This is a genomic window from Terriglobia bacterium (genome assembly GCA_020072785.1).
GTDB lineage: Bacteria > Acidobacteriota > Terriglobia > Acidiferrales > UBA7541 > Acidiferrum.
Genome location: JAIQGG010000005.1, coordinates 115213 through 172883 on the forward strand (window position 1 = coordinate 115213; position 57671 = coordinate 172883).

The window sequence follows — 57671 nt, forward strand, 5'->3', positions numbered from 1 at the left end:
GGATCGTCAAAGATGACGCGTGCCAGTGTGGGGCCGTCGCCGGGAACGACGTTGAAGACGCCCGGCGGCACGCCCGCCCGATTGAAGACTTCGGCGAGCTTGAGTCCGACGAGGGAGGTTTCCTCCGAGGGCTTAAGGACAAACGTGTTGCCGGCAGCCAGGGCGAAGGCCACCTTCTTCAAAGAGAGAATTACCGGAAAGTTGAACGGTGAAATACCCGCGACCACGCCGAGCGGGCGGCGGATGGCCAGGGAGATCAGGCCGGGCGAGTCCGACGGGAAGACGTCGCCATGGATACGGCGAGCTTCGCCGGCGATGGACCGCACCATGTTCGCGGCCATGGGCACTTCGAACATGGCTTTTCCAAAGGTGGAGCCGCCTTCGTCGATCAGGAGGTCCACGATTTCCTGGCGCGCCGCTTCCAGTTCATCGGCAGCCCGGTGGAGGAGGCGCTCGCGCTCGCACGGGGGAGTGGCTGCCCATGCGGCCTTCGCGGCATCCGCGGCATCAATGGCCGCGCGCATGTGCTGCTCCTGCGCCATGAACACCTTGGCGAACGAGCGCTGATTCGCGGGATTGACGACGTCCGTCAGCGCGGATGCCGGAACATCAATGGCCTTGCCACCGATATAAGGGGTAGAAACCATTTCTCTCCTCCATTGTGTAAATCCCTCAGCGCCAGACGCGGCGGGCGGTCTCCGCCACGAGCCGCATCTTGGCCCACTGCTCGTCCTCGGTAAGGAGATTCCCTTCCATGGTGGACGCGAAGCCGCACTGCGGGCTCAGCGCGAGATTCTCGAGCGGCACGTAGCGCGCGGCCTCGTGTATGCGCTGTACGAGCTCGTCGCTGCTTTCCAGCCTGGCCAGCTTCGAGCTCACCAGCCCCAGAACCACCGTCTTACCCCGCGGCACAAAACGCAGCGGCTCGAAGGTCCCGGAGCGCTCGTCGTCGTACTCCAGCAGGAAGCGGTCCACCTCCAGCGTCCCGAACAACTTCTCGGCCACCGCGTCGTAGCCGCCCTCCGCGTACCAATGGCTGCGATTGTTGCCCCGGCACAGGTGGATGGCCAGGGTCACGCCCGGCCCCCGCGCCGCTGCGAAGCAGGCGTTGTCCGCACGGATGGCTTCATCCAGCAGCGCATCCGGATCGGCATTCATCTCCTTGCGGATCCACTCGCGCCACTTGGGGTCCATGTAGTAGCTGTAGCGCGGTGCGTCGATCTGGATGTAGCTCACGCCATCCGCGGATAGCTTCCCGAGGTCCGCCTTCATGATCTCCACGATGTCCCACAGCAGCGCGGCATGGTCCTTGTAGACCTTTTCCGTGATTCCTCGTTTGAAGGAGATCGCCGGAAACTGCGTGGCGCTCGGCAGCGTCATCTTAATGGCGCCAGGGCTGTGCGCTTTGAGGAACGGCAGCTCATGTCCCGTCAGGGGGCGCACCTGGCGCAGCTTCGCGGTCACGATCCCGGTCACGCTGCTCACGGGGGCGTCCTTCGACTCCCCGGCCTTCCAGGTGCGCGAGATGGCGTCGCCCAGGTCGAATCCCTCGACCGCGTCGGTGAAATCACTCATGAAGTTGCGCCGGCGCAGCTCTCCGTCCGTGAAAATCTCGAATCCCAGCTCCTTCTGCTTGGCCAGAACGCGCTGGATGTGCCGGTCCTCGATGCTCCGCAACTGCTCGGCACTGGTCGACGCAGAACGCCGCGCCTCCAAAATCTCGGCTGGCCTCAGAAAGCTCCCAATATGATCGGCTCGGTACTGTGCTGACATCTCAGTATCCCACTCTAACTTAGATGGCGAGCTCCGGTAGGTCATCTAACGCGCACGGCTCATGTGGCTGACCTTGCGGACGGAAACATCTGCCTTTGATACGCGAAATTCGCTGGTCGCGCAAGCTCTCCGCAATGCTTATTCCGCCCTAGGACGGTTTACGCTCCGGACTTCGATGCGTCCTCAGGTCTCGAACCACGTCGTCCGATCGCCCAGGCTCCTGGCAATTTTCCGTGCCGTCTCTCGCACCATCTCGATCTTCTCTACCTGTTCAGTTCCCTGAAACCTCTGCGTCGGCCCGGCCAATCCAACCGCGCCAAGCACACAGGCGTCGCGGAGAAACACCGGCGCCGCGACACCGTTCAACCCGCGCTCCAACTCCTGCTCGTCCAGCGCGTATCCCCTCTGACGAACGCGGCGCAGATCATTTTTCAGGTCGTCGACCTGGGTCAGCGTGTGCGGCGTATAACGCGGCAATCCATTGTTGGACAGAATGGCTTCCACCTCCTCTTCGCTGAGATAGGCGAGGACGGCCTTGCCCGCCGCCGTGCAATGCGCTGGAAACTGAGCCCCCACCGGCGTGCGTACGCTGATCATCGTGTGCGCGGAGTCATAACGGTCGACGCAGACGATTCCCCCCGCTCCCGGCACCGCCAGGCTCACCGCCTCCTTCGAAGTGCGCGCCAGTTCCATCAGGTAGCGCCGCGCTTCGCTCTGCAGCGTCCTGGCCTGCGCCGCCTTCGTACCCAGTTCATGCAGCTTCAACCCCAGCCGATAGCGCTCGCTCTCCGGATCCCGCTCGATCAGATCGAATTTCTCCATGGCGCTCAGGAGGCGATACACGGTGGTCTTGTTCAGCCGCAGCCCGGACGCAATCTCCGTCACCCGCATCTCCGGCCCGTTCTGGCCCATGTGGAAAAGAATGCGCAGCGCCTTTTGCAGAGACTTGCTGGAGCCGGCAGAATGGTCAGCCTTCCTGGCTGCGCGTAGGTTTTTTCTCCGTGAAGACACCGCCACAGTCGACGCTCCTTCCGCCCCGTGCGATCCGCAAGAGGGCATGCGGATCGCCTCCTGGACGGGGCCACAGACTTTTCCCTTGACGCTTGCCGCATTGTAATTAAAATCGCTCCTATGTCAATATGAAACATTCTTTCATAATGTGAACTCTCCAAGGAGAGCCCTAGGTACCGCGACGAAACCAAGATTGATTGACACATCCTAGATCTTCGCGGGATCGCATGCAGGCTAAGAAGTGTGCGGATAGCCCCAATTGGAGGAGAAACGGGGGCGGGACCGGGCCCGAAAAATGAATCGGCTCCGCTCGCCCGAGCGGCTTGGACCGTGGCGGAACGGCCAAGGCTCGGAGGAGAGGAGCCGAACTTTGGCTGTCTCTCGTAACGCGCTGAACCATCCAGGGGTTCAGAAATCAGAGACAGCGCTAAATCCTGAAATCGCTTCCCGTCAGCGCAGCCATTTTTCGGGGTCGCGGAGGGCTTCCACCACGTCGTTCATGAACGCCGCGGCGCGCGCCCCGTCCACAACCCGGTGGTCGCTGGAGAGCGTCAACGTCATCACCGGGCGGATGGCCGGCTTGCCATCCACCGGCACCACACGATCGGCAATACGCCCCACGGCAAGAATCGCGACTTGCGGCGGATTGATGATCGCGGTGAACGAGTCCACGTTGAACATCCCAAGGTTGCTGATCGTGAAGGTCCCGCCGGCTATGTCCGCTGGACGCGAGCGGCCCGCGCGGGCGCGCTCTGTGAGGTCCCGCCGCTGGACAGCGATTTCCCCGAGGTCCAGGGCATCCGCCTTGGGAATCACCGTCGCGACCACGCCGTCGTTCACGGCCATGGCCAAGGCCATATTCACATCAGGATTGAGACGGATTGCCGCGCCGGTCCAACTGGCGTTCATCCGCGGGTGCTTGGCCAGGGCACGGGCCACCAGGGCCACCAGCATGTCGGTCTGCGTGGGCTTCACCCCGCGCGCCTTCTCCACGGTTTCGCGCAGCTTCTTGTGCGTTTCCACGAGCGCGCCAGCGTCCACTTCCCGCACTACGAAGAAGTGCGGCACTGTGGTCCAACTCTGCGTGGTGCGCTCGGCCATCAAGCGCCCGATGATACCCAGCGCCTCGGTACCGCCAGCGGCGGCGGCCGGAGCAGCAGCGGGAGCGCCCTTCGCGTCCACCAAAGCCTGTATGTCCGAAGCCAGAATCTCGCCATCCGCGCCCGATCCGCGCACCTGGGCAATGTCGATGCCGTGCTCGCGCGCCAGGCGCCGCGCTTTGGGCGAAATCCGCACTCCTCCGCCCGCTGCCTGCGCGGAACGATCCGCGGCGGCTGCGGCCGGACGCGCAGCTTCTGCGCGGGCCGGACTGGGAGCAGCCGCCGGCGCGCCAGCCGCGGGCACCGCCTCGCCGGGAAGGACGAGCCACGCGATTGTCTGGCCGACGGGAATGACCGCACCTTCGTGCGCGGTAATCCCCGCGAGAATGCCCTCTCCGGGGGCTTCCACTTCCACCACGGCTTTGTCGGTTTCAATCTCCAGCAGCGGCTCGCCCTTGGCGACGCGTTCGCCTTCTTTTTTCCGCCAAGCCAGGACCTTGCCGGTTTCCTGCATCAACTCCAGTGCGGGCATTACGACGCTGATAGCCATGGTCCGTGAGAAAAGTGAAGGTCCCGCCCTCAGCTCTTGACTCCGACTCCTTCCATCTTGGCGCTGGCTGCGATCATCTCCTTGACGTGCTGGTTTGGTTCCGGGTCGGACTCGCGCAGCGTCGGCAGCGGCCCCTTCACGGACACGTAATGCGAGCCCGCGACCAGCAGCTCTTCCGCCGGGAAGCGCGTGATCACCTCGTGGCCGGTTTCCGTCACCACGATCTCTTCTTCGATGCGTGCCGCGCTCCAGCCGTCGGTGGAAGGCCAGAACGTCTCCAGCGCGAACACCATGCCCGGCTTGATCTCGCAGGAATGTTCGAGCGAAACGAGCCGGCTGATCACCGGCTTTTCCCAGATGGCCAGCCCGATGCCGTGGCCGTACTGCAGCGCAAACGCCGCCTCTTCATTCGGGAAGCCGAACTCCTGCGCCTTGGGCCACACCGCGGCGATCTCCGCGGTCGTGCGCCCGGGCCGCACCAGCGAAATGGCCGCATCCAAATAGTCGCGGCAGCGCTTGTAGGCGTCGGTCATCGCGTGCGATGCGTAGCCGATGGTGAAAGTGCGGTAATAGCAGGTGCGGTAGCCCATGAACGAGTGCAGAACGTCGTAATACACCGGATCGCCGGGCCGCAGAATGCGGTCCGAAAACACGTGCGGGTGCGGGTTACAGCGCTCCCCGGAAATCGCGTTCACCGCTTCCACATACTCCGAACCGAGATCGTAGAGGACCTTGCTGACCAGCCCGACCGCCTGGTTCTCGCTCATGCCCGGCTTCATCGCCCGGTACAGTTCATCGTAGGCGGCGTCCACCATCATCGCGGACGTATTCAGCAGCTCGATCTCGTCCCGGGTCTTGATCAGGCGCACGTCGGACATGAGCTGCTGCCCGTCGACGATGGTGATTCCTTCCTTCTGCAGGGCGAAGAGGATCGGCGGCTCGATGATGTCGACTCCCACCGGCTCCTTATGCAGCCCGCGCTTCTCCAGCTCGATGCGGATCTTCTTGGCCACGTCTTCGGCGCGTCCCATCTCCGGCGACATGGCTCCGCGCAACATGCCGATTCCCGCCCGCGAACGCTCGCCGAGCCACGGGCAATGCAGCTGATGATGCTTGGCCGCCGATCCGAAGTCCCACAGGATGGGCTCATCCTTCTGCGGCAGCAGCGTGAACCGGCTCATCTTGTCCTGTGCCCAGGTGCCGATGTGCGTGGCGGTGATGTAGCGCACGTTGTTCATGTCAAAGCAGAGCAGCGAGCCCATCGAGGACTTCGCGAGATGCGCCTTCACCCGGGCCAGGCGCTCGCGGCGCAGGCGGTCGTAATCAATCCTCTGCTCCCAATCAACGGCCATCAATCCATGTGTAGGTAGCGCCACGTCAGGTCTCCTTGTTGCAAATTTCAGGAACGGCTACAGAGCGCACGGGCCGCATCGAAGACCGTGCGGTCGGTGGGCAAAGTTGCATCTTCGAGGGGCGGCGAGAACGGAATCGGAACGTGCATGGCTCCGATGCGCTTCACCGGTCCGTCCAGTTGATAAAATGCGCCTTCGGCGATCACCGCGGCGATCTCCGCCGCCACGCCGTACCGCCCGTAGCCTTCGTCCATGACGATGGCCCGGGAGGTCTTCTTGACCGAGTCGACGATGGTTTTCTCGTCGAGCGGCCAGGTCGTGCGCGGATCGACCACTTCGGCGCTGATCCCCGCCTCGTCCAGCAGCTTCGCGGCGTCCAGGGCCACTTGCACCATGCTGCTGGTGGCCACGATGGTGATGTCGCGGCCCACGCGCTTCACATCGGCCACGCCCAGCGGAATCGTGTACTCCTCGGCGGGTACCGGCCCCTTCAACTTGTACATCATCTTGTCTTCGAAAAAGACGACCGGATTCTCGTCGCGGATCGCCGTCTTCAGCAGTCCTTTGGCATCGTACGGCGTGGATGGCAGCACCACCTTGAGCCCCGGAACGTGGCTGAACCACGCATGCAGCGACTGCGAATGCTGCGCCGCCGACCGCCGCGCGGCTCCCATCGTCGTGCGCATCACCATCGGGACTTTCCACGTGCCACCCGACATGTAATGCACCTTGGCCGCCTGATTCACCATCTGATCCATCGTCAGGGTGATGAAATCTCCGAACATGATGTCCACGACGGGACGCACGCCCGTCATGGCCGCGCCCACGGCGAGGCCCGTAAACCCGGCTTCCGAAATCGGCGTGTCAATCACACGCCCGGTGCCGAATTCTTCCACCAGGCCCGACAGCACCTTGAACGGCGTGCCGGCTTCGGCCACATCCTCGCCGAGAATGCACACCTTGGGATCGCGGCGCATCTCTTCCGCCAGCGCTTCTTTGATCGCTTGGGCGAACGTCAATTCACGCACGGCATCTTCAGGCATAAATGTCCTGCTCCACTTGGTCCACACCGGGATAGGGTGCCGCCAAAGCGAACTCGACGGCTTTCTTCATTTCCGCTTCGATCTCCGCGTAAATTCCATCGAGCTGGGCTTTCTCCGCATGCTTCTGCTCGAGGAGCCAACTGGAGAAAAGCTTGATGGGATCGCGCTCTCCTATCCAGAGTTGCTCTTCCTGCTTCGAGCGGTAGTATTCGCGGCTGATGTCGCCGACATGGTGGCCGGTGTATCGGTAGGTCTTGCACATCAGCAGCGCCGGTCCCTCGCCGCGCCGCGCCCGCTCGATGAGCCGCGTCGCTGTCGCATTCACCACGCGCACGTCCTGACCGTCCACGCTCTCCGCGTGCAGCCCGAACGCCGTGCCCCGTGCCAGGATGTCCCCGGCCGTCGTCTCCGTGTAGTGCGTGTACTCGTTATACAGATTGTTTTCGCAGACGTAGATCACCGGCAGCTTCCAGAGCTGCGCCAGGTTCATGACCTCGTAGAGTACGCCTTGTCCCAGCGCTCCCTCGCCGAAGAAGCACACCGCCACTTGTCCAGTCTTCAGCTGCTTGGCGGAAAACGCCGCTCCCGTGGCAATCCCTGCGCTCCCGCCAACAATAGCGTTCGCGCCCAAGTTTCCCGTCTTGGGGTCGGCAATGTGCATCGAGCCACCCTTGCCGCGGCAATAGCCCCCTTCTTTGCCCAGCAGTTCCGCGAACATGCGATCCGGCGCCGCGCCCTTGGCCAGGCAATGCCCGTGCCCGCGATGCGTGCTGGTGATGTAGTCATCGGCCCGCAGCGCCTCGCAGATCCCCACAGCCACGGCCTCTTCGCCCGAGTATAGGTGCGCGAGCCCCGGCATCAGCGCGCGCTTGTACAGCTCGTTGACCTGCTCTTCAAACAGGCGGATGCGCAGCATCTGCCTGTACATCCTCATCCACTGCTGGACGCCGAGCGCGGTCTGCGTCTCGGAACTACCGGTGGCTATGGTCATTTCGCAACTCCGGACATGCGCGCCAGCACGTCAAACAGCACGGCGAAATCCTGTTCCACCATGCCCATACCCCGCGCGGCGGTCAGGAACTCGTTGGTCACCGCGGTCGTCGGCAGTGGCACATCGAGCTGCCGCCCCAATTCCAGGGCCAGCAGCATATCCTTCTGCATCATGTTTACGTTGAACCACGCCTCGCCGGGCATCTTCAGAATGAACGGTCCGCGGTATTGCACCATCGGCGACGCCACCACGCTGTGCGTGAGCACGTCCACCGCGACCTCGCGCGCCACTCCGCTCTTCTCCGCCAGCAGCACGCCTTCGGAAAACGCCAGCATTTGCACAGCCAGACTCAGATTTACGGCGATTTTCATCGCCAGCGCCAGCCCGTTATCCCCCACATGAGTGACTTTGGGGCCGATATCCAACAGCAGCGGCTTCACCTTCTCAAACGTTTCCTTGCGCCCCCCGACCATCACCGACAGCTTCCCTTCCTGCAGCGTAATCACGCTTCCGGAGACCGGCGCATCCACCAGGTCCGCGCCCTTTTCCCGCACCTTGGCGGCCAGGCTGCGGCTGGCTTCCGGGCTGATCGTGCTCATGTCCACCAGCGTCTTGCCCTTACCGACCCCGGCCAATATCCCGTCCGGCCCCTCCATGATGGACATCAGCGCCTTGGTGTTGGTGACCATGGAAAAGGTCACGTCGGCAGCCACAGCCACCGCCCGCGGCGAATCGGCCCACTTCATGCCCTTCTTCATCAGCCAGTCGGCCTTCCCACGCGTGCGGTTGTACCCCGTCACCGTGTGGCCCTTGTCCAGCAGGCGGCTCACCATCTGACTGCCCATTACTCCGAGGCCTACAAACCCAAGATTTGCCATCTCACTCTGTCTCCCGGCTCTTAAACTTTCTTCTTAACGTCCGGTATCCGCCCCCCGGACGCGTCTTGCGAATCCTCCCGGATCTGCTGCAGGTGCGCACGCATCGCTTCCCGCGCTCGGTCCGCATCACGATGTTCCACGGCATCGAGAATACGTTTGTGGTGAAACTGCCCGCGTTCTGGACCGCCCGCGGTCAGAAAGATGCGCATGCGCTGCTCACGTAGCAACCCGACGATGGAGTCGGTCACCGACAAAATGAGGGGATTGGCCGCCGCTTCGGCCAGGGAAAGATGAAAATCGAGGTCCGCCTCGATAAAGGCGTTGGGATCCTGCATGGAACGGTCCATGACGGCGACTGCCTCGCGCATAGCGGAGAGATGCGCCTCTTCAGCGCGGCTCGCCGCCAAAGCGGCGATTTCCGGCTCGAGAATGGCGCGCATTTCCGCTAGATGCGCGGACCCGTCCGACTGCCCAAATTTAATCATCAGATCGAAGGACTGCTTGATGGCTTGCGAGGTGCCGTTAGTGATGAAGGTGCCACGGCCCGAGTACGCTTCCACTAAACCTTTTTCGTGCAGCGCCTTGACCGCTTCCCGGACGGCGGTGCGACTGACGCCAAACCGTTGAGCAAGGTCACGTTCTGCGGGCAACTGGTCGCCCGCCTTGAGCGCGCCCTTCTGGATTGATTCCTCGATCTGTTGAACGATCTGCTCGTACAAACGTAAAGATTGAACAGCTTTGTACACGGTACTCCCCCTACGCAAAACGAATCGATCGAAAGGCTGTGCTTTAGTTGCGGCACAACGGCAGAAGCACAAAACAAGGCTTCAAGTCGTGATTATTCATTCCCCGGTCTATTGGTCTGACCACCATATCACAGGACCAATACCAGCACAACTCTTTTATGATTCCTGAATCCACACCGTCTTGGCATTCGTAAACTCTCGAATCCCGTGGATGCTCAGCTCGCGTCCGTGCCCGGACTGCTTCACGCCCCCAAACGGGACTCTCGGATCGGAGGCTACCATCTTGTTGATAAACACCATTCCTGCATCCAGATCATTGATGAAGCGCTCGCGTTCGGCTTTGTCATTGGTCCAGGCGCTGGCGCCCAGCCCGAAGCGCGTGTCGTTGGCGATGCGGATGGCGTCGTCCACGTCTTTTGCGCGGAAGACACACGCCACCGGCCCGAACAGCTCTTCCTTGTAGGCTGGGCAATCCTTGGGAATGTTCGTCAGGACCGTCGGCGCATAAAAATTGCCCGGGCGCGGCAACTTCTTGCCACCGGTCAGAATCCGCGCACCGGCCTGCACCGACTTCTGCACGTCCCGGTCAAGATCGGTTACACCGTCCGGAGTAGCCAGCGGCCCGACGTCGACACTCTCATCGAACGGATCGCCCACTTTCAGCGCCTCCATCCGCGCGACGAATTTCCGTTCAAATGCATCGGCAATCGATTCGGCCACGATAAAGCGCTTGGCGGCGATGCACGACTGCCCGTTGTTCACACATCTCGCTTTCACGCCGGACTCCACCGCAGCGTCCAGATTCGCACTGGGCATGACGATGAAGGGATCGCTCCCGCCCAGCTCCAGCACAACCTTCTTGATGCGTTTGGCCGCGCCGATTCCCACTTCAATCCCTGCGCCTTCGCTGCCCGTGAGTGTGGCGGCTACTACCCGCGGGTCATTGAGAACACCGTCGACTTTGGCCGAGCCGATCAGCAGCGTCTGAAAAACGCCTTCGGCAAAACCAGCCCTGCGAAAAAGATCCTCGACAGCCAGCGCTGATTGCGGCACGTTCGACGCGTGCTTCAGCAGCCCCACATTGCCCGCCATCAAAGCCGGCGCGGCGAAGCGCAGCACCTGCCAGAAGGGATAATTCCACGGCATCACCGCCAGGACCGGGCCGATCGGAAGGTAACGCACGAAGCTGCGGCTGGCGCTGGTCTCGATGATTTCATCCGCTAGAAAACGCTCGGCGTTCTCCGCATAATAGCGGCATCCCGAAGCGCATTTCAGGACTTCGTCCACCGCGGAGCGATAAGTTTTCCCCATCTCCGTGGTCATCAGCCGGCCAAAAACTTCCTTGTCCTTTTCCAGTATCTCCGCCACCTTGAGCATCAACCGGGTGCGTTCCGCAAAAGGCATCTTGCGGTGCCTGGCAAACGCGCTCGTTGCGCGCTGCAACTTCTCTTCGATCTGCGCGTCGGTCAGTGGCTCGAATATCTTCAGGGTCTCGCCTGTTGCGGGATTAATCGTGGCTATAGCCATTGCGGCTCATCCTCCGGGGTGCCTTTCGGCATTAGATCGCTTTTATCCAATAGAAAGACTGCTGCCAGCCGAACAACTTGTCAGGCCCAGCCGGAATTTATGGTCTGACCATTATACCATAGCGCTCCCGGCGCAGACCTTCTGCGGGCCTATATAGTAAGGATAAAAATTGCCTGTATGTGTTTGGATTCCTTCGCGGTGGAGCCGTCTTACCTGTTTTCGGAGAGTCTTTTACTGCTTTCAACTATTCATCGCAAATCGGATTTCGCAGCGTGCCCACACCTTCCACGCTGACCTCCACCACATCGCCGGAGACGACCGCCCCGACTCCCTGGGGTGTGCCGGTGGCGATCAAGTCGCCGGGAAGAAGCGTCATGACCTCGGCAATAAAGCGGATGATGGCATCGAGCGGAAAGATTAAATCCCGGGTATTGCCCTGCTGGCGCACTTCCCCATTCACGCGCGTTTCCACGCCCACGCCGGCCCAGGGATCCAGATGTTCCGTCACCAGCGGCCCCACTGGACAGAACGTGTCGAAGCCCTTGGCGCGCGCCCATTGCCCGTCAACGTCTTGCAGGTCCCGCGCGCTGAAATCGTTCAATGCCGTGTAGCCCAGGATATAGGGACGCACGTTCTCGTCTCCGGCCAGTTTGCGGCAGCGCTTCCCGATCACCACGCCCAGTTCTCCTTCGTAATGCGTGCGCCGGGAGCTTTTCGGGCGAAGAATGGTTTCTCCCGTGGCCAGCAGCGAAGAGGGCGGTTTGAAAAAAATCAGCGGCTGTTTGGGAACTTGATGGCCCATTTCTACGGCATGCCCGCGATAGTTCCGGCCCACGCAGACGATCTTCGAAGGGCGCACCGGGGCGAGGAGTTTCGCTTCGCTTAGAGGCAGATGGGCCATATGCCTGGAGGGAACATTTTCCACCCCTCCATTCTCTTCGGGAGCAGCCAGCAGCAAACGGGTAATGACGTCTTTGCCTGCGAGGGTTTCGACGAGTCCGTACTGAGCCTGGCCTTCGAATTGGAACCGGCAATATTTCATGGACACCCCTCACTTGTCGTCAGGACGCAGCCGGAAAACGCGAATTCGGGCGGCGTCCACGCGGCCGCCGCCCGAATTCGCCAGAAACAAGGGCTTCAGGCGCTCTGGTAGAGCTTGGTGAGCACGAACTCGCGGTGCCCCAGGGCTTCGGCGCAGGTGAGCCGGCCGTTGCAGGTGCGGATCATGATTTCGATCAGCCGGTCACCGGCCTCGTCGAGCGTCATCTCCCGCCGCAGAATCCCGGAGACGTCCAGGTCGATATGCTCGCCCATGGTACGCGCGGTCCTGGGATTGGCGGTCAGCTTGATGACCGGCTCGATGGGATTACCGATGACGTTGCCCTGCCCGGTGGGAAAGAGATGCACCACGAACCCGGCGGCCGACTGCAGGGTTATGCACTCCGCCGCCGCCGAAGAGGTGTCCATGTAATACAGCCCAGCGCCCTTGGCCGGCGCCTCGGCTGGATTCAGCACGTCGATATACTTCGTCTTTCTGCCGATTTTCGCCAGATTGCCGAAGGCTTTCTCCTCGATGGTCGTCAGGCCGCCCGCGATATTCCCTCTCGTCGGCTGCGAGTCCGAAAGGTCGCTGGTCTTATACCGGTTGATGACTTCCTGGTAGGCATCGAAAACCTGCATGAAGCGCTTGCCTACCTCCGGGGTAGAGGCACGGCTGGCGCAGACCTTCTCGGCTCCGGTGAGTTCGGAAGTTTCCCCGAAGCAGGTGGTGGCGCCCAGCGGATCCAGCTTGTCGATCAAATTTCCCACGGTCGGACAGGAAGCTAGGCCCGAAGTGGTGTCGCTCTCCCCGCATTTCACCGAAATGAAGAGTTCCTCGATCGAACAGACTTCGCGCTGCTTCTCCGAAGCCCACTGCACGAACTCCTTCGCCTTGCGCGAAGCCGAAGCGATAGTGCTGATGTCTCCGTTGCACTCGATCGCAAAACCCGCCACCGGCTTGCCGGTCTTGGCGATGCCGTCGATGATGCGGCCTGTCCAGCTGGGCTCGATGCCGATGACCACGCAAGCTGCGACGTTCGGATTGGAACCCATCCCGATCAGCGTGCGAAAGAACAGCTCGAGGTCCTCCCCGAACTGCAGGCGGCCGTAGGCGTGCGGAAGCGCCAAGGCGCCCTTGATATTGTTTGCAACCGCTTCCGCGGCCGCATTCGAAAGATCATCGAGTGGCAGAATGACAACATGATTGCGGATTCCAACCCGGCCGTTTTCGCGGCGATAGCCAAAAAACTGATAGCGACCCATCATTACCACCTTTTCGTCTTGAGATTATGAACGTGCACGTGCCGTCCCTTGCCGACCTCCGCCACAATCCGGCCGACGTCATGGCCGTATTTCAGGACGGTGTCCCCCGTTTTGAGATCCCGGAGCGCGATCTTGTGGCCCAGAGGCACCGCATCCAGAGCCTGGAGCGTAATCGTCTCGTTGGTCTCCATGATCCAGCCGGTTACATCCTTGCCCGGCTGCACATCTTCCACAACCACGACGCCGACCGTATCGGCCTTGTCGTGAACGATAAAGTGAGTGGCCATGCTTTTCTCCTGAATAAATTCGTAAAACGGTCGCCGGCCCGGTCAGCGGCCTTCGGTGCTGGCCAGCAGGCGCATGATTTCGGTGGCGGCTTTGGTCGCCTCATCCCGCATGAGTTTCTCGGCAAGCTCCGCTTGGCGCTTCTTGATGGCCTCCAGCATGCTGCGCAACCCTCCGATGCTCTCTTTCCAGCGCTCCGCGGTGCGCTTGGGATGCCCCAGGCCCAGGGCGCGCCAGCGCCAGATGCGCACGTGCAGCGTGCCGATCATGGAGGAAAGCGTCTCGCTCCCCGCCCCTTCAAACAGGACGTCGTAAAAAATGTTCTTGCTTGCCAGGATCTGCGCGGGATCGCCGCTCTTGTAGGCCTTCTCCGTGGCGTTGAGCTCCTGCTCCAACTTTTCCACCTGCGCTGCGTCCGCATTCTGGACGAACAAGCGGGCCGCCAATCCCTCGAGCACGGCGCGGATGGCATAGAGATCTTTGGCTTCCGCTAACGTGAGTTCGCGCACCACCGGTCCCTTGTTGGGAATGATGGCGATCAGCCCTTCGGTTTCCAATTGGCGCAGTGCTTCGCGGATGACCGTGCGGGAGACCCCCATCATGCTGATGAGTTCACGCTCGACAAGGCGCGAGCCAGGCGCCAGGCGCCCGGAGATGATAGACTGGCGCAGTTCATCCAGAACTTGCCGGCGCAAGGGCGCGGCAAGCTTGCGAATCACCGGAAGAACCGCCCCGGTAGCGGCTATAATGCTTGACTGTCGCATCATACCGTACTATCGTATGATGAGTTGCTGTGGATTGCAACTGTTTCTTGTGACCGTCATTCGCGTTTTTATATCCGCTGAAAGGGCAGGCATGAGCTCTACTCCAGTCAAAGTCGGCATCGTCGGGCTCGGTCGCTGGGCCAAAGTACTTACCCGCGCTGCCAGCACATCCCAGCAACTAAAAATCGTTGCCGGTTTCAGCCGCTCCGAAGAAAAGCGTCTGGCCTTCCAGCAGGAAATGGGCGTTCCCGCGGCCCCGGACATGAATTCCCTGCTCTCGAACCCCGAGATCAAAGGTGTCATTCTCACCGTCCCCAACGAACAGCACCTGCCCGTTGCGACCGAGGTAGCCAAGGCCGGCAAGCACGTGTACACCGAGAAACCCATCGCCAGCACCCTCGAAGACGGTCTGGAGATCGCCGCCCTGCAGCAGAAATACGGTATCACCGTTACCGTGGGTCATAGCGCACGGCTGATGGCCGGCATGCGCAAGATCCGCGAAGCCATCGACAGCGGCGAGCTGGGCCGCCTGGCCTTTCTCGAAGCCAATTTTTCCAACGAGCGCGCCCTGGAGCTGACGCCGAAAACCTGGCGCTGGTACAAGGCCAAGGCGCCCGGCGGACCCTTGTCCCAGTTGGCGATCCACATGTTCGACGTGCTGCACTATCTCGGCGGTGAAATCACCGAGGCCAGCTCCATGGCCTCCAAGCTTTCGCCGGTCGGCGCGGAAGTGGACGATCAGTCCATGACGCTGCTCAAGTTCAGCGATGGCAAGGTCGGCTATGTGGGTTCCTGCTGGACCTCCCCCGGCGTCTTCGCCGTGCGCGTCTTCGGTTCCAAGGGCCTGATGCATTATGAGATCGACTTCGGCACCTGGGATACCCCGGACAAACTGCACGAGACCTCGACCCTCTACATCCAGCGCGGCAAGGACGGCTACGCCAAGCGTCAGGAGCTGAAGGTCCCGCAGAGCGATATGTTTCGGACGGAGCTGGAAATGTTTGCGGAAAGCTGCCGCAGCGGAAAGCCGGGCGAACTTACCGCGGAGAACGGCAATATCGCCGTCGCTGTCGTCAATGCCGCCCTGCGCTCGCTTGAAAAGAACGGCCAGTACGTGCGCGTCGCCGACATCCTCGCAGAAGCGCGCAAGAGCCGCTGATAGGAGCCGTCCCTGTGCCGAGCCGCTACTTCATCGACCTGACGCAGCCGGAAATCGCCGCGCAGTTCAAGCGTCACCCGCTCGTGATTCTACCGGCCGGCAGCGTCGAACAGCACGGCCCGCATCTGCCAACCGGCACCGACACCTATGCCGCGCAGGTGATCGGCCATGCCGTGGCGGAACGCATGGACGGTGTGGTGTTGCCCGGCACTCCCCTGGGCGTCACCCCGATGCACATGCCGTACGAGGGCACGATCACGCTTTCGCCGGACACCTACATGCGCGTGGTCACCGAAACCTGTGTCTCCACGGCCAGGCACGGCGCGAAATATCTGCTGATTCTCAACTGGCACGAAGGCAACATCTCTTCTCTGGGCATCGCCGCCGAAGCCCTGCACCGCGAGCATGGCATGACCGTGCTTACCGTGCAGGCCTGCTACGTCGCGGCGGAGATGTTCGGTCCCGAATGCAATGGCCTGACCCATGGCGGCGAGATCGAAGCGCTTGCCGTCCTCGCTTACCGCCCGGATCTCGTGCATCTCGACCGCATTGATTATTCCTCCGACGCGCAGCAGGCCAGCAAGATGGACAAGCTGCGCCGCACGAGCAGCTATCAGCCGGTTTTGACCGATATCCGTTCCATCGCGCCGACCGGCTGGTACGGCAGCCCGCAGCACGCCACGGCGGAAAAGGGCGTGCGCATGCTCCATGCTATCGCCGGCGCCATCGCCAGGGAAGCCACCGAGATCTTCCGGCAACTGGACCTGGTCCAGGGCGGCGTCGCCGAAATCAAGCAGTTGCGGTAAGGACAGGCATGGCGCGCGTGTTCACGCAAGCGGAAGCAAAACGGCTCGGCCTCGCCGGGCGCAAGTCCCTGGAGATCGTCTCCGGCGCGCAAGGCGCGCGCGGCGTGACTCTCCGGCTCGTCGAGATTCCCGTATCCGGGCTGGAGGAGACGGCTCGCGGCCCGCATCAGCATAGCGATTTCGAGGAATGTATCTTCGTGCTTTCCGGCCAGGGCACGACCTTTGCGGAAAGCGGCGAGTTTCCGCTCCTGCCCGGGGACACCATTCTGATGCCTCCCGGGGAAAAGCACGTGACACGCAATACCGGCACGGAACCGCTTCGCCTCCTGTGTTTCTTTCCGGTTGCCGATATCACCGGCGGCACCCACGAACGCCCGGTCCCTCCCCAGGCGGCGAAAAAACCATGACCATTGACGTCCTCTGTTTGCGCCCCCTGGCCGACTTCGAACGCGTGGGCGTGCTGCCCCCGCCGCCGCTCCGCGTCGCCTACCGCTCCTTGAACGACGCCGATGTGCCGGCGCTGATGCAGTCCGCCCGCGCGCTGGTGATTCCCGCGGTCGGCCCGCCGATTCCCCCTGCGCTATTCGAAGGCACGGCCCTGAAACTTGTGCAGGTCACCGGCGCGGGGCTCGACCGCCTCGACCAGGCCACGCTCAAGCGCCTGGGCATTCCGGTGGCCAATGTCCCCGGCGGCAGCAATGGCGCCGTGGCGGAATACGCGGTCACCACCGCTTCCCTTCTTCTGCGCCGTTTTGTCTGGGCCGATGCCGAAATCCGCAGCGGAAACTACGCCGCTTACCGCGCACGGCTGCTGGCCGCCAACGTCGCCGGCCTCGACGGCCTGCTCGTCGGGGTAGTCGGCCTGGGCATTATCGGGCTGGCGGTGGCCCAGCGATTTCACGCCATGGGCTGCCGCATCTGCTATTTCGATCCTGCGCCCCGCGACCCGCAGGCCGCCCAGGCGCTCGCGGCGCAGTCGCTTTCTCTCGATGAGTTGCTGAAAACCGCGGACGTGGTCACCCTGCACGTGCCGCTGCTCCCCGCGACTCAGGGGCTCATTGGCGACCGCCAGCTCGCGGAGATGAAACCGGGAGCGGTGCTGATTCAAGCCTCGCGTGGCGGCATCATCGACGAAGCCGCTCTTGCCAGGCATCTCCAGACCGGGCATATTGGCGGCGCCGCCATCGACGTCTACTCGAGCGAACCGCCGGCAGCCGGCCATCCGCTGCTCACGCTCCAGGGAGACGCCGCGCGGCGGCTCGTCTTCACGCCGCACATCGCCGGCGTCACGCGCCAGGCCACCACATTTTTGTGCCGCTCCGCCTGGCGCAATATCCAGCGCGTGCTCCTCGAAAACGAGCCGCCGCTGGACCGCGCCTACTGACGGCGGAAGCGGAACGATTTTCAGTTTTTAAAGTGCCCCACGCGACTCGTGGGAGAAGGGGGATTCATGCCACAGCGCCGGCCCTGGTACGCCACTCTCTATGTGCAGGTCCTCATCGCCATTGTCGCCGGCATTTTCATCGGCCGCTTTTTCCCGAAGGCCGGCATAGCGCTCAAGCCCCTGGGCGACGGATTCGTCTCGCTCATCCGTATGATGATCGCCCCGGTGATCTTCTGCGTTGTAGTGCAGGGCATTGCCTCGATGAGCGACCTAAAGAAGGTCGGCACGGTCGGCGTCAAGGCCCTCGTCTATTTCGAAGTGGTCTCAACCCTGGCGCTGATCGTCGGCATCCTGGTCGCCGAGGTTCTGCACCCTGGCAGTGGCCTCAACATCGACCCCGCCACCCTTGATCCCAAAACGGCCGCGGGCTTCGTCACCCACGCCAAGGAGGCTGGCTTCATTGCCTTCCTCCTGGGATTTATCCCTCGCACCTTCGTGGATGCCCTGGCCGGCGGCGCCGTCCCGCAGGTTCTCCTGATCTCCATCTTGACCGGCTTCGCCATCTCCCGCATGGGCGAAGCTGGCCAGCGCGCCACGCGCGCCATTGAGCTCGCCAACAAGGTCGTTTTTGGAATCATCCGCATCATTGTGAAGGCCGCTCCCCTCGGCGCACTCGGCGGCATGGCCTTCACCGTCGGCAGCTACGGTCTCAACTCCCTGTCCAGCCTCCTCAAGCTGATCGGAACGTTTTATCTCACCAGTATCTTGTTCATCGTGATCGTCTTCGGAGCTATCGCCTACGGGGTCGGCTTTTCCATTTTTCGCTTCCTCGCCTTCATCAAGGACGAGCTTCTCATTGTTCTCGGCACCAGTTCGTCCGAGACCGTGCTCCCGGACATGATGCAAAAGCTGGAACGCCTGGGCGCCTCGCGCTCCGTCGTCGGTCTGGTCTTTCCGACGGGCTACGTTTTCAATACCGACGGCACCAACATCTATCTCACGCTCGCCGTGCTTTTCCTGGCCCAGGCCACCAACACGCATCTCTCGCTGGCACAGGAAGGCGCCATCCTGCTCTTCGCCCTGATCGCCTCGAAGGGCGGCTCCGGCGTGACCGGCACCGGATTTGTTACCCTGGCCGCCATCCTCGCCGCAGTCCCCTCCATCCCCGTCCAGTCCCTGGCTATTTTGCTCGGCGTCGAAAAGTTCATGAGCGAATGCCGCGCCTTGACCAATGTCGTCGGAAACGGCGTCGCTACGCTGGTCGTCAGCCGCTGGGAAGGCGAACTCGACGTCCCCAGGATGCGCGCGATCATGGCCAACTCGGCGGATGCGCCGTCGGCGAATAATGGAGCATCCTCCGCCACCGGTCATTCCTAGACAGGGGATCCTAGAGAACGGCAGGCATAGCCACTGCCTGTATCTGCAGCCCTCGAGGGTGTGATTCTTTGCGGAGTTTTGCCAGAGCCCGCCGCAGGACTCGGAAAGACATCTATGCGGTATGCGCTGGAGATCAGCCGCGCTGCAGACCGTTGGGGACCAGCGGCAGCGAACGCAACCGCACGCCCGTAGCGTCGAAAATAGCGTTGCCGATGGCCGGCGCGACGCCCATCAGCGGAGTTTCCCCCGCCCCCATCGAAGGCAGGTCCTTGCGGTCCAGCATCACGCTCTCCACCGGCGGAATATCGCGGAACCGCGGGACGCGATACAACGACATCAGCCCGTTCAAAATCCGGCCGTTTTCGAATTCCACAACCTCGAACAGCGCTCCGCCCAGCGCCATGATATTCGCTCCCTCGATCTGATTGCGCAGTCCATCCGGGTTGACGATCGCCCCGCATTCATACGCAGTCACCACGCGCACGATCTTGACCTCGCCCGAGGCTCGCTCGACGGCCACTTCCACGCAGGTCGCCACATATCCGCCCTTCTCAAATCCGCCGGCCACGCCGAACCCCTGCCCCGGTCCGCTCTTCTCCTTTCCCCAGCCGAACTTTTTCGCGGCCGCCTGGTACACATCGCGCAGCCGCGCGTCCTTCACATTCTTCAGGCGGAACTCCAGCGGGTCCATCTTCACCAGATGGGCCAGCTCATCCATGTGCGATTCGCGCGCGAAATGATTCGCCGTGGCCGCCAGCCCGCGGTAAGAGCCCTGCCGCAGCGGACTGCGTGTCGCATGAAACGCGATATGCTGGTTGGGAATGTCGTACGGCGTGTGGAATCCCGCGGCGCCGGAATTGTAGTTGTGAAATTCCCAGGCCGTGATCGTGCCGTTCTTCTGCATTCCGCTGGACACTTCGATGACCCCGGCCGGACGGAAATAGGCCCACGTGAACTCCTCTTCACGGGTCCACACCACCTTCACCGGGCGCTTCGCCGAGCGCGCCAGCCGCGCCGCCTCTACCGCCGCGTCGCCGGTGTGCTTTCCACCATAGCCGGATCCCGTGTCCGGCATCAGGACCCGCACATGCTCTTCCGGAATTCGGAAAGCGGCGGCCAGCTCGCTGCGCACGCCGAAGGGCCTCTGCGTGCCCGTCCACACGGTCAGATGGTCTCCGGACCACTGCGCCAGGGCCGCGCGCGGCTCGAGCGGGGTATGCGCGATGTAGGAAACGGTGTAGGTCTGTTGCAGGCGGTGCTCCGCGGAGGCCAGGGCCTGCTCGACGGAGCCAGCGTCATGACGCGTCGGGGCCCCCGTGGGATCGCCGCCTTCGGTTACATTTTTCTTCAGGTATTCGAACAATTCCTTCTGTGATGGCTGCGGCTCGGCTTTCCATTCCGCCTTGATGGCCGCGGCCGCGCGGGAAGCGATGGCGCTGCTTGGCGCCGCGACGCCGATGAAATCGCCGTCATGAACAACCGTGACCCCCGGCATTTGCTCCGCTTCGTGCGTGTCCAGGGAGACAAGCGTCGCGTTGAAGGAACTCGGCCGCACAATCTTGCCGTAGAGCATCTCCGGCCGCTTCTGGTCGGAGGGATATTTGTGTTTCCCGGTCACAAAGTCCCGCCCATCGACCTTGGGCAGCGGCTGGCCGGCCACTGTCCACTGCGTGGCAGGAGCGAGAGCCTCTTCGGCGGGTACGGTTTGCGTGAGTTGCTGTCCCTTTACGAGAACGGCATATTCCACCGAGCGCTTTGTCCCCGGATCGGTGATCTTGCCGTCCGTGGCAACCAGGCGCTGGCGATCCACTTTCCATTGCGCTGCCGCCAGATCCACCAGCAGATTTCGCGCGGCCGAAGCGACTTTCCTCAGTTGCAGATTCATGGTGGGGGTGGTGAGGCTGCCGAAGGTGCCCCTATCGAAGGGAGTCAATTGCGTGTCGCCCATGACCATCTGGATCTTGCCCATGGGTACGTGCAGCTCCTCGGCAACACCCTGGCTGAGCGAGGTCCGGATGTTCTGCCCCATTTCCACTTTGCCCGTATAGACGGTTACCACGCCGTTCTCTCCGAGATGCAGCCAGGCCCCGATCTCCTTGGGCAGCGCCTCGCCCATGGGCTGCTTGCCGCCGGTTTCCTGCGCGGCGCGCAAGTTCTTCGACACGCAGACCACCAGCAAGCCGGCGCCGAGAAATTTAAACCATTCGCGCCGGTCGATTTCGAAGTGATACGTGGGCGGCGCGGTAAGCTCGTAGCGTTCGGGTTCCAGCGGCAATTGGAAATCGGGCTTCTCGTTCATCGGCCGGACTCCTTCAGGACGCTCGCCGCCCTGCGGATCGCCGCCACGATGCGCGGGTGGGTTCCGCAGCGGCAGATGTTCCCCTCCATGAAGCGGACGATCTCGGCCTCGGATGGATCGGGATTGGTGTTCAGAAGCGATACCGCCGACAGGATCATCCCGGAGGTGCAGTAGGCGCATTGCATGGCGCCTTCTGCGAGAAACGCCTCCTGCAGCGGGTGCAGATGCTCGCCTTGGGCGAGGCCTTCAATGGTGGTGATCTGCTTGCTGGCGGCCGCTACTGCCGGTGTGAGGCACGAGCGGCGGGCCTTTCCATCGATCAGGACCGTGCAGGCGCCGCACTGGCCCTCGCCGCATCCGTACCTGGTTCCCGTAAGATCGAGTTGCTCGCGCAACACGCTGAGCAGGCTGGCTTCCGCATCGGCATCGACGCTGTAGCTGCTTCCATTTATCTGGAATTGAATCTTGGCCATCGCAAATCCTCGCTAGGGGAAATAAAGATAACATTCCGCGCGCCGCTCGGGGAGCTTTTTTTTCCTGCGCGTCCCGGGAAAAACTTCTTGACGATTTTTCATACAACTGTATCATTAGCGCATCCACTGCGGCAGGACGAGGAATTGCGATGCCGGGCGCTGCTTTTGCCCCGCGGGCCCCCTTCCCCTCTCCGCAAAGGTCCCACGCATGAGCCCTGACACGACTGTCGCCCAGGTAATTGCCGCCGCGCTGCTGCGCCACGGCGTGCAGACGATTTTTTCCCAAAGCCTCCCCTCCGCCGTCTTGCTGGCCGCCGAAGACCTGAGCATTCGCCAGTTCACCTACCGCACGGAGAACGCCGGAACGGCCATGGCCGACGGCTTCGCGCGCGTCTCCGGGCAGGTTGCCGTGGTTACCGCGCAGAACGGCCCGGCGGCCACCCTGCTCGTGCCGGGTCTCGCCGAAGCGATCAAGTCCTCCATCCCCATCGTGGCCCTGGTGCAGGACGTCAACCGCCCCACCACGGACCGCAACGCCTTCCAGGAGTTCGACCACTTCGGTCTCTTCCAGTCCTGCGCCAAATGGATCCGCCGCGTCACCGAGCCCGATCGCATGGAAGATTACGTGGACATGGCCTTTGCCATCGCGGCCTCCGGCCGCCCGGGCCCTGCTGTTCTCCTTCTGCCGGCGGATCTCCTGAACGAGCGCGTGACCTCCCCCGGCCGCCGCCAGGCGCGGCTCGGCGCGTTCCCGCTCGACCGCATGCTCGCCGATCCCGCGCGCATCAGCGCCGCCGCCGACCTCATCGCCGCGGCCAAGCATCCACTGCTCGTTGCCGGCGGCGGCATTCATCTCTCGAATGCGGCGGCCGAACTGGCTGCGCTACAGGACGCCGCGCATCTTCCAGTGATGACCACGGTGATGGGCAAGGGCGCCGTGGACGAGCGCCATCCCCTTTCGCTGGGCGTCGGCGGCTACAATCTGGGCCGCCTGTCCCCGGGACGCCACCTGCGGCCGCTGATCGAGCAGTCTGATCTCATTTTCTTCGTCGGCACGCGCACCGCGCAGAACGGCACCGACTCCTGGTCTCTCTTTCCTTCCAGCGCTCGCTACATCCATCTCGACATCGACCCCGCGGAGATCGGCCGTAACTATGAAGGCCTGCGCCTCGTTGGCGACGCCAAACTGACCCTGCCGGAGCTGACCGAGCGCCTGCGCGGCCGCTGCAAACCGCGGCCGGAGTTCGCCCAAGCCATTGCGGCTGCCCGCGATCGCAACGCCGGGGAGATCGCGCCGCTTCTGCAGTCGGAGGCCAGTCCCATCCGCCCGGAGCGCCTCATGGCCGATCTGCAGCAGGTTCTGACTCCGGAGACGCTGGTCGTCGCCGATGCCAGTTACTCCACCGTTTGGGTCGCCTGCTACTTGCGCGCCCTCGCACCCGGGATGCGCTTCATTACCCCGCGCGGCCTCGCCGGCCTCGGCTGGGGACTGCCCATGGCGCTCGGCGCTCGCGTGGCGCGCCCCGCCAGCCCGATTCTCTGCATCACCGGCGACGGCGGCTTTGCGCACGTCTGGTCCGAGCTGGAAACCTCGCTCCGTATGCGCGCCCCCATTGTCCTCACCGTACTCAACAACGGTGTCCTCGGCTATCAGAAGGACGCGGAGGACGTAAAATTCGGCCGGCATACCAGCGCTTGCTACTTTGCTCCCGTCGACCACGCGCAGATTGCGCGCGCCTGCGGCTGCCGCGGCGTCACCATTGCACGGCCGGCGGATTACCTCCCGGCCGTGCGCGAAGCCCTCGCCGCGAAAGAGACGACCGTCATCGACGTCCTCACCGATCCCCAAGCCTATCCGCCCGTCTCTTTCTTCGACGAACGCCTCGAGGCGGTGCGGCGCGCGGCGGGAAAATGAGCCAGACCTCTTTTCGCAACGCGGAACATCGGGGCACGCGGTCTTTCGTACGTTTCGCGCACAGCCACCTTTGCCAGCGGGGAGAATGTTCATGAGCATCCGGGGTCTCAGCCAGCGCATCGCGGTCGTTCTTTTTACCGCATTCCTGTTTGCTCTGGGTGCGCAGTCTGCCCGCGCCCAGACCGAACTCGTGGTCACCAACTACGGCGGTTCGTTCGAAGACGGATGGCGCAAGGCCGTCGTGGAACCCTTCGAGAAGGCCCACCCGGACATTAAGATCAAACTGGTCCAGAAGCTGGTCTTCGAAAGCATGGCCTTGATGCGCGCCCAGAAAGACGACGTCAAGATCGATGTATTCATGATGGACGAAGTGGGCGCGGCGCAGGCCACCGCCGAAGGGCTGGTGCAACCGATTTCCGTCAAGAGCGTCCCGCATCTCGCCGATCTCTATCCCGAGTTCCGCATGCCCGGCGATTCCTTCGCCAAGTTCATGTATGTTGCGGCGGTGATTGCCTATAATACCCAGCAGGTGAAGCCCGCTCCCCAGTCCTACAAGGATTTCTGGGACGCAAAGTACAACGGCAGGATCGCGATCAATAACCTGGACAGTGCCACGGGCCTCAGTTTCTTCCTCATGCTCCTCAAGACGGAAGGAACGACCATGGACCGCCCCGATCCGGCCTTCGCCGCCATGAAACAATTGAAGCCCAGCATCCTCACCTTTCCGGAGCAGCACGCCCAGCTCGCCCAGCTCTTCACACAGGGAGATATCGTCATGGCCCCCTGGGTTTCCGACCGCGTCGTGGGCCTTGCCAGCAAAGGTGTGCCGGTCGCCTGGGTATTGCCCAAAGAGGGCGGCATCCTCCAGGAGGGCGGGCTGGTCATCGCCAAGGGCACCAAAAAACTGCAGGCCGCTCTGCAGTACGTCAACTTCGCCTTGAGCGTCCAGGCCCAGGCCGCCAACGCCAAATACACCTTCCTCTCGCCGACCAACTCCAAGGTCGTGCTCGATCCCCAAACCGCCGGCAAGATCCCCAACGGGCTCAAGATCATCAGGACCTTGACGCGCCCCGACTGGAAGAGGGCCAACGAGCTTCGCCCGCAGTGGATCGACCGGTGGAACCGCGAAGTGACGCAATAGAAGATGGAGACGCGCCGGAGCACCATGCGATCCTGGTCCTCGAAGCCGCACGGCTCCTTCGCTCCCTGGGCGCTGCTCGGTCCCAATCTGCTGCTCATCCTTCTGTGCATGGCGGGGCCGCTCCTGCTGCTCGCCAGGATCAGCTTCATGGGCTACGAGGCGGGACACGGCATCATCCCCACATGGCAGATGGCCAACTACAAGAAGTTCTTCTTTGATCCCTTCTACCGCGACATTCTCTGGGGAACTCTCCTGCTCGGCGCCGAAGTTACCGCGCTCTGCCTCGTGCTCGGTTTTCCGCTCGCCTATGCGCTCTCCCGCGCGCGCGGTCTGAAGCGCGCCGTACTCTTCTTCTGTATCCTGATGCCACTGCTCACCAGTACCGTCGTGCGCACCTTCGGGTGGATGATCCTGCTCGGCAACAACGGCTTTATCAACCACACGCTCCTGCGCTTCCATCTCATCGCCGCCCCGCTGCGCCTGATGTACAACGTCACCGGCGTGATCATCGCCCTCGGAGAGGTCCTCCTCCCCTTCATGGTCCTGTCCATCGACACCGCCCTCCTCAACATCAATCCTTCGCTCTACGAGGCGGCCCAGAACCTCGGGGCCCGCGGCACCCGCATCTTTTTCCGCATCACCCTGCCTCTTTCGCTCCCCGGTATCGTGTCCGGCTGCGTCCTCGTCTTCACCGGCACGCTGAGCGCCTTCGTCACCCCCACGCTCATAGCCGGCGCTCGCTTCAAGGTCATGGCCACCATCATCTATCAGCAGGCTATGGCGCTGCTCGATTGGCCCTTCGGCGCGGCCATCGCCTTCACCATGCTGATCGCCATCCTCATCCTGTTCGTGGCCTCGTTGCGGCTCACGGAACAGAGGCGGAGCATCTGATGCGAATCGTCCTGCGCTTGCTCAACGCCATCATCCTTCTCTATCTCCTGGCGCCCATCTTCGTCGTCATAGCCACGGCATTCGGCACCAGCGCCTATCCCCTTTTCCCCCCGGAAGGCGTCACCCTGAAGTGGTTTCACCAATTCTGGAGCACACCCGAACTCCGCGACTCTCTGCGCATCAGCGCCACCCTCAGCGCGATTAGCACGGCCCTTGCCACCGTCATCGGAACTTTTAGCGCACTCGCCCTGGTTCGCTATCGCCTCCCTGGCAAGACCACCATCTCCGCCGTCCTGCTCTCCCCCATCCTGTTCCCGGCCATCGTCCTGGCTCTCGCCCTGCTCATCGCCCTTCAGCGCGTGGGCCTGACGCAAACCTTCACCGGCCTGGTCGCCGCGCATACCCTGCTCATCACCCCCTTCGTCGTCCGTCTGGTGATGGCCAGCCTGGCGGAGTTCGATCCTTCCCTGGAAGAGGCCGCGCAGAATCTCGGCGCCGGCTGGTGGCGCACCTTTTTTCGAATCACCCTGCCGCTTATTCGTTCCGGCATCCTGGCCGGTGCGGTCTTTGCTTTCATCATGTCCTTTGACGAACTGGTGGTTACCCTGCTTCTGGCCGGGCCCGAATTGCAGACCCTGCCGATTCGCATTTTCAACTACGTGCAGTACTCGAGCGATCCGACCATCTCGGCCATCTCCACGTGCCTGATCGCGGCCTGGCTGGCCATCGGCATCCCGGTTTATACGCGGTTCTTGTCAGTCCGGCACTCTTAAAGAGGATTTATCTTCGAATGGCTTATCTCACGCTGCGCAAACTGAAGAAAACCTACGGCGCAACCATCGCCGTGGAAGACTTCGACCTCTCCGTCGAGGCCGGGGAATTTGTCGCGCTTCTCGGCCCCTCGGGTTGCGGCAAGACCACCACGCTGCGCATGATCGCCGGCTTCGTCCCGCCCACCGCCGGGGAGATCTGGATCCACGACGCCGATGTCACCCACCTGCCGGCCCATCGCCGCAATGTCGGCCTGGTCTTCCAGAATTACGCGCTCTTCCCGCACATGACCGTGCGCGCCAACATCGAGTTCGGCCTGAAAGCGCATCACGTGGACTCGGCCCAGGCGGACGAACGCGTTCGCTCGGTCCTGGCCCTCGTCGGCCTCTCCTCGCAGGAGCATCGCTACCCCCGCGAGCTCTCCGGAGGCCAGCAGCAGCGCGTGGCGCTGGCCCGCGTGCTCGCGCTCAAGCCCGATCTTTTGCTCTTCGATGAGCCGCTCTCGAATCTCGATGCCAAGCTCCGCGTGCAGATGCGCCAGGAAATCCGCCGCCTGCAGCGCGAGGTGGGCGTGACCGCGCTCTTCGTCACTCACGATCAGGAAGAGGCCATGACCATAGCCGACCGCATCGTGGTCCTCGACCGCGGCCGCATCGCCCAGGTGGGCAGCCCCGCGGAGATCTACGACCGCCCTCAGACCCGCTTCGTCGCCGATTTCATCGGCATTTCCAATTTTTTCGAGGGCGCGCCCGTCTCCGAGGCCGGACGCAGCGTCTTCCGCTGCGAGAGCGGCCTCGAAATCAGCATCCCTCCGGAAAACGCGCCCGGCGCGCCGGGCGCCATGGCCGTCCGCCCCGAAAAGATCGAGTTTGTGAGCGCCGATGCGCCGCATTCGCTTCCCGGAATCATCCGCCAGGCCATGCAACTCGGCTCCACGATGGAATACCTGATCGAACTCAGCAGCGGGGATCGCGTCGTCGTCCACGAGCAAAAACGTCCTCGCGTCTCGATTCGCCAGACGGGCGAGCAAGTCCGCATCACGTGGCAGCCTGCGGACAGCATATTTTTACAGTCTTAAAAGGAGCGTTCCGATGACCGCGTTCGACGATTACGCCAAGAAGTTCGAAACCATCCGCTTCCGCCGCGAAGAGGGCATCCTGGAAATGTCCTTGCACACCAATGGCGATTCCCTGCGCTGGGGTCCCACGGCCCACGCCGATCTGGAGCAGGCATTCCTGGACATCGCCCGCGACCCCGAAAACCAGGTCATCATTCTCACCGGTGTCGGCGAAGAGTTTTCCGGCCCCGCGGTAACTCCCGCGATCAATCGCGCCGTGCCCAAGCTCTCTCCGGTCCAATGGGGCAAGCTGGGCGCAGAATCCAAGCGCTTCACCATGAACATGCTGGCTATCGAAGTCCCCATGATCAGCGCCGTCAACGGTCCGGCGCTGCGTCATCCGGAGCTGCCCGTACTCTGCGACATCGTGCTCGCTTCCCCGGAAGCCGCCTTTCAGGACTCCGCGCATTTCGCCGGCGGCCTCGTGCCCGGCGACGGCGTGCACGTCATTTTCCCGCTGCTCATGGGCCTCAACCGCGGCCGCTATTTCCTCCTCACCGCGCAGAAGCTTTCCGCTAAGGAAGCCCTGGATCTCGGACTTGTCAACGAGGTTCTGCCCCGGCCCGCGTTGCTTCCGCGCGCCTGGCAGCTCGCCCGCCAGCTCATGCAGCAGCCCGAACTCAACCGCCGCTATACGCGCATCCTTCTCACCGAGCATCTTCGCCGGCAGATGCACGATCTCCTCGGCTACGGCCTGGCGCTCGAGGGTCTGGCCATCGGCCAGTAGGCGCGTTCTCGTTTACCCGTTCGAAAGGGGTGTTGTCGTGGCAAACATCGCATTTCTAGGCGCGGGCAACATGGCACGGGGCATGATTCTACGTCTCCTCTCCTCCGGTCATGCGGTCACCGTCTACAACCGCAGCCCGGAAAAGACCGTCGCGCTAAAAGAGGCTGGCGCAACCGTCGCTCCCAACCCGCGCGCCGCCGCGGAGGGAGCCGACGCTGTCTTTTCCTCCGTCAGCGACGATCAGGCCTCCCGCCTGGTCTGGACCGGCCCCGACGGCGCTCTCTCCGCCGCTCTCTCTCCCGCCACATTTATCATCGAGTGCTCCACTCTGTCCCACGATTGGGTGCTCGAACTCGCCGCCATCGTCGCCGCCAGGGGCCTTCGCTACATCGATTGCCCCGTCGCGGGACGCCCGAACGACGCTGCGGCCGGCCAGCTCAATCTTTTCGTGGGCGCCAAGGAAGCCGATCTCGCAGCGGTGCGCCCGCTCTTCGAGCCCCTCCGCAAAAATATCTTTCACTTCGGACCGGTCGGGGCCGGCACCGCCTTCAAGCTGATCTACAACCTCATGGGTGCCACCCAGGTCGCAGCCCTCGCCGAAGCCATGCTGGCCGCGGAGGCGGCCGGCATTGATCTCCACACCGCAGCCCAGGCTTTCTCCGCCGGCTACACGGGCAGTCCCCATGTCATCCGCCACTCCGCCGTCATGGCCGAGGGAAAGCGCGGGCAGGCCGTCGCCTTTTCTGGACGCGGCCGCCTCAAGGATTCCCTCTACGGAGTGCACCTGGCCGAGAAACTTCACCGCCAGGCCTTCCTCGGCAAAGCCACCGTGCATGTCTTTGAACAGATGGTCAATCAGGGCATGGGTGCGTCCAACGACAGCGAGCTGATCGACGCGCTGCGCGCCGAAGCCCGCGTCCAGTCGCCGCCAAAACCATCCCAGAAATAATGCTGCATTCCGGCGCGGGAATCCCGGCCGGATCAGTTCTTATGGCAGGTCACGCACGCCGTTCGCGCGTTGTGCTTTTCGTGGCAATCGATGCAGCCGAACATGGCCGTCACCCCGGTCACACGGGCCATGGCCTCCAACTGGTCCACCTGCCCGTGACACATCTCGCATTTCATCCCGGCCTGCAGATGCGCGCGGTGGTTCCAGCTCACACCGGGGAGAACCACATAGACGCGCACCCAGGGTATCGGCGTCTTGGTCTTGGCATAATCCGCCAGCTTGCGGATGGCCGCCTTGTCCGTGGCGACCGTGGCATGGCAGCCCATGCACGTGGCGGTTTCCGGAAACTTCATCAGGACGCCCGGCTCGGGATTGGTGTGACAGAGATCGCAGGTCAGCCCCATGGCCAGATGCTTCTTGTGACTATAAGGGATGGGCTGCACAGGTGGTGGAGCTTCCAAGACTTTTTTCAGCGCTTTCTGCTTGGCGGCTGAGGGCGACGGTGCCTGTTGGGCCGGGAGCCCGAGGGCGACGAATAGGAGCGCCGCCAGGGTGTGCGCGGTCACGAGCAGGGCGAAGCTGCCTTTATTTCGTATCACGAGCCACCTCCGCGAATCAGAACTAGCCCACTCCTGAGTCAGCCTGCCGGTTGCAAGCGGGCAAAGACCCTGGCGAATCGTCCGGCTTCTTTCCCGCTCTTATGTTTTTTTCTTCACGACTTCCTCGATGCTTCTTCCGAAGTCCTTGAGCATGACTATCGCCGCATTGCGCCCGGGGCCACCCGAGACCGAACCGCCGGGATGCGTGGTGGCACCGGTCTGGTACAAGCCGGGGATGGGCATGCGGTGTTGCGCCCAGCCCGGTACGGGGCGCAGCGGGCCGGTCTGCGCTGGATCCTGCGCCCCGCCGTGGCACGTGCCGTGCCAGTTATGCGGGTTCATGCGCTCGAGATCCAGGGGACTTTCCACAATGCGCGCCAGGATCTTGTCGTCGGTTAGATTCGGCGAAAAACGCCGCAGGTAATTCAGATTGGCGTCGGAGATCTGGTCTTTGATCGTGTCCCAGTGCTGCGGGCCTTCTTTCAGTTCGTAGGGCAGATTGCCGATGACTTTGATCGTGTGTATGCCTTTGGGAGCGCGCGAGGGATCGGCAACCGTGCTGCAGACCACCAGCAGCGGCGGCTCCTCGACATTCACCCTCTTGCAGGCAAAGTCGTAGCCCACGCGCAGCGCGCGCTCCGGAGTCGCCATGGTGCCGGAAGCCACCGGCGAGATCGTGCCGCCGGCGACCGCATACGTCGGGGGTTCCGTCGTGGTGTAGTGCGTGACGAACAGGGTGATGCCCGCCTGCCAGGTCTCCACGCCTTCGATGAACTCTTTGCCGAATGCCTCGCGCGGCGCCATATCCACGAGGTGCTTGATGTGCACTGTGGAAAGCACGGCCTTCTCGCCACGGTACGAGCTGCCGTCGCCGCATTCCACGCCCGCGCATTTGCCGTTTTCCACGATCAGCCGCCGCACCCATTTGTTGGTGAGGATCACGCCGCCATGCGCTTCGATCAAGCGCGCGAGGGCCTGCGTTAACGCTCCCGAGCCTCCCTTGGGGGTGGTCCAGCTCCAGCGCTGGCGCCCGGAGACCAGCGCATAGGCCAGCCGCCCGGTCATCGAGTCTTCCGGCGGCACCACCGTCTGATAGGCCATCCAGATCATGAACGCCCGGCAGTGGTCGTCTTCGAAATTGTCGCGGATGATCTCCCACGCGGACATGGCCACGCGCCGCTGCCACAGCTTGCCCTTGGGATGCGCCGCCAGCAGCTCGTTGACCGGCTTTCCGAATCCTATCGGCGTGTAGGCGCTGGCGCCGAAGATCGGTCCGACCTCCGCATACTCGGTGATCATCTGCCGGTAAGCCGCCGCATCCTTCTTCGAAAACCGCGCGAATTCCGCGCACGTGCGGTCCAGGTCCCGCCACTGCGTGATGTAACTGCCGTCGGCAAACGGTAGATGCACCACCGGATCGGGAAAGATGTACTCCAGACCGTACTCGCCCAGCCCCAGCTCGTCGTTGCGCATCAGCGGGCTGTCTTGAATCAGGACGTGGGCCGACGAGCACACATCATGTTTCACTCCCGGCAGCGTTAATTCCGCGGACTTAACGTCACCGCCGACAATCGGCCGGCCTTCCAATACCACGCAGCGATAGCCGGCTTTGGCCAGGTAAGCCGCAGCGATCAGGCTGTTGTGTCCGGCCCCCGCAACCACAATATCAAAGCGTTCGCCCGGCGCCGTTCCCGGCCCCAGGGAGATCGATTTGGCCGCCAGCGGCGCGATGGCCGCCCCTTTTACGAATCCACGCCGCGACATGTTGCTCATGCGCTTCCTCCTGCTCTTGCGCGCGCATCCTGCCGCGCGCGCCCTTCGCTTTTCCGCAAACCTGCTCCTCCGCTACACCGCTGCCCGAAAACCGGCCGCCAGGAACGGAATAACATACTTCAAAGCGACTTCAGGCCGGGACGTGTCGAATCCCTTCCCGGCGATCGTCTGAATCTTCCCCGTATCCGCGAGCACAAACAGCATCACTCCGTAGAAACAGTTCAGCCGCCAGTAAAATACGTCGTCGGGCAGGCTGGCGTTGGCCTTGCGCAATTCCTTCGGCACTACCATGAATTCCGAATTGTAAATTTCCGCCATCAACTTGCGCACTTCCGGCGTCGGGTCCGTCGAAGCCCGCCCCAGCAACCGCCGGAACGATTCATTTTCCCGGCTTGCCCGGAACGCCGGCTCCAGCAGCGCCCACAGCAACTCCTCGAGACTCGGCTTCTTGCCGCTCTGCAGCAACTTCTCGATCCGCTGCTCGCGCTCCTCCCGCAACGGCAGCGCGCGCCGGTAGATTACGGCCTTGAATAGCTCTTCCTTGGTTCCGAAATGGTAGGGCACCGCGCCCAGGTTGACCTTCGCCGCGTGCACGATCTGCCGCACCGATACGCCATTGAAGCCGTAGCGCGCGAACAGCTTCTCCGCCGCATCCAGCAGCCGCTCCCGCGAGACGAGCCCTTGCCGCCGCTTCGTCACCGCTTTCCGTTTCCGCCGTTTTCCCATGCCGCCCCTTGCCGCCCGCGAGGCCCTTCGGCGCCCTCATAAATAGCACCGGGCATCGCCAATGGCCAACACTTTTTTCATACGTACGTATGAAAAATATTCCTTGACACTATTCATACAAATGTATCATAAGCGACGGTACCCGGTTCCGCGGCGCTCCGCCGCCGCCGGAACCCGGCGCACACGCAAAGGGGGGTCCCGTTCCATGAAAAAGAAAACCGGTCATCCGACTCGCCGCGAGTTCCTCAAAAATGCCGCAGGGGCAGGCTTGGCACTGGCCGGCTCCGCAGCAACGTCCTGGGCGAATAACCACCCCCATCCCTCTCCGCAGAGCCTCACCTACCTCGATCGCCGGATGTATAGCCGCAACATGGAGCTCATCGCGCACATCCTCCCGGGCCATGACCGGGGCGGAAAGATGCAGATGATGTCGGTGGGGCGGCAGCGCTATCTTTTGCAGCAAGGGGACGTGTTTGACATCTCCGATCTGCACAATCCGAAGATGTACAACCCGCAAGGCTACGAGGGTTACCAGGTCCAGGTGGCCTACAACAAGAACCTGAAGAAATGGATCCTGATGACCGGACAAGGGGCGCCCATTACCAGCTCGACTCCGGAAGCGCCCAATGGCAAGTACGATGACCCGAAACTGCTGAACGCGTGGAGGAACTACAAAGGGCTCCGTGGCGTGCGGTTCTACGATGCGACGGATCCGTCGAAGATCGTCAAGCTCTCGGAATTCAGCACCGGCGCCACCGGCTCGGGCACCCATCGCAACTATTACGACGGCGGACGGTACGCCTATCTCGACACGGCCCCCGATGACAGTTTCAGCCACCAGATCTCGTACTTCCGGCCGCTGGTGAACGGCAACATGATTGTGGATGTCTCCGATCCTTCCAATGCCAAGGAAGTCTCGATGTGGTGGGTGCCCGGCTCGCGGAAGAACGAGCAAGCCGAATATGAGAAATGGCAGTGGTCCCAAATCAAGTACGAGCATATGGACCAGACGCCCTTCGCCGGGCTTCACGGGCCCGTGTACGTCCCCAAAAAGATCGAGGACGGAGGCAACCGCGGCTACGGCGCGTGGGGATGCTTCGGCTTGATCATTCACGATCTTTCGGATCCCAAGAATCCGAAGGAGATCGGCCGGTTTGAGCCGCCCCCGCAATACGGGGCGGGAGGCATCGCCTTCCACACCATCTGGTGCGGGATGCTCGATCGCGGATTCGTCATCGGGAATGGGGAGACCACCAATCCCGACTGCAATCAGATTTTTCTCCCGGTCTGGGTCATTGATGTGCGCGACGAAAAGCGCCCCGTCCCCGTTGCGCAATTTCCTCGTCCGGTGCCTCCTCCCGAAGCGCCCTACCGCGATTTCTGCTTCAAGCGCGGACGCTTCGGGGCGCACAACCCGCCGCATTTGAAGGCTCCCGGCAATATCTCTCCGAACTTCATCGCCTATTCGTATTTCGACGCCGGCTTGCGCTGCTACGACATCGGCAATCCCTACCGGCCGGAAGAGGTTGCCTACTTCATTCCCCCGCAAGGCGGGGATTTGAAGAAGTTCGGCAGTTGGAACCGCACCGTGGACAACGTCCTCATCGAATGGGACCGCAATCTGATCTACGTCGCGGCCGATACAGGCATCTACGTGCTGAGCTGCCCGAACCTCGGCAAGCCCATCCTCGACCCCATGCCGGTGGCCGAGTGGTCGCTCGACAAACTGAACGAAGGCGCGCCGTAGATCGCGTAAGTGCAACCAATCCGGCATTCAGGCCGTCTACTACTGCAACTGCCCATGGCACCCAGGGCGGCGTACTTCTGCATACCGGCAGCGGAGCCACACCCGTCGATCGGCGGGACAGGCGGCCGGCATTACCTGGTCTTGTTCCACTCTAACCTCGCGGAGGGTTTATGAAGGTTTCGCGCTTTATCGGGTGCTCCACCGCCGTCGTGCTTCTCGCCGCCGGCATGGCCGCACTCGCGCAGACTCCGGCCCTGCAAACCATTCGCGTCGTCAGCTTGCCGGGACGTCCCCTGCCCCTCGTCGTTGCCGAAAAGCAGGGCATCCTCGCCCGCCACGGCATCGCCATGCAGCTCGAAGTCATGCCCAATTCCAACGATTTGCGCGGCGCTCTCGCTAGCGGTAAGGCCGATGTCGCCTATGCCGCGGTGGACAACGCCGTGGCCATGGTCGAGCTCGCCGGCGCCGACGTGCTCATCGTCATGGGCGGCGAAGGCTCGCTGAACGAACTGATCGTGCAGCCGGGCATCAAGTCGATCTCCGATTTGCGCGGAAAGATCCTCATCGTCGACGCTCCCAACACCGCTTACGCCCTGCAGCTCAAGAAAATCCTTCTCTCCAAGGGCCTGCAAGCTGGTCGGGACTACGAGATCAAGCCCGTCGGCGCCACCCCGCAGCGCCTGGTGGCCATGCGCGAGCACAAAGAGTACGCCGCATCCATGCTCGCCCCGCCCACGTCGATTCTCGCCCAGCGCGCCGGCTTCGTCAGCCTCGGCTCCACGCAGGAACTCATCGGCCCGTACCAGGCCGGGGGTGCGTTCGTGCTCCGCCCCTGGGCCCGCGCACATGCCGATCTGCTGGCGAACTATCTCGCGGCCTACGTCGAGGCGCAACGCTGGCTCCTGGCCCCGGCCAACAAGCAAGCGGTCATTGACCTGCTCATGCAGGATGCGCATCTCCCCGCCGATGTCGCCGCCGAAACCTACCAGCTCGAGGTCAGCAGCCCGGGAGGCTGGGCGCAGGACGCGCGCTTCGATTTGCAGGGCTTCCAGAACGTCCTCAAGTTGCGCGCCGAAGTCGAGGGGCAGTGGGGCGGCAAACCGCCCGCGCCGGAGAAGTATTACGATTCCGCCGTTTACCAGAAGGCGCTGGCCATGCTGCAGCCAAAACAGTAACGTTCACGATGCCTCCGCGGCAGCGTGGAAGGACGGACTCGGAGCAATCAGTCCAAGAGAAAGTTGCAAATTGCGATTTACACCACTCAAATGGAGGACAGCTTGAAACGATCTATCGGACTTGGATGGATTCTCCTCGGCGTGCTCGCCGCAGGAGCCGCGGCCGCGGGATACCACGTGGTACAGAAAGTGCCCATCGGCGGCCCGGACAAATGGGATTATGCCCTGGTTGACGAAGCCGCCCGCCGCGTTTACGTCACCCATTTCGACCAGGTCAACGTCCTGGATGCCGACACCGGCGCGGAAGTCGGCAAGATCGCCGACCTGCACGGAGCCCACGGAATCGCTCTGGCCCCCAAGTCCGGACGCGGTTTCATTACCAATGGCCTCTCCGATGCCGTCACCATCTTCGATCTGAAGACCCTCCAGAAGATCGCGGAGATTCCCGTGGGCAAAAAGCCCGATGCCATCGTCTATGACTCGGCCACCGAGCGTGTTTTCGCCATGAACGGCGAGAGCAACGACGCCACCGCCATCGACCCCGCCACTGGCAAGGCCATCGCCACCTTCCCTCTCGGCGAGGGGCCGGAATTCGCCGTCTCCGACGGCGGGGGGCATCTCTTCATCAACCTCGAAGACGAAAGCAAGACTCTTCGCGTCGATTCCAAGGCCATGAAAGTTACCGATCGCTGGCCGCTGGCGCCCTGCGCCACGCCCACCAGCATCGCCATGGATGCCGCGCATCACCGCCTCTTCGTCGGTTGCCGTAGCAAAGTCATGGCCGTCCTTAATGCCGACACCGGCAAGATCATCACCACGATGCCCATCGGCGGCCGCGTGGACGCCACCTTTTTCGACGCCGCCACCGGCCTCGCTTACTTTTCCACCGGCGATGGCACCGTAGACATTTTCCACGAGGACACCCCCGACAAATACACCGCCGTCGAAAGGGCGCAGGCCCTGCCCGGGGGCAGGACCATGGCCCTCGATTTGAAGACGCGCCGCATCTACGTCCCGGCCATGGACGCCGGCAAGTTCACCGTCCTGGTCCTCGCACCGTAACTTTCTGCTCCCCGCGATTCCCAGGCCAGCCTGGGAATCGCGGGGACAACGAAGACTCGCTCGCTGGAATTGATCCGCAAAGCACAAGGAATCGAAAGAGGACACTCATGCTTAAATACTCGCTGCTTCAACATCCCTTCCCTGCTCTAGCCCTCTTGTTGCTTTTCGCTGGTGTGCTCGCCGGCACCGCCCGCGCACAGCAACAGCGCGAACGCACCATCGACGAGGTCAAAACGGAAGCGGTGCGCCGCGCGGAAAACGGGATGTATCCGCTCATCGGACTCGATCCCGCGGATGTCCGGGAAGCGTTCGCTTCCATCAAATCGCTCGATGACGATGACTGGGCCGCGGGTTTCGGCGCGGTGGCCGACCGCTATATGGCTCAGGCAAAGGCTCTCGAAGCCAGCGATCCCGCCAAAGCCAACGCCGCTTACGTCCGGGCATGGCGCATCTATTCCTTCGGCCGCTGGCCGGTGCCGTCGTCCCCGGGCAAGCAACGCAACTATGCCAAAGCACTCGAAGCCTTTCTCGCCCATGCCCGCTTCATGGACCCGCCCTTACAGGTTGTGCGCATCCCCTTTGAAGGCTCCGAGATCGTCGGCTACTTGCGCCTGCCGAAGAATGCGAAAGGTCCCGTACCCCTGGTGATCGCCATCAGCGGTTTGGATAGCCGGAAGGAAGATCTATCCGAAAACTTTGGTGCCATTCTGCCCTACGGCATCGGCTTTCTGGCCGTGGATTCGCCCGGCACGGGGCAAGCGCCGATCAAGGCCAGCGAAACCGCGGAACGCATGTTCTCGCGCGTGATTGACTACGCCCTGACGCGGCCGGAGGTGGATAAGACGAAAATTGGCGCTGACGGCCAGAGCTTCGGCGCCTACTGGGCCACCAAGCTGGCCATCGTCGAGCACGCGCGCGTGAAAGCCGTGGTCGCACAATCGCCGCCTGTCCACGCTACGTTTCAGAAAGACTTTGTACTGAAAAATACGCTGGGCAATCGCGAGTATCTGTTCGGTCTCGTGCCGGCCCTCACGTCCATCTACGAGAATGCCAAGACAATTGACGACCTGGCGGAACTTCTCCCCAAGATGTCACTCGTGTACCAGAAACTCCTCGGCAAGCCGACAGCGCCGATGCTGATCATCTCCGGCGCTCTGGACACCCAGGTTCCCGTCTCCGACACCTACCTGCTCCTCAGCAACGGTGACGTGCCGAAGGAGGCCTGGATCAACCCCCAGGGCGGCCATCTCGGGCGCCAGGTGAAAGTCTGGCCCGATCCGGTCATCTTTCGGCAGGTCATCATCCCCTGGCTGGTCCGCACATTGGGAGTGGAAGGCGGCGACAAGGAAGCAGCGAAATAAAGAAGTAAGGAAACAGCATTGCGAGAAAGAGGTTGAAAGTCGAAAGTTGAATGTTGAAAGTTGGGACAGAAGAAAGAAGCAATACAGGGAGCTACGCCACGAAGAGCATTCGTGGGCAGAGGGAGCAGGCCCGGAATGGGCAGCGCTCCCTGCCCCCACCCCCATGTTTTCGTAAGAGTGGCAAATACAGGACTTAGAGGAGAGGGATGTCTAAGAGGGGCAAGGAAATGAGTTGAAGTGGCTGTTTTTTCAATGGTTTGTGGGTGGCTCGTAAAAGCGACAAACAAACGACCTATGGCTGCGATCTGTTTATAAGAAAGTAACTGGTTCGGGGCCGAAGATCTTAAAGAAGTTAAAAGAACTACGCGGTTGGAGCCCATAAATGGCGCGGCACAGAAGAATCATGCCTGCGTAACTAAATCATTATAACATATTAGTATCTATTGCCAAATGATTACTCGTAAGTGGCTTGTCTGCATTGGGATAGGGGATGCCGGTTCTGATTGGTAAGGCGGAGAAGTGTCTCTTGACACTGCCGTCGCTCTTATCGAGGGCACCCAAATTCTTTCTGGCGCGGTAAGGGTTAGCCTCTTGCAAGGGTCGCCAAAGGGCCCCTACCGAAAAGCTGCCGGCTACGGCATCTTGGCAGGCGCTCCCTGGATCATCGTCTGATAGCTGATGGAGATGACCCACTGCCCATTCTGTTTTACCCACAAGCGGGTCACGTGAATCGGTTTGCCGCTATGAGGCTGGTGCAGGCAGGTCATCACCACGGCGTCCCCGAAATCAAACATGCGCGCGGAGACCAGCGGGGGCGGAGCCGAACCCACGCCCAATTGCTTCTGCTCATCGAGCGTCGCGATGCGGTCCGCCTTGTGGTTCGGATGATCGCCACCCGAACTCACCTGCACGAACTCCTCGGCGATGTGCGGCGCCCAGGCGGCGGAGTCATGCGCCGTCACGCCCGTCTCCAGCGCCTGCCACGACGCGATTATCGCCCGCTCCGCTTCGTTCTTCGGCTCGTACGGCACCGTCTTGCAGGGGTTCTCGCACTCCCTCACGCCAGTCCCCGCCGACTTCGGCGGCTCGGCCATCTGCGTCACCTCGTGATACACCAGCGCCCGCCATCCCTCTGCCCGCTTCACCCAGATCCGCAAGGCGTACACTTTCCCGCGATTGGCAGTGACCGCTCCCACATCACCATACGTCCGCTCCTGCACTTCGATCCCGCTTTCCTCGCCTAGCCCGGACTTCGGCAACGCCTGCAGCACTTCTGCCCGCGTCAGCGTCTTTCCCGCCGAATCCGTCCACGTAAACTCCGCGTCCAGCAGCTTGTCCGCCGCGGCCTGGTCCGCTTTTGCAAGGGCCTGCACGAGCGCGCGATCCGCCTGCAGCACCGCCTGATCCTCTCCCGCAGCCACCGCCGGCTGAGCAAGAAGGGCCGCCACCAGGCCTCCAAAGACAAGCGCAAAAACGAGTACAAAGGTGTTTGCGTGTTTCATGGCTTTCGCTTCCTCCCGAAGATTGCCTGCAACAGGGACTCCTTCGACCTAAAAGCGACAGGGGCCGGACTCACGTCCGGCCCCTGTCCATTACGTACCTGCCATCCGCAGGCTCTAGAAGATGAACTTTAGACCCAACTGGATGGCGCGAGAGCCGCCCGAGCCGAGCACGGGGTTGACGGCGGCGGTGTCCGGGGTGGCACAGCCACAGCCGAAGATGCCAGTCTGTGACGGATCGCCGAAGTTGCCCTGGCCCCAACCGCTGCTGCCACCATAGGGATTGGCGAAGTGGGGATGGTTGAACAGATTGAACGTTTCGACGCGGAACTGCGCCTTGAGGCGTTCGCCGAATTTGAAGCTCTTGCTGACGGACAGATCGACGTTGTGGAAGCCGGTATCCCGGAAGATGTTGCGGCCCATCTTGCCCCAGGTGCCCGGGGCCGAAGGAGTCATAACCGAATTGCCGATAGCGTAGCAGCCGAACTGCGCGAGGGTACCCCCGGCGGTTTTGTCGGCCGCAGCATTTATGCACGCAGTCCACTCTGCAATGGATTGCGCAGAGGCCAGCGGGACAGTGACCAAGCTACCCGCGGTGGTGTAACTACATGATCCCGTGGACGCATCTGTAGGATCTCCGGTGCAGTAGGGGAGTGAGTTCGGCCCGCCCGATTTGAAGTCCGCCGGATTGCCGAAGAAATCCCAGCGCTCGGTAGCTTCGCTGGTGCCGCTGATTCCGGTGTCATTGTAGGCCACTGACTGATCATTCACACCCCAGGGCTGGCCACTCTGAAGAGTGAGGATGGTATTGACCTGCCAGCCTTCGAGGAGCTGACTCCTGGTCTTCTTTTCGGGGAGGCTGTAGGTCAGAGAAAGAGTAAAGCGATGACGGATATCGTAGTCGCTGCTGCCATGTTCCGCGGCCGGATTCATGCTGTCCTGGGGAAGGAAGGCAACCCAGTTGGAGGACATGAAGTCCAGGCCGTGGGAATAGGTGTAGCCGGCCACGAAATCAAGGCCATGATAGTTGCGAGCGGTCAGAGTGCCCTGCAAGCCGTTGTAGGTGGAACCGTAGAGATTGGAGAGCTGGTTGATGATCCCGAGATAGGGGTATTGGGCAGCGTAAGGCCGGGGCCCCCCACCCAGAGCAGGCTGATTGACGTCCCGAACACCGGTCAGCTTCACGCCGTGATTACCGACGTAGGAAAGGTCGAGGGAAAGCTTGCCGGAGAAGGCGTGCTGGATACCCAGCGTCCAGTTCTCGACGTATGGAGTCTTGAAATTGCGATCCATGGAGAAGGTGTCACAGGGATCGGGGTTATTGCCACCGGCTTCCAAGGCCAGGCCATCGCCGCACTGAACCAGTCCCGTGACGCTGGCCGGATAGATGGCGGTGGATTGATCCACCCAATTAAGGCTCGATCCGGGGAGCGTAATTCCCGAGGTGATGATGTTTCCGATGCCTGGGGTGGTGACCGAGGGATCGCCAGTGACAATCGTGGCGCCTGTGGGAATCGTGCCCACACCTAGGGTGACAGTATTTTGCGTGTTTTGCTGGGACATGAAGGTATTCATGGACAAGAGGCTGTAAATGAGGCTGCCCCCTGCGCGGACGATGGTAGTGCCCTTACCGCTGACATCCCAGGCGACACCAAAACGCGGGGAGAAGTTCTTGTGATCGCCATTGTAAACCGAAGAGATGTTCTTGCCGACTTGCTCCAAGCCGACCGAAGGCTCCCAATTGCCGAGCAGATTGCTGGCTTCGGTGGGAACGCCGCGGTACTCGTAGCGCAAACCGAGGTTCAAAGTGACATGGGGAGTGATGCGCCAGTCGTCCTGGACAAAGCCGGCGTAGAGCCATTGAGTGATGTTGCGAGTGGGATCGCCGGCCAGAAAAGTGGTGTTGCCGGGAATGCCCTTGAGAAAATTTTCCAAACTACCAAAGCGGATGCGGCCGCGGCCGCCGCGGAAGGTGGCCTGGTGGACCATGTCTTTGCGGAGTTCCCCGCCAAACTTAATGGCGTGCTTGCCACGCAGATAGGAGACCTGGTCAATAAAGTCAACGACCTTGTCGGGTCCGACGATCTTGGGGAAGTTGTGGAAAGCGCCCAGTTGGGTGAAGCCGGAAACGCGGAGATCGGGGATTCCGCTCAACAGGGGATTGGAAAGGCCGGTGTTGATGACGTAGGGGTAATTGACATCGTTGGGGATGATCTGGAGAACGTAGTGAGTAAAACCTCCGCGGAACTCGTTGACCCAAGTAGAGTTGGGGGTCCAGGTCCAGGTGCCGGAGACATCCTGGGCGCGGGAATGAACGTTGGTGCGGAATTGGGGAAGCAGCTCGATGAAGTCAAAGCCCACGATGGTGTCGTTGCCGAAGAAATAGGAGCCGCTCAGGGCGTTATGTTCGCTGATGTGGTAATCCACTTTGCCCAAAGCGTTCTTGGAACTGTTCTCGTTGGGATAGTTGATGAGAACACCTTTCCCCTGGCTGGAGTTGGGCGTGTAAAATCCCGCCAGATAGCTGCTAAGCGGGTTGACCGACATGCTTTGAGCGATAATATCCGCCGTGGCGTCCGGAATGCTCTTGGTGCAGTCGCCGGTGAGGAGCACAACGCAGCCGTTGCCACCGCCACCCGCGATGGAAGCGGTTGTGGGGACGTTGGCCTGGATCGAATTGCCGACGGTGTACATCAGGCCCTCATATGCGCCGAAATAGAAGAGTTTATCCCTGATGATGCGGCCGCCCACTGTGGCGCCGTACTGTTCGAGATTGAGTGGCGTTTTCTCCGCGGCAAGACCGGTACTGGGATCGATCGCGGGGTTGAAGTAGTTGCGGGCATCCCAGGAATCCTTGCGGCCAAAGGCATAAGCAGTGCCGTGGATGTCGTTGGTACCGGACTTCAAGCCGACGCTGGTGACGGCGCCGGGCTTCCAGCCGAATTCGGCCTTGGGGTTGACCTGGGTGTTGAATTCCTGAATGGCGTCGATGGGAAGGATGGTCGCGGCGTCGCCGATGACCGCGGCGGCGTTGGTGATGCTGAGGCCCATGAAGGCTTCGTCGTTGGTGATGCCGTCAACGATGTAACTGGTGTCCTCGGGCCGGATGCCGTTGGTGCTCTGGGTCCAGGGTCCGCCGCCAGGGTAGATCGTGGTGCCGGGGCGGAGGGAGACGAGGTTCTGATAGTTGCGGCCGTTCAACGGGAGGTCGTTGATGATCTCATTGTTGATGGTGCCGCCGAGGGTGGTGCTGCTGGTGTCCACCATGGGGACGTCCTCGGTTACCGTGATCGTCTCGGTCTTCGCGCCAGTCTGGAGAACGACATCAACGCGGACCTCCTTGCCAACCTCCAGCAGGATGTTCTGGCGATCAAGCGCCTTGAAACCTTTGGCCTCCACATGCACTTTGTACGTACCTGGCAGGAGATTGGGCGCCAAGTATTCCCCGGATTCATCCGTGGTCAGGTTGCGCGAGATCCCTCTCTGCACGTCCGTGACGGTCACGGTGGCACCGGCGACGTTCCCGCCGGATTGGTCGGTGACGGCTCCCATGATGCGACCCGTGCTGCCTTGCGCAAACATCGGCACACAGGCCAGCAACAGCGCGAGACTCACAGTCAAAATGCGCACAGCCATTCCCAAACGGAATTGCCGTTTCATAGTGCTTCCTCCGGTATTGGAACGCATGAAAAGCCTCCACCCCTGAAAAATGGTATAACCGCTATACCGTCATATGAGACGATGTGTCAAGCACTTTCCTCAAAAAAATTACTTCCAGCAATTACAAAGATTCGTCCTCCAAAAGCTATTCCCCAGTAATTTAATGGGTTAGACTGCCCTGCCGGGGAAACGAGGACTAGCCAACTCCGCTTCCCTCCGATTTTCCCCTACCGACTCTGGAGGCTGCCATGAGACGAATCCATACCGGCGCCCTATTCGCGGTCAGCATCCTGGCTGCAGGTACATTCGCCGCCCCAAGCGATAAGTCCGCCACTACGGCCACTGCGGAAACGGCCGCCATCCAGGCAGACCTCGCTTTGGTGCAAGCTATCGAAACGGGCGACCAACCCGCCTTGGCTGCGCTTCTGGATGATGACTTTACCTGGACCGACCTGGAGGGGCGGACGCGCACCAGGGCGCAGGTGCTTCAGGACCTGACGAAGCTCACCGCCAGCAAGACGAACCTGCGGGTGCGCAACTACGGCACCGTCATCTTTTTTACCGGCAGCGCCCAAGTCGCCGCGCATAACATCCGCTTCGTGCGCGTCTGGGTAAAGCGCCCCAGCGGCTGGCGCGCACTGCTGCATGAGGACACCGCCATTGTCGGGAAAACCGCCGCACCACAGGCCACCGTTCCCGCCGGTACTCGCTGCGAGAATCCCTGCACTGCCGTGCCGGACATGCCGCAAGCTCCCGTCGCGCGGGAAGTCGTCGCCTCCTGGCAAGCCCTGGAGACCGCCGTCAACCGCCGCGACGCCGACGGCTGGGCCGCGCACGTCGCCGACGAGTTCGTCTTCAACGTAAAAGATAACGGCAACCCGCTCACCAAAGCCGACCGCATTGCCACCATCAAAAAACAGGCGCAAGACGCCACCACCACGGACATCGGCGCGGTCCTGCCCGGTTCCATGGCTGTGTGGGTCTTCGGGGAGACGGCCGTAATGGCCGATGTTCAGCAGCCGACCATCGGCGGCGATCCCTATCGCGCCATGCGTATCTGGATAAAACGCGACGCCCGCTGGCAGCTCGTCTATAGTCAGCAGACGATCATCCGTCATCCCGTGCAAGCTGCTCGGTGATCGGCCTGCAGCGGCACCGCGTTCGGCACTGGAGCAGTACCCTTCCGCGCGCCCGCACAGGCCGCCCTCGTGCTCCTTTTCCATTTGTGGCACAGTAACAACCCATGCCCGAGTCCCGGAATCCACAACGCTCCTGGCGTGCCGCCCTTTCCTATCCGGACTTCACGCTTTACCAATCCGCACGGCTCCTGATCGGCTTCTCCCAGGCCATGCAGTCGGTCGCCGTCGGCTGGCAGGTCTACGAGATCACCAAGCGTCCCCTGGATCTTGGTCTTGTTGGGCTGGCGCAGTTTCTGCCCGGAATCTTGCTCTTCCTTGTCTCCGGCCATGTCGCCGATCGTTTCGACCGCCGCAGGCTCTACGCGTTTTGCTGCGCGGGATTTGCCGTTTGCTCCAGCCTGCTTCTCTTGCTCATCTATCGGGGAAACCATTCGGTCTACCCCATCTATCTCGTGCTCATTCTCCTCGGCGTAGTTCGTTCCTTCAGCTGGCCCCTGGGCCAGGCGCTCTTGCCGCAGTTGATTCCCGAAGAACATTTTCCGAATGCCGTGGCCCTGGGCGCAACCGTCACGCAGACGGCCATGATCCTCGGTCCGGCCATCGGCGGCGTCATTTATGCATTCTCCCGCGGCCCTTCGGCCGTCTATGGCACCGCGGCCGCCGCTTCGCTGGGCGGCATGTTGGCCACGCTCCGCATCCGCTCCCGGGCCAAGCCGCGCCCGCCGGAGCAGATGAGCCTCACCACGGTCCTGGCAGGCCTGCGCTATATCTGGACCCAGCGCTTGATCCTCGGCACGATCTCGCTCGACCTCTTCGCGGTTTTACTGGGAGGCGCGGTGGCTCTTCTTCCGGTCTACGCGCGGGAAATTCTCAGCACCGGGCCCTGGGGTCTCGGCCTGCTGCGCAGCGCCCCCGGGGTCGGCGCCGCGGCCATGGCCTTTCTTATGGCCCATCGCCCGCTGCGCGGGCGCGCCGGGGCGACCATGCTCTGGTGCGTCGCCGGTTTCGGCTTGTTCACCGTTCTCTTCGGGATCTCCCGAAGCTTTCCGCTCTCTCTGCTTGCCCTGCTGCTCGTCGGCGCCACGGACATGGTCAGTCTGATCATCCGCAGCACCATGGTGCAGCTCGCCACGCGCGATGAGATGCGCGGCCGGGTAGGCGCCGTCAACATGCTGTTCATCGGGGCTTCCAACGAGCTTGGCGAATTCGAGTCCGGTCTCACCGCCGCATGGTTCGGAACCGTCCCGGCCGTTGTCCTCGGCGGCCTCGGAACCCTCTTCGTCGCCGCCATCTGGGCCTGGCGCTTCCCCGAAATCCGCCATTCCGACCAATTCAGTGGCCCGCAATCCTAGTCCGCAGCGGCCCCGGCCATCAATCCTGTACGGTATAGATCCATATCTCGGCACCGTGATCGGCCCGCGCCGGAACGGCCAGGAAGAAGCGATCGAAGCCCTTTCTTCCTTTTCCAAAGTAACCGGCAGTGCGCGCGCCTAGGGACGAGGGCACCTTGGTGAGAAGCTGGTAGTGATCGGCGTCCTTCTCTTGAAATACGCTGATATAACCCTCTGCCCCCGGAATGTAAACGCGCTGGCGCGCGGAATCGTAGAACACTTCATCCGCTTCCTGGACGCAGGGGAGCGTGGCGACCACGCGGCCGGAATTGGTGTCCAGCACGACCAGGCTGGCCGGCTGATGCGTGACGACAAACAAGCGGTGCTCCGCCTCATCCAGCGCCATGGGAAAGTTCTGCTCCACGGTCAAAGGCCACCGCGTAATCGCACGGGTGCTGCGGTTGATCACCGCGACCTGCTTCAAATCCGGTAGATTCACGTAAATATTGGGGCCCGACTTCTCCAGCTGGAAGGATTCGGGATGGGCGCCCAGGACATATTCCTCCTTCAGCCGCTCGTTGGTCGTGGCATCGACCATTCCGATGGCGCCGGTTTCGTCCTCGCCATAGCCGACATAGACCCGCTTCGTCGCCGAGTCGTAGCGCAGGTTATCAACGTCACCATGGAAATCGATGGTTTTGATCAAATCAAAGGAAATTCCGTCATAGATGTACAGCTTGCCCTTGCTGCTGCCGACAAAAAGCTTCTTTGTCTCCGGAGAGTAGGCTATGCCTTGCGGATTCGGCACCCCGCTGATGCTGTGCGCGCGGATTCTGGCGCTGATGTCGATGACCTCTACCGTATTGTTGCCCAGCGCGGAAATAAAGAACTGGTTCCGGCCGTCGTAACCCGAATGGTCGAATCGTCCCTGCACACCCGGAAGAGGGATGGCTTCCGTCAGGACAAGCGGCTGCGGACGATCCCCTGGCGCTCCTTCTTGCGCGCCTACTTGCGCCGCGAATCCCGCAACCAACGCAACTCCCATGCACAACCTGCAAATCTTCGTCATTCTGGCCTCCGTGCCAAACCCGCGAACGAGCTCATTTCTTCCGAATAAGCCTCAAGACCATACAGCGCAGCGCTTGACGGGTCAATGCCCCGGTGATAGAAGCGCAAGACGGATGCACTGGCGGATACATACCAGAGCGTCTTGTCCATCGTTGTGTAAACTGCGGAGGTCGCTGATGAAACTCCACTTTGCACTCAAAGCCGTCACCTTGTTTGCTCTCCTGGCCGCATTCCTTACGGCTCCGCACCTCTCCCTGCTCACCCACGCCCAGCTCAGTACCGGGAAGCCGCCCGCCGAATCGATCGCTACGCATGGCTACGTGGTCGCTACCAAACCCATCAAAGGCTCGGCCATCCCGGCGGAATACACCCTGGTGCTGACGCGGGACGAGATCTACGTACCCATCGCCATTCGTAAGCCAGAAGGCAACGGGCCCTTCCCCGTCATCACCATGGCTTCCGGCGAGGGGCGCGAAGGCATGAAAAAAGTCGAGCAGTTGACGGAAAGCCTGGCGCAGATGCAGGACCGCATGCTCGCGCGGGGCTACGTCGTGGTCACCATCAACTACCGCAACGAAATCCCGTACGAGTACGAGCACGCCAAGCCGCCGCAAAATCTCCCCGACAGCATCAGCGGAGAGCGCCGCATGCTGAAATCGGGCCCGACGCTCGACCACGAGGACTTGATCGCCATCCTTCGCTATCTCCAGTCCCTGCCCTATGTGGATAAGGACGCCGTCGGCTCGATGGGCGTCAGTCACAGCGGCGAGATGATCCTGAAGGCGGCGAGCGAATACACTTTCGGAGCCGGCGTGTGCATCGAACCCGCCGCGCATGAGTTTCTGACGATCGACACGGGCCCGACGGCGCCCCGCAAGGATACCGAGATCCAATTCAATGACATCGAAGTCGTCCGGAAGAGAGCCAATAAGGCAGAGGCGATGGAGCGCATCCAGCGCATTCACACCCCCATCCTCGTCTTCGGCCGCGATACGGATCACCAGCAGGGCGTTTTCAAGCTGACCTACGAGTGGATGAAAGAAGCCGGCAAGGACGTGGCCTGGCAAAGCTTCGACCACCCTGTCCACGGCTACGTATTCATCTACCCCCAGAAAGACGGCTCCTACAAGCCCGATGAGATCCAGAAAAAGGCCTTCGATATATTCATGGATTATTTCGACAAGCACCTGAAGCATTCGCACGCGGCGGCCCAGTAATGCATGATCCCGTGTGCACCGGCCGGGATGGGGGAGTGGACGAACCATGTTGATCACCCATGACGCCTCTGGCGTCCTCGCACAGTCTCGCTGCTGGCCTCCACTGCGGGGAGTGAAAATTCTCGCGCTGGCCGCTCTGCTTCTCTTCGCCCTGCCGGGCGAGCAAGCCTGGGCGGCGAACGCCAAAGAAGACGGCTCGATCGCCGGCCTTACGGCGAAGCTGGTTGACGTCCATGGCGTCCGGACGCGGTACTACGAGATGGGTCAGGGCGAGCCGCTCGTGCTGGTGCACGGCGAAGGCTGGTCCGGCCACTCCAGCGCCAACACCTGGTCCAAAAACATTCCGGGGCTGGCCCAGCGCTTCCACGTCTTCGCGCCGGATAAACTCGCCTCCGGCATGACCGGCAATCCCCTGGACGACAAGGACTACAACATCCAGGGGGAAGTCGAGCACCTCTACCAGTTCATCCAGACCCTGCATCTCGGAAAAGTGCATCTCATCGGCCAGTCGCGTGGCGGCGGCTGCGCTTTCTTTCTGGCCGTGGCGCATCCGGAGATCGTCAGGACTTTAGTCATCATCGACAGCCTCACGGCCGCACCGGACGGCCCCAACACCCGCCAGGAAGCTTTGGCCAAGTGTCCCAAGGAGCCCGATTGGGTGGAGTGGAAGTGCCGGCTCCAAGCTATCTCCTTCCTGCCCGACGCCGCTTTCGACGACGAGTTCTGGGAGGCCGGAAAATATATGGCCAGCCTGCCGAAATCGCTGGAAACCGCAGCGAAGGTCAAAGCCGGCGCCGGCGAGCCGCTGGCTTCACAATTCAAAGAGTGGAAAAAGACGGTGCACGAGCGCGTGAAAAACGAAGGCCTTTTGCAGATGCCCGTGCTGCTCTATTGGGGACGCAATGATCCCTCGGCCGTTCTGGCACGGGGATTGGATCTCTTCGACATCATCGCGGAGAAAAACCAACGTACGCGGATGTTCATCACAAACAAGGCCGGCCATTTTCACTATCGGGAATATCCGGCAGAGTTCAATCAGAACGTCATCCACTTCATCGACTACTGGGAGCATCAGCCGGCGGGAACGCCGACCGCGGCAGCAAAAAGTTTTTGAAGATGCCGGAGTTATCTCAGACCAGTTTTGCCCGCGAGAGCGGCAATTCCCGGATCCGCTTCCCCGTCGCCGCGAAGATGGCGTTGCACAGCGCCGGCGCAAACGGCGGAACAGCGGGCTCGCCCGCTCCTGCCGGTGGTGCATCACTGGGCACGAGATGAACATGCGTTTCGGCCGGCGTCTCTTTCATCCGCGCCACCGGATAGTTATGAAAATTAGACTGATCGATTACACCGTTCGTCGCCGTAATCTCTCCCATTAGCGCCAGGCTTGCGCCGAAGACGGCCGAGCCTTCGACCTGGGCGCGCACCCGTTCGGGATTGACCACTGTTCCGGCATCAAAGGCCGTATCCACGCGCCGAATCCGGATCTCCCCGCGGCCGCTCACGTCCACGCGGACCACCGTGGCCGCATAAGTGAGAAAGCACCGGTGCACCGCCAGGCCCATGCCCGAGCCCTGGCCGAGTTTCTGCTGGCCCCAGCCCGCTTTCTCCGCTGCCAGCTCCAGCACGCGCCGCAGACGAGCCGTGTCGATCGGGTATTTTTCGTAGGGCGCGCCATAGTTGGGATAGTCCGCAGGCAGGGCGTTGCGCTCGAGGATGCGGTCCGGCCCCAGCAGCGCCAGCAGATACTCCAGGCTGTCGCGCCCGGCGGCGTGCGCCAGTTCGTCCGCAAACGATTGCACCGCAAACGCATGATAGACGTTGCCCACCGAACGCAGCCATCCGATCCGCACGTGCGCTTTCGCGGCACCGTTTTCCACGCGCAGATTGGGAATCGCGAAGGGTACGTCGCACAGGCCGTGATTCAAATCGCGGGGAAGTCCGTACACCGCGTTTACATCGTTCATGGAATTGATCGGCGGGAATGCCGAGCGATGCAGCCAAGCCGTCGGTTTTCCGTCCGGGCCCAGCGCGGCCTTCAGGTACATCGCGGCCACCGTATGGTAGTAGTCGAAATGCAGATCGTCCTCGCGCGTCCAGACCACTTTGACCGGCCGGCCCGTCTGGCGGGAGAGGAGGGCGGCTTCCACCGCGTAGTCCGGCTTCGATTTTCGCCCGAAGCCCCCGCCGAGAAACGTGACGTGGCAGAGCACGTCTTCATTCTTGATTCCCAGCGCCTTGGCGACCGCTCCTTGCACAGCCTGCGGGTTCTGCGTGCACACCCACGCCGTCACTTTCCCGTCGCGGTACTCGGCCACTGCCGCAGGCGGCTCCATCGGAGCGTGCGCCAAATGCGGCGCGTAATACTCCGCTTCCACCACTTTGCCGCCCTTGGAGAATTCCGCATCCACATCCCCGGAGTTGCGAACCACCTTGCACGGCTTGCGCACCGTCTCCTGCAGTTCCCTCTTGTAAGTGTCCGAGTTGTAACTCGCATTGGCCCCGTGATCCCACTCGATCTTCAGCTTCTTGCGGCCTTGCATGGCTGACCATGTGCTTTCCGCCAGAACGGCCACGCCCCCCAGCGCCTGAAACCCGTGCGGCGGTGTGAACGGTTCGATCGGAACAACCTGGCGCACGCCCGCGACGCCGAGTGTTTCCTTGTCGTCCAGGGACTTGATCTTTCCTCCAAGAACCGGCGGCCGCTCGAGCGAAGCGTACAGCATGCCGTCTACGCGCATGTCCTGGCCGAACATCGCCTTGCCCGAACAGAGCTCCGTGATGTCGTAGTTCTTTGCTTCTTTTCCGATGTAGCGCCACTCGCTTCTGGCTTTCAGCGCTACTTCTTCTTTCTCCGGCACTGGCAGTTTTGCGGCCGCCGGCGCCAGTTCGCCGTATCCAATCTTCCGTCCCGTTGGCCGGTGCACGACGACGTGCAGTTCGGAGGCGCATTCGGCCACCGGCACGTTCCACTGCAGCGCCGCAGCGTTCACCAGCATCCTGCGAGCGCTGGCTCCGGCCAGACGCATCACGTCGAAGAATAATCGAACCGATTTCGAGCCATCGGTGTCCTGCGTCCCGTATTTCGGATCGCCCACCGCCTGTTCAATCCGCACGCGGGTCCAGTCGGCATCCAGTTCATCGGCCACCACGCGCGGCAGCGACGTCCGGATTCCCGTGCCCATCTCGGAGCGGTGCGCGATGATGCTTACGCTCCCGTCACGAGCAATGGCCAGATAGACATTCGGCTGGAAAGCCATTCCCTCCGGCAGTCCCGACGAGCCGGATTGGGCGGCCCAGAGAGTCTCCGGATACGCACGGACGCACAACACCAGCGCTCCGGCCGAGACCATTCCCTGCAGAAATCCGCGGCGGCTGACGTTTTCGATTCTGTTCATGGGTCCTCCCGGGTGAAAAACAGCCGGGCTGCGAGAGCTAGAGCTTCACGAACTCCCGGCCAGATCAGTTTTTATGGCACGTATCACAGACCGTCTTGGCATTGTTCTTTTGATGGCAGTCAATGCAACTGAACATCGTCTTGACGCTGGTGGTCTCCGCCATGGCTTCCATCTGCGCCACCTGCCCGTGGCACATTTCGCATTTCATGCCCGCCTGCAGATGCGGGCGATGCGCCCAGGTGACGCCCGGGAGCACGGCGTAAATGCGCACCCAGGGAACCGGCTTCCGGGACTTTGCAAACTCCGCGAGTTTCTGGATGGCCGGCTTGTTCTTGGCAATCGAAGCGTGGCACGACATGCACTTGCTCGTGGCCGGAAACGTCATAAGGGTGCCGGGATCGGGATTCGTGTGACAGGCCTTGCACTGCAGGCCGAAGCTCAGATGTTTTTTGTGGCTGAAGGGGATGGGTTGCGCGGGCGGCGCAGGATGCATCGGGTTATCGGGCACGATCTGCGGAACCGCGGGCGGTGGCCCCGGCGCCTGCGCCGCGAGCGCAACCGCCGTAGACAGGAACATGGACATCGCTACGCTGGCTGCCACCCGGGTGAAATTTTCCTTTTTCCCATTCATGCGCACACCTCGTGGATTAATCCTGCTGCCGCCGATCCCATCGGCCGCTCTGGCCCGTCAACTTTCCCGGTTTCTTCATTGCAGAATCCGCTGCCTGCGCGCGTATCATGCTTTTTTCTTCAGTACTTCCTCTATGCTGGTGCCAAAATCCTTCAGCATCACCGTCGCCGCATTGCGTCCGGGCGCTCCCGTCACCGAACCTCCGGGATGCGTCGTGGCGCCGGTCTGGTACAGGCCGGGGATTGGCATGCGGTGCTGCGCCCACCCGGGCATCGGGCGCATGGGGCCGACCTGCGACGCGCTTTGCGCGCCGGCATGCGCGCTGCCGTGCCAGAAATGCGGGTTCATGCGCTCCAGATCGAGGGGGCTCTCGATGAAGCGCGCGAGGATCTTGTCGTCGGTTAGATTGGGTGCGAAGCGCCGCAAGTATTTCAAATACGCATCGGAGACCTGGTTCTTGATGACGTCCCAATGCTGCGGATCTTCCTTCAGCTCGTAGGGCTGCCAGCCAAGAACCTTAACCGTATGCATGCCCGCCGGGGCGCGCGACGGATCGGCCACGGTGCAGCAGATCACCTGCAGGGAGGGATCCTCGAGAGTGACCACGCCACGGGCATCGTCGTAGGTGCCATGCAACGCCCGCTCCGGAGAAGCCAGAATGCCCGATTCACAGGGGGAAAGTGTGCCGCCGGAGACGGCGTACTTGGGAGGTTCCGTGGTGGCGTAGTGGGTGACAAACATGGCGTGCTCCGCCTGCCAGGTATCCACACCATCGATGAAGTCCTGGCCCCACAATTCTCGCGGCGCCATATCCACCAGGTGCTTGATGTGGATCGTGGAAAGCACGGCCTTCTCGGCCCGGTACGCGCTGCCGTCGTCGCATTCCACCCCCGTGCATCTGCCGTTCTCCACGATCAGCCGCCGCACCCACTTGTTGGTGAGGATCACTCCACCGTTGGCCTCGATCACCCGCGCCAGCGCCTGCGTCAAGGCTCCCGATCCGCCCTTGGGAATGGGACGCCCCGAACGCTGCTGTCCCGGCGCCGCGAAGGCCATCCGCCCAGTCACCGGCGCATCCGCCGGCTCCGCCGACAGATGCGACATATACAGCATGAACGTGCGGCTGTGGTCGTCCTCAAAAGCATCCCGGATGATCTCCCAGGCAGACATCGCCAGGCGCCGCTGCCACAGCCTACCGCGCGGGACATCCGCCAGCCGATCGTTGAGCGGCTTTCCGAAGCCGATGGGCGTGAAGGTCGAAGCACCCAGGATCGACTTGACGGCCTCAAACTCGGTCAGCAAGCGCCGGTAGGCGGCCGCATCTTTTTTGGAAAACTTGGCGAATTCCGCGCAGGTGCGGTCCAGGTCGCGCCACTGCGTCAGATAGCTGCCGTCGGCAAACGGCACATGGAAGATCGGATCGGGATCGATGTACTCCAGACCGTAATTGCGCAGCCCGAGTTCATCGTTGCGCAGCATCGGGTTGGCTTGAATGAAGGTGTGCGCCGTGGCGCAGACGTCGTCTTTGAACCCCCGCAGCGTCAGTTCCGCGGTCTTGACCCCGCCGCCGACTATCGGCCGTCCCTCGAGGACGATGATGCGGTAGCCGGCTTTGGCCAGGTAGGCGGCCGCGGCCAGGCTGTTGTGCCCGGCACCGGCCACGACGATATCAAAGCGATCGCGCGGAGCCGCTTGCGGCTCCAGAGCGAAAGCGTTGACGGCCAGAGGCGCAATGGCCGCACTCTTCACAAAGCCGCGCCGCGTCATCTTGCTCATGCCATGCCTCCCGTGAAACGCGCGCATTCTAGCACGTTCGCGCCAATTGCACTCTTAGGCAAGCGTCAAGCGAGATTGCGCCGCAGGGTCTCGCGATCCAGTTCCTTTTCCCAGCGGGCGACGACGAGAGTGGCGACGCCATTGCCGATCATGTTCACCAGGCCGCGGAACATGCTCATGAAGCGGTCAATGCCCAGAACCAGGGCCATGCCCGCCACGGGGATGGTCGGCACGACCATCAGCGTGCCCACCAGGGCGATGAACGAGGCGCCCTGCACGCCGCTCGCGCCCTTGGAAGTGAGCGTGGCCACGGCCAGGATGGTGATCTGCTGCATCACCGTCAGATGGATATTGGTGGCCTGGGCCACAAAGAGGGCCGCCAGCGTCATGTACAGGCTGCTGCCGTCGGTGTTGAAGGTGTAGCCCGTGGGCACCACGAGCCCCACGAGCGGCTTCGAGCAGCCGAGCTTTTCCAGCTTGGCCATCAAGGTGGGCAGCGCCGTCTCCGACGAGCTGGTGGCCAGCACCAGCAGAATTTCTTCCTTGATGTACACGAGGAACTTGACGATGTTGAAGCCCGCGACCCGGGCAATCGCGCCGAGAATGATGAGCACGAAAAGAATTGAGGTGATGTAGAACGTGGCGATCAGCTTCGCCAGCGGTCCGAGCGAGGCGAGGCCGTATTTGCCGACGGTAAAAGCCATGGCGCCGAAAGCGCCAATGGGCGCGAGGCGCATCAGAATATTGACCACGCCGAAGACCGCATGCATCAGGGCGTCGAAGAGATCAACGAGCGGCTTGCAGCGCTGACCGATGCTGGAGAGCGCGAAGCCGAACAGAACAGCGACAAGCAGGACTTCCAGAATGTCGCCCTTGGCGAAGGCGTCCACCACGGTGGTGGGAATAATGTGCATCAGGAATTCCGTGACGCTCTGCGCCTTGGCGGCGCCGGCATAGTCGGCCACGGCCTTGGCATCCAGTCCGGCGGGATTGACGTTGAAGCCGCCGCCGGGCTTGACCACGTTGCCGACGACCAGACCGATCAGCAGGGCCACCGTGGAAACGATCTCGAAATACAGCAGAGCCTTGCCGCCGACCCGCCCGACTTTCTTCATATCCTGCATGCCGGCGATGCCGGAGACGACGGTGCAGAAAATGATCAGGGTGATGATCATGGTGATCAGGCGGATAAAGGCGTCACCGAGGGGCTTCATGGCGATGGCTTTAGCCGGACTGAAGTAACCCAGGGCTACGGCCACAACGATGGCCAGCAGCACCTGAACCCACAGACTCGCGTAAAACGGTTTCTTGGGTGCTTCCGGCTCCTCGGCGGCGAGGGCAGGCGACTGCGAAGCGCTGAAAAATCCCATTGGTCGGTCCTCTCAAGTGTGACCGCAAAGCGGTCAACCGTTCCTGCAAACGTTCGTTTCCGATTCCAAGCTGGCTCCGTTCGGGGGAGACCAACAGTATGCAGACACCTCGAGTAACGAGACTTTGCCCGATGCACGTCAGAAGCAAATTCACACGCATCGAGGCTCAATCCCGCTGACCGAAGGCACTACACTCCGCCACCTTCTGGAATTGGGTTCCGATGGTGCCAACTGGGGCGCCGCAGCGCAACTATTTTCTGTCTGCGTCCGGCGGAGACGCCCGCGGAGATCGCAAGAAGGGCCCGCGGGAGGAGAACGGCGTGACGCCGGAGGGCCCGGGGGCGCATTTGTAGTGATAATTCTTTCTTATATTATAGGCAATAATTATTAATTGGACTGATTCGCCCCTTCCCTCGCATTCTGGTAACGTCTTTGGCGTACTCCATCTATGGTCGCCAGCGCGTACGAATCGAAGCCACGAGTGTCCGGCACAGCCGGGAGCGCGATTCGTGTAGTCGTGCGAATTCGCCCCATTCCTGGAAGCGCGCGCGGAGACAGCGGCGGGTGATGGCAGCCTAGGAGAGAAATTCAAGCAAGACCCGGGGCCATCATCCAGAGCTGGATGATGGCCCCGCAAATTTTCGGGGCCGCGCAGTTCGCCGCGAGCCATGAGGAGCGAGAAGTGAGCAATCCCCTACCCAGACCCCGGAGCAGCGCGCTGACCGACGGGGCGCACCGCGCCGCGGCGCGGGCCATGCTGCGAGCCACGGGTTTGCGCGACGAGGATCTTGCGCGGCCGCTCATCGGCATCGCGAACACGTGGACCGAGATCGGTCCCTGCAACTACCACTTGAAAGAACTTGCGGAGCACGTCAAGGCGGGCGTCCGGGCCGCGGGCGGCACCCCGCTGGAATTCAACACCGTATCCATTTCCGACGGCATCACCATGGGCAGCGAAGGGATGCGCACGTCGCTGGTGAGCCGCGAGGTGATCGCGGACTCGATCGAGCTGGTGACGCGCGGCAACCTGCTGGACGCGCTGGTAGTGCTGGTGGGCTGCGACAAAACGATTCCGGGCGGGGTGATGGCGCTGGCGCGGCTGGACATTCCCGGGCTGATTCTCTACGGCGGATCCATCGCGCCGGGACAGTTTCACGAACGTCCGGTGACGATCCAGGACGTTTTCGAAGCGATCGGCGCGCATGCGCGAGGCGGCATGTCGGACGAGGATCTGCATGCCCTGGAGTGTTCCGCGTGCCCGGGCGCGGGAGCGTGCGGGGGACAGTTCACGGCCAACACCATGGCGCTGGTGTGCGAATTCCTGGGGATTGCGCCCATGGGGCTTTCGAGCATTCCGGCCACGAACAAAACCAAGGAGACGGCGGGGCACAAGGCGGGCGAGATGGTGATCGAGCTGCTGCGCCGCGACGTGCGGCCCAGCGCCATTATCACTCCGAAGTCACTGGAAAACGCGATTGCGGGGGTGGCCGCAACGGGCGGCTCGACCAACGCCGTGCTGCATCTGCTGGCCATCGCCCAGGAAACGCAGCTGCCGCTGGTGATCGACGATTTCGACCGCATTAGCGCGCGTACACCGCTGCTGGCGGACCTCAAGCCGGGCGGGCGTTTTGTGGCCACAGACCTGTACGCAGCGGGCGGCACGGCGCTGGTGGCGCAGCGGCTGCGCCAGGCGGGTCTGCTGCACGGCGAATGCCTCACCGTGACGGGAAAGAGCATCGGAGAAGAAGCAGCCGCGGCGAAAGAGACACCGGGCCAGGAAGTGGTGCTCCCGGCGGCCAAGCCGATCAAGCCCACGGGCGGGCTGGTGATTCTGAAGGGCAACCTTGCGCCGGAAGGCTGCGTGGTGAAAGTGGCGGGGCACAACATCCAGGAGTTCCGCGGGCCGGCGCGGGTGTTCGACAGCGAAGAAGCGTCGTTCGCGGCGCTGCAACAGGGCGGAATTCGCGCGGGCGACGTGGTGGTGATCCGCTACGAGGGACCGAACGGCGGACCCGGAATGCGCGAGATGCTGGCGGTGACCGCGGCGCTGGTGGGAGCGGGGCTGGGCGACAGCGTGGCGCTGCTTACCGACGGGCGCTTCTCCGGAGCGACGCACGGACTGATGGCCGGGCATGTGGCGCCGGAAGCGGCGACGGGCGGACCGATCGCGGCGCTGCGCGACGGGGACATGGTGGTGTTCGACATTCCGAAGCGGGCGTTGCGCGCCGAGGTTTCCGAAGACGAGCTGCGCGAGCGGCTGCGCAGCTGGACGCCGCCAGCGCCGCGCTATACCAGCGGAGTGATGGCGAAATACGCGCTGCTGGTCTCCTCCGCATCGCGCGGAGCGATCACCACGGTGCCTGCCGGGGTACGTTCCTTGTCCGCGCCGTCGCCTGCAACGACACCGCTTCCGGCGAGGACGATATGAAACGAACAGGCGCGGAAATTCTCTGTGAAACGCTGCACCGCCTGGGGGTGAAGGACATTTTCGGGTACCCCGGCGGAGCGATTCTGCCGACCTATGATGCGCTGGGCCGCTCGCCGCTGCACCACGTGCTGGTGCGGCACGAACAGGGTGCGACGCATATGGCCGACGGCTATGCGCGAGCGAGCGGAGGAGTGGGCGTGGCCATGGCCACGTCGGGCCCCGGAGCGACGAACATGGTCACGGGGATCGCCACGGCCATGCTGGATTCTTCGCCGGTGGTGTGCATCACCGGGCAGGTGAGCAGCAAGCTGCTGGGAAGCGATGCGTTTCAGGAGATCGACATCACGGGCATCACCATGCCCATCACCAAGCACAACTCGA

The 57671-nt window shown here is 62.3% G+C and carries 48 protein-coding genes (2 of these 48 only partly in view); 22 read left to right on the forward strand and 26 right to left on the reverse strand.

Annotated elements, in window-relative coordinates:
• The 14 genes from LAN61_13345 to LAN61_13410 all read right to left on the reverse strand — a co-directional run.
• A protein-coding gene (locus LAN61_13345) for an aldehyde dehydrogenase family protein (protein MBZ5541495.1) crosses the window boundary here: on the reverse strand, nt 1-647 show its beginning. It extends 793 nt beyond the left edge of the window; only the first 647 of its 1440 coding nucleotides appear in the window; the start codon lies at nt 645-647; the stop codon falls past the left edge of the window.
• Between the two features lie 25 nt (nt 648-672).
• Complete coding sequence (locus LAN61_13350; GenBank protein ID MBZ5541496.1) at nt 673-1773, reverse strand: methionine synthase; 1101 nt, start codon at nt 1771-1773, stop codon at nt 673-675.
• 183 nt (nt 1774-1956) lie between these two features.
• Nucleotides 1957-2685: an IclR family transcriptional regulator gene (locus LAN61_13355; protein ID MBZ5541497.1), complete on the reverse strand. Its 729-nt coding sequence runs from the start codon at nt 2683-2685 to the stop codon at nt 1957-1959.
• A 549-nt stretch (nt 2686-3234) separates the two neighbouring features.
• On the reverse strand, nt 3235-4434 hold the full coding sequence (locus LAN61_13360; protein MBZ5541498.1) for a 2-oxo acid dehydrogenase subunit E2: 1200 nt from the start codon (nt 4432-4434) through the stop codon (nt 3235-3237).
• Nucleotides 4435-4463: 29 nt separating this feature from the next.
• Complete coding sequence (locus tag LAN61_13365; protein ID MBZ5541499.1) at nt 4464-5810, reverse strand: M24 family metallopeptidase; 1347 nt, start codon at nt 5808-5810, stop codon at nt 4464-4466.
• A gap of 23 nt (nt 5811-5833) precedes the next feature.
• Nucleotides 5834-6829: an alpha-ketoacid dehydrogenase subunit beta gene (locus LAN61_13370; protein ID MBZ5541500.1), complete on the reverse strand. Its 996-nt coding sequence runs from the start codon at nt 6827-6829 to the stop codon at nt 5834-5836.
• The gene (locus LAN61_13375; GenBank protein ID MBZ5541501.1) at nt 6822-7820 is read right to left on the reverse strand and encodes a thiamine pyrophosphate-dependent dehydrogenase E1 component subunit alpha; all 999 of its coding nucleotides are present in this window, start codon (nt 7818-7820) and stop codon (nt 6822-6824) included. The genes LAN61_13370 and LAN61_13375 overlap by 8 nt, the downstream gene beginning before the upstream one ends.
• A complete protein-coding gene (locus LAN61_13380; GenBank protein MBZ5541502.1) occupies nt 7817-8698 on the reverse strand; it encodes an NAD(P)-dependent oxidoreductase in 882 nt (293 codons plus the stop codon). Before LAN61_13380 ends, LAN61_13375 begins: the two co-directional genes overlap by 4 nt.
• Before the next feature lie 20 nt (nt 8699-8718).
• Complete coding sequence (locus LAN61_13385; protein MBZ5541503.1) at nt 8719-9444, reverse strand: FadR family transcriptional regulator; 726 nt, start codon at nt 9442-9444, stop codon at nt 8719-8721.
• Nucleotides 9445-9600: 156 nt separating this feature from the next.
• Nucleotides 9601-10971: an NAD-dependent succinate-semialdehyde dehydrogenase gene (locus LAN61_13390; protein MBZ5541504.1), complete on the reverse strand. Its 1371-nt coding sequence runs from the start codon at nt 10969-10971 to the stop codon at nt 9601-9603.
• Nucleotides 10972-11215: 244 nt separating this feature from the next.
• On the reverse strand, nt 11216-12013 hold the full coding sequence (locus LAN61_13395; protein MBZ5541505.1) for a fumarylacetoacetate hydrolase family protein: 798 nt from the start codon (nt 12011-12013) through the stop codon (nt 11216-11218).
• Nucleotides 12014-12108: 95 nt separating this feature from the next.
• Nucleotides 12109-13284, reverse strand: a complete 1176-nt coding sequence (locus LAN61_13400) for a UxaA family hydrolase (GenBank protein MBZ5541506.1) — start codon at nt 13282-13284, stop codon at nt 12109-12111.
• Entirely contained in the window at nt 13278-13562 is a 285-nt protein-coding gene (locus LAN61_13405) for a flagellar biosynthesis protein FlgA (protein ID MBZ5541507.1), read from the reverse strand. The genes LAN61_13400 and LAN61_13405 overlap by 7 nt, the downstream gene beginning before the upstream one ends.
• A 42-nt stretch (nt 13563-13604) precedes the next feature.
• On the reverse strand, nt 13605-14327 hold the full coding sequence (locus tag LAN61_13410) for a GntR family transcriptional regulator (GenBank protein MBZ5541508.1): 723 nt from the start codon (nt 14325-14327) through the stop codon (nt 13605-13607).
• An 88-nt stretch (nt 14328-14415) separates the two neighbouring features.
• Here LAN61_13410 and LAN61_13415 point away from each other — a divergent pair, with 88 nt between their 5' ends.
• From LAN61_13415 to dctA, 5 genes are all read left to right on the forward strand, one after another.
• Nucleotides 14416-15483 (forward strand): Gfo/Idh/MocA family oxidoreductase, encoded by a 1068-nt coding sequence (locus LAN61_13415; protein ID MBZ5541509.1) that lies wholly within the window; start codon nt 14416-14418, stop codon nt 15481-15483.
• A 14-nt stretch (nt 15484-15497) separates the two neighbouring features.
• Nucleotides 15498-16289 carry a creatininase family protein gene (locus tag LAN61_13420; GenBank protein MBZ5541510.1) on the forward strand — a complete coding sequence of 264 codons (792 nt, stop codon included), beginning with the start codon at nt 15498-15500 and terminating at the stop codon, nt 16287-16289.
• Between the two features lie 8 nt (nt 16290-16297).
• Nucleotides 16298-16696: a cupin domain-containing protein gene (locus LAN61_13425; GenBank protein ID MBZ5541511.1), complete on the forward strand. Its 399-nt coding sequence runs from the start codon at nt 16298-16300 to the stop codon at nt 16694-16696.
• Complete coding sequence (locus LAN61_13430) at nt 16693-17673, forward strand: hypothetical protein (GenBank protein MBZ5541512.1); 981 nt, start codon at nt 16693-16695, stop codon at nt 17671-17673. Before LAN61_13425 ends, LAN61_13430 begins: the two co-directional genes overlap by 4 nt.
• A 66-nt stretch (nt 17674-17739) precedes the next feature.
• Nucleotides 17740-19050, forward strand: a complete 1311-nt coding sequence (dctA, locus tag LAN61_13435; protein MBZ5541513.1) for a C4-dicarboxylate transporter DctA — start codon at nt 17740-17742, stop codon at nt 19048-19050.
• Nucleotides 19051-19183: 133 nt separating this feature from the next.
• On the opposite strand, the gene LAN61_13440 is transcribed toward dctA, so the two are convergent.
• Both LAN61_13440 and LAN61_13445 read right to left on the reverse strand, forming a co-directional pair.
• The gene (locus tag LAN61_13440; GenBank protein ID MBZ5541514.1) at nt 19184-21349 is read right to left on the reverse strand and encodes a molybdopterin-dependent oxidoreductase; all 2166 of its coding nucleotides are present in this window, start codon (nt 21347-21349) and stop codon (nt 19184-19186) included.
• Nucleotides 21346-21822 carry a (2Fe-2S)-binding protein gene (locus tag LAN61_13445; protein ID MBZ5541515.1) on the reverse strand — a complete coding sequence of 159 codons (477 nt, stop codon included), beginning with the start codon at nt 21820-21822 and terminating at the stop codon, nt 21346-21348. The genes LAN61_13440 and LAN61_13445 overlap by 4 nt, the downstream gene beginning before the upstream one ends.
• A gap of 208 nt (nt 21823-22030) precedes the next feature.
• On the opposite strand from LAN61_13445, the gene LAN61_13450 reads away from it, so the two are divergent.
• From LAN61_13450 to LAN61_13480, 7 genes are all read left to right on the forward strand, one after another.
• Nucleotides 22031-23737 carry an acetolactate synthase catalytic subunit gene (locus tag LAN61_13450; protein MBZ5541516.1) on the forward strand — a complete coding sequence of 569 codons (1707 nt, stop codon included), beginning with the start codon at nt 22031-22033 and terminating at the stop codon, nt 23735-23737.
• Between the two features lie 91 nt (nt 23738-23828).
• A complete protein-coding gene (locus tag LAN61_13455; protein MBZ5541517.1) occupies nt 23829-24878 on the forward strand; it encodes an ABC transporter substrate-binding protein in 1050 nt (349 codons plus the stop codon).
• Nucleotides 24879-24902: 24 nt separating this feature from the next.
• A complete protein-coding gene (locus tag LAN61_13460) occupies nt 24903-25769 on the forward strand; it encodes an ABC transporter permease (protein ID MBZ5541518.1) in 867 nt (288 codons plus the stop codon).
• Nucleotides 25769-26542, forward strand: a complete 774-nt coding sequence (locus LAN61_13465; GenBank protein MBZ5541519.1) for an ABC transporter permease — start codon at nt 25769-25771, stop codon at nt 26540-26542. Before LAN61_13460 ends, LAN61_13465 begins: the two co-directional genes overlap by 1 nt.
• 17 nt (nt 26543-26559) lie before the next feature.
• Nucleotides 26560-27618: an ABC transporter ATP-binding protein gene (locus LAN61_13470; GenBank protein ID MBZ5541520.1), complete on the forward strand. Its 1059-nt coding sequence runs from the start codon at nt 26560-26562 to the stop codon at nt 27616-27618.
• Nucleotides 27619-27631: 13 nt separating this feature from the next.
• Nucleotides 27632-28384, forward strand: coding sequence for an enoyl-CoA hydratase/isomerase family protein (locus tag LAN61_13475; protein MBZ5541521.1), 753 nt, complete (start codon nt 27632-27634; stop codon nt 28382-28384).
• 37 nt (nt 28385-28421) lie between these two features.
• Nucleotides 28422-29333, forward strand: a complete 912-nt coding sequence (locus LAN61_13480) for an NAD(P)-dependent oxidoreductase (protein MBZ5541522.1) — start codon at nt 28422-28424, stop codon at nt 29331-29333.
• A gap of 32 nt (nt 29334-29365) precedes the next feature.
• On the opposite strand, the gene LAN61_13485 is transcribed toward LAN61_13480, so the two are convergent.
• The 3 genes from LAN61_13485 to LAN61_13495 form a co-directional block, all read right to left on the reverse strand.
• Nucleotides 29366-29932 (reverse strand): hypothetical protein, encoded by a 567-nt coding sequence (locus tag LAN61_13485; GenBank protein ID MBZ5541523.1) that lies wholly within the window; start codon nt 29930-29932, stop codon nt 29366-29368.
• Between the two features lie 99 nt (nt 29933-30031).
• A complete protein-coding gene (locus LAN61_13490; protein ID MBZ5541524.1) occupies nt 30032-31705 on the reverse strand; it encodes an NAD(P)/FAD-dependent oxidoreductase in 1674 nt (557 codons plus the stop codon).
• Between the two features lie 72 nt (nt 31706-31777).
• Complete coding sequence (locus LAN61_13495) at nt 31778-32404, reverse strand: TetR family transcriptional regulator (GenBank protein ID MBZ5541525.1); 627 nt, start codon at nt 32402-32404, stop codon at nt 31778-31780.
• 232 nt (nt 32405-32636) lie between these two features.
• On the opposite strand from LAN61_13495, the gene LAN61_13500 reads away from it, so the two are divergent.
• From LAN61_13500 to LAN61_13515, 4 genes are all read left to right on the forward strand, one after another.
• Nucleotides 32637-34178 (forward strand): twin-arginine translocation signal domain-containing protein, encoded by a 1542-nt coding sequence (locus LAN61_13500; GenBank protein ID MBZ5541526.1) that lies wholly within the window; start codon nt 32637-32639, stop codon nt 34176-34178.
• 170 nt (nt 34179-34348) lie between these two features.
• A complete protein-coding gene (locus tag LAN61_13505) occupies nt 34349-35353 on the forward strand; it encodes an ABC transporter substrate-binding protein (GenBank protein ID MBZ5541527.1) in 1005 nt (334 codons plus the stop codon).
• A gap of 102 nt (nt 35354-35455) precedes the next feature.
• Nucleotides 35456-36415 carry a YncE family protein gene (locus LAN61_13510; protein ID MBZ5541528.1) on the forward strand — a complete coding sequence of 320 codons (960 nt, stop codon included), beginning with the start codon at nt 35456-35458 and terminating at the stop codon, nt 36413-36415.
• A gap of 107 nt (nt 36416-36522) precedes the next feature.
• A complete protein-coding gene (locus LAN61_13515; protein ID MBZ5541529.1) occupies nt 36523-37776 on the forward strand; it encodes an alpha/beta hydrolase in 1254 nt (417 codons plus the stop codon).
• Nucleotides 37777-38408: 632 nt separating this feature from the next.
• Here the strand turns inward: LAN61_13515 and LAN61_13520 are convergent.
• Together LAN61_13520 and LAN61_13525 are read right to left on the reverse strand one after the other, a co-directional pair.
• Nucleotides 38409-39278: a nuclear transport factor 2 family protein gene (locus LAN61_13520; GenBank protein ID MBZ5541530.1), complete on the reverse strand. Its 870-nt coding sequence runs from the start codon at nt 39276-39278 to the stop codon at nt 38409-38411.
• Between the two features lie 114 nt (nt 39279-39392).
• On the reverse strand, nt 39393-42935 hold the full coding sequence (locus tag LAN61_13525) for a TonB-dependent receptor (protein MBZ5541531.1): 3543 nt from the start codon (nt 42933-42935) through the stop codon (nt 39393-39395).
• Between the two features lie 248 nt (nt 42936-43183).
• Between LAN61_13525 and LAN61_13530 the strand changes: the two genes are divergently transcribed.
• Nucleotides 43184-44074, forward strand: coding sequence for a nuclear transport factor 2 family protein (locus tag LAN61_13530; GenBank protein MBZ5541532.1), 891 nt, complete (start codon nt 43184-43186; stop codon nt 44072-44074).
• A gap of 104 nt (nt 44075-44178) precedes the next feature.
• Entirely contained in the window at nt 44179-45426 is a 1248-nt protein-coding gene (locus tag LAN61_13535) for an MFS transporter (GenBank protein MBZ5541533.1), read from the forward strand.
• A gap of 19 nt (nt 45427-45445) precedes the next feature.
• Here the strand turns inward: LAN61_13535 and LAN61_13540 are convergent, their stop codons facing one another.
• Nucleotides 45446-46474, reverse strand: coding sequence for a YncE family protein (locus LAN61_13540; protein MBZ5541534.1), 1029 nt, complete (start codon nt 46472-46474; stop codon nt 45446-45448).
• Nucleotides 46475-46649: 175 nt separating this feature from the next.
• On the opposite strand from LAN61_13540, the gene LAN61_13545 reads away from it, so the two are divergent.
• On the forward strand, nt 46650-47690 hold the full coding sequence (locus tag LAN61_13545) for a prolyl oligopeptidase family serine peptidase (protein ID MBZ5541535.1): 1041 nt from the start codon (nt 46650-46652) through the stop codon (nt 47688-47690).
• 46 nt (nt 47691-47736) lie between these two features.
• Entirely contained in the window at nt 47737-48804 is a 1068-nt protein-coding gene (locus LAN61_13550) for an alpha/beta hydrolase (GenBank protein MBZ5541536.1), read from the forward strand.
• Nucleotides 48805-48820: 16 nt separating this feature from the next.
• Here the strand turns inward: LAN61_13550 and LAN61_13555 are convergent, their stop codons facing one another.
• From LAN61_13555 to LAN61_13570, 4 genes are all read right to left on the reverse strand, one after another.
• Nucleotides 48821-51085, reverse strand: a complete 2265-nt coding sequence (locus LAN61_13555) for a molybdopterin-dependent oxidoreductase (protein ID MBZ5541537.1) — start codon at nt 51083-51085, stop codon at nt 48821-48823.
• A 64-nt stretch (nt 51086-51149) separates the two neighbouring features.
• Nucleotides 51150-51716, reverse strand: a complete 567-nt coding sequence (locus LAN61_13560) for a cytochrome c3 family protein (protein ID MBZ5541538.1) — start codon at nt 51714-51716, stop codon at nt 51150-51152.
• 105 nt (nt 51717-51821) lie between these two features.
• Nucleotides 51822-53492, reverse strand: coding sequence for an NAD(P)/FAD-dependent oxidoreductase (locus LAN61_13565; protein MBZ5541539.1), 1671 nt, complete (start codon nt 53490-53492; stop codon nt 51822-51824).
• A 65-nt stretch (nt 53493-53557) separates the two neighbouring features.
• Nucleotides 53558-54862 carry a dicarboxylate/amino acid:cation symporter gene (locus LAN61_13570; protein MBZ5541540.1) on the reverse strand — a complete coding sequence of 435 codons (1305 nt, stop codon included), beginning with the start codon at nt 54860-54862 and terminating at the stop codon, nt 53558-53560.
• A gap of 625 nt (nt 54863-55487) precedes the next feature.
• Here LAN61_13570 and ilvD point away from each other — a divergent pair.
• Both ilvD and ilvB read left to right on the forward strand, forming a co-directional pair.
• Nucleotides 55488-57290 (forward strand): dihydroxy-acid dehydratase, encoded by a 1803-nt coding sequence (gene ilvD, locus LAN61_13575; GenBank protein MBZ5541541.1) that lies wholly within the window; start codon nt 55488-55490, stop codon nt 57288-57290.
• Nucleotides 57287-57671, forward strand: partial view of a biosynthetic-type acetolactate synthase large subunit gene (ilvB, locus tag LAN61_13580; protein ID MBZ5541542.1) — the start only. 1325 nt of this gene lie beyond the right edge of the window; 385 of the gene's 1710 nt are visible here — the first part of the coding sequence; its start codon is at nt 57287-57289; the stop codon falls past the right edge of the window. The genes ilvD and ilvB overlap by 4 nt, the downstream gene beginning before the upstream one ends.

What these genes read in the sequence shown, in the direction of transcription:
- LAN61_13500 (MBZ5541526.1), top strand. Translation starts at nt 32,637, where the DNA reads ATGAAAAAGAAAACCGGTCATCCGACTCGCCGCGAGTTCCTCAAAAAT.
- LAN61_13360 (MBZ5541498.1), bottom strand. Translation starts at nt 4,434, where the DNA reads ATGGCTATCAGCGTCGTAATGCCCGCACTGGAGTTGATGCAGGAAACC.
- dctA (MBZ5541513.1), top strand. Translation starts at nt 17,740, where the DNA reads ATGCCACAGCGCCGGCCCTGGTACGCCACTCTCTATGTGCAGGTCCTC.
- LAN61_13520 (MBZ5541530.1), bottom strand. Translation starts at nt 39,278, where the DNA reads ATGAAACACGCAAACACCTTTGTACTCGTTTTTGCGCTTGTCTTTGGA.
- LAN61_13475 (MBZ5541521.1), top strand. Translation starts at nt 27,632, where the DNA reads ATGACCGCGTTCGACGATTACGCCAAGAAGTTCGAAACCATCCGCTTC.
- LAN61_13460 (MBZ5541518.1), top strand. Translation starts at nt 24,903, where the DNA reads ATGCGATCCTGGTCCTCGAAGCCGCACGGCTCCTTCGCTCCCTGGGCG.
- LAN61_13470 (MBZ5541520.1), top strand. Translation starts at nt 26,560, where the DNA reads ATGGCTTATCTCACGCTGCGCAAACTGAAGAAAACCTACGGCGCAACC.
- LAN61_13465 (MBZ5541519.1), top strand. Translation starts at nt 25,769, where the DNA reads ATGCGAATCGTCCTGCGCTTGCTCAACGCCATCATCCTTCTCTATCTC.
- LAN61_13425 (MBZ5541511.1), top strand. Translation starts at nt 16,298, where the DNA reads ATGGCGCGCGTGTTCACGCAAGCGGAAGCAAAACGGCTCGGCCTCGCC.
- LAN61_13445 (MBZ5541515.1), bottom strand. Translation starts at nt 21,822, where the DNA reads ATGGCCAAGATTCAATTCCAGATAAATGGAAGCAGCTACAGCGTCGAT.
- LAN61_13350 (MBZ5541496.1), bottom strand. Translation starts at nt 1,773, where the DNA reads ATGTCAGCACAGTACCGAGCCGATCATATTGGGAGCTTTCTGAGGCCA.
- LAN61_13560 (MBZ5541538.1), bottom strand. Translation starts at nt 51,716, where the DNA reads ATGAATGGGAAAAAGGAAAATTTCACCCGGGTGGCAGCCAGCGTAGCG.
- LAN61_13540 (MBZ5541534.1), bottom strand. Translation starts at nt 46,474, where the DNA reads ATGACGAAGATTTGCAGGTTGTGCATGGGAGTTGCGTTGGTTGCGGGA.
- LAN61_13405 (MBZ5541507.1), bottom strand. Translation starts at nt 13,562, where the DNA reads ATGGCCACTCACTTTATCGTTCACGACAAGGCCGATACGGTCGGCGTC.
- LAN61_13515 (MBZ5541529.1), top strand. Translation starts at nt 36,523, where the DNA reads ATGCTTAAATACTCGCTGCTTCAACATCCCTTCCCTGCTCTAGCCCTC.
- LAN61_13555 (MBZ5541537.1), bottom strand. Translation starts at nt 51,085, where the DNA reads ATGAACAGAATCGAAAACGTCAGCCGCCGCGGATTTCTGCAGGGAATG.
- LAN61_13455 (MBZ5541517.1), top strand. Translation starts at nt 23,829, where the DNA reads ATGAGCATCCGGGGTCTCAGCCAGCGCATCGCGGTCGTTCTTTTTACC.
- LAN61_13570 (MBZ5541540.1), bottom strand. Translation starts at nt 54,862, where the DNA reads ATGGGATTTTTCAGCGCTTCGCAGTCGCCTGCCCTCGCCGCCGAGGAG.
- LAN61_13355 (MBZ5541497.1), bottom strand. Translation starts at nt 2,685, where the DNA reads ATGGGCCAGAACGGGCCGGAGATGCGGGTGACGGAGATTGCGTCCGGG.
- LAN61_13370 (MBZ5541500.1), bottom strand. Translation starts at nt 6,829, where the DNA reads ATGCCTGAAGATGCCGTGCGTGAATTGACGTTCGCCCAAGCGATCAAA.
- LAN61_13430 (MBZ5541512.1), top strand. Translation starts at nt 16,693, where the DNA reads ATGACCATTGACGTCCTCTGTTTGCGCCCCCTGGCCGACTTCGAACGC.
- LAN61_13530 (MBZ5541532.1), top strand. Translation starts at nt 43,184, where the DNA reads ATGAGACGAATCCATACCGGCGCCCTATTCGCGGTCAGCATCCTGGCT.
- LAN61_13550 (MBZ5541536.1), top strand. Translation starts at nt 47,737, where the DNA reads ATGTTGATCACCCATGACGCCTCTGGCGTCCTCGCACAGTCTCGCTGC.
- ilvD (MBZ5541541.1), top strand. Translation starts at nt 55,488, where the DNA reads ATGGCCCCGCAAATTTTCGGGGCCGCGCAGTTCGCCGCGAGCCATGAG.
- LAN61_13415 (MBZ5541509.1), top strand. Translation starts at nt 14,416, where the DNA reads ATGAGCTCTACTCCAGTCAAAGTCGGCATCGTCGGGCTCGGTCGCTGG.
- LAN61_13545 (MBZ5541535.1), top strand. Translation starts at nt 46,650, where the DNA reads ATGAAACTCCACTTTGCACTCAAAGCCGTCACCTTGTTTGCTCTCCTG.
- LAN61_13395 (MBZ5541505.1), bottom strand. Translation starts at nt 12,013, where the DNA reads ATGAAATATTGCCGGTTCCAATTCGAAGGCCAGGCTCAGTACGGACTC.
- LAN61_13375 (MBZ5541501.1), bottom strand. Translation starts at nt 7,820, where the DNA reads ATGACCATAGCCACCGGTAGTTCCGAGACGCAGACCGCGCTCGGCGTC.
- LAN61_13390 (MBZ5541504.1), bottom strand. Translation starts at nt 10,971, where the DNA reads ATGGCTATAGCCACGATTAATCCCGCAACAGGCGAGACCCTGAAGATA.
- LAN61_13525 (MBZ5541531.1), bottom strand. Translation starts at nt 42,935, where the DNA reads ATGAAACGGCAATTCCGTTTGGGAATGGCTGTGCGCATTTTGACTGTG.
- LAN61_13535 (MBZ5541533.1), top strand. Translation starts at nt 44,179, where the DNA reads ATGCCCGAGTCCCGGAATCCACAACGCTCCTGGCGTGCCGCCCTTTCC.
- LAN61_13450 (MBZ5541516.1), top strand. Translation starts at nt 22,031, where the DNA reads ATGAGCCCTGACACGACTGTCGCCCAGGTAATTGCCGCCGCGCTGCTG.
- LAN61_13505 (MBZ5541527.1), top strand. Translation starts at nt 34,349, where the DNA reads ATGAAGGTTTCGCGCTTTATCGGGTGCTCCACCGCCGTCGTGCTTCTC.
- LAN61_13410 (MBZ5541508.1), bottom strand. Translation starts at nt 14,327, where the DNA reads ATGATGCGACAGTCAAGCATTATAGCCGCTACCGGGGCGGTTCTTCCG.
- LAN61_13490 (MBZ5541524.1), bottom strand. Translation starts at nt 31,705, where the DNA reads ATGAGCAACATGTCGCGGCGTGGATTCGTAAAAGGGGCGGCCATCGCG.
- LAN61_13380 (MBZ5541502.1), bottom strand. Translation starts at nt 8,698, where the DNA reads ATGGCAAATCTTGGGTTTGTAGGCCTCGGAGTAATGGGCAGTCAGATG.
- LAN61_13565 (MBZ5541539.1), bottom strand. Translation starts at nt 53,492, where the DNA reads ATGAGCAAGATGACGCGGCGCGGCTTTGTGAAGAGTGCGGCCATTGCG.
- LAN61_13440 (MBZ5541514.1), bottom strand. Translation starts at nt 21,349, where the DNA reads ATGAACGAGAAGCCCGATTTCCAATTGCCGCTGGAACCCGAACGCTAC.